This window comes from Methanomassiliicoccales archaeon (assembly GCA_014361295.1).
Lineage (GTDB): Archaea > Thermoplasmatota > Thermoplasmata > Methanomassiliicoccales > JACIVX01 > JACIVX01.
Genome location: JACIVX010000001.1, coordinates 57,672 through 115,342, shown reverse-complemented (window position 1 = coordinate 115,342; position 57,671 = coordinate 57,672). Strand labels below are relative to the sequence as shown.

The 57,671-nt window shown below is 46.9% G+C and carries 56 protein-coding genes (2 of these 56 cut by a window edge); 33 read left to right on the top strand and 23 right to left on the bottom strand.

Annotated features, from left to right (window positions below):
* Together H5T41_00580 and H5T41_00575 are read left to right on the top strand one after the other, a co-directional pair.
* On the top strand, window positions 1-250 hold the final stretch of the coding sequence (locus tag H5T41_00580) for a DUF1616 domain-containing protein (GenBank protein ID MBC7107283.1). It extends 734 nt beyond the left edge of the window; the window shows 250 of its 984 coding nt (coding positions 735-984); its start codon lies off the left edge, out of view; the stop codon is at window positions 248-250.
* A 114-nt stretch (window positions 251-364) separates the two neighbouring features.
* The gene (locus H5T41_00575; protein MBC7107282.1) at window positions 365-1,750 is read left to right on the top strand and encodes a hypothetical protein; all 1,386 of its coding nucleotides are present in this window, start codon (window positions 365-367) and stop codon (window positions 1,748-1,750) included.
* Window positions 1,751-1,872: 122 nt separating this feature from the next.
* Here the strand turns inward: H5T41_00575 and H5T41_00570 are convergent, their stop codons facing one another.
* From H5T41_00570 to H5T41_00555, 4 genes are all read right to left on the bottom strand, one after another.
* Window positions 1,873-2,874, bottom strand: coding sequence for a glycosyltransferase family 4 protein (locus H5T41_00570; protein MBC7107281.1), 1,002 nt, complete (start codon window positions 2,872-2,874; stop codon window positions 1,873-1,875).
* Between the two features lie 284 nt (window positions 2,875-3,158).
* Complete coding sequence (locus H5T41_00565; protein MBC7107280.1) at window positions 3,159-3,797, bottom strand: hypothetical protein; 639 nt, start codon at window positions 3,795-3,797, stop codon at window positions 3,159-3,161.
* Window positions 3,794-4,402: a hypothetical protein gene (locus tag H5T41_00560; protein MBC7107279.1), complete on the bottom strand. Its 609-nt coding sequence runs from the start codon at window positions 4,400-4,402 to the stop codon at window positions 3,794-3,796. The genes H5T41_00565 and H5T41_00560 overlap by 4 nt, the downstream gene beginning before the upstream one ends.
* Window positions 4,403-4,575: 173 nt before the next feature.
* Complete coding sequence (locus tag H5T41_00555) at window positions 4,576-5,409, bottom strand: universal stress protein (GenBank protein MBC7107278.1); 834 nt, start codon at window positions 5,407-5,409, stop codon at window positions 4,576-4,578.
* 109 nt (window positions 5,410-5,518) lie between these two features.
* Here H5T41_00555 and H5T41_00550 point away from each other — a divergent pair, with 109 nt between their 5' ends.
* Both H5T41_00550 and H5T41_00545 read left to right on the top strand, forming a co-directional pair.
* Window positions 5,519-6,184: a phosphatase PAP2 family protein gene (locus tag H5T41_00550; GenBank protein MBC7107277.1), complete on the top strand. Its 666-nt coding sequence runs from the start codon at window positions 5,519-5,521 to the stop codon at window positions 6,182-6,184.
* 229 nt (window positions 6,185-6,413) lie between these two features.
* Window positions 6,414-7,388 carry a DMT family transporter gene (locus H5T41_00545; GenBank protein ID MBC7107276.1) on the top strand — a complete coding sequence of 325 codons (975 nt, stop codon included), beginning with the start codon at window positions 6,414-6,416 and terminating at the stop codon, window positions 7,386-7,388.
* 201 nt (window positions 7,389-7,589) lie between these two features.
* Here the strand turns inward: H5T41_00545 and H5T41_00540 are convergent, their stop codons facing one another.
* On the bottom strand, window positions 7,590-7,799 hold the full coding sequence (locus tag H5T41_00540; GenBank protein ID MBC7107275.1) for a hypothetical protein: 210 nt from the start codon (window positions 7,797-7,799) through the stop codon (window positions 7,590-7,592).
* A 227-nt stretch (window positions 7,800-8,026) separates the two neighbouring features.
* Here H5T41_00540 and H5T41_00535 point away from each other — a divergent pair, with 227 nt between their 5' ends.
* Window positions 8,027-8,395: a helix-turn-helix transcriptional regulator gene (locus H5T41_00535; protein ID MBC7107274.1), complete on the top strand. Its 369-nt coding sequence runs from the start codon at window positions 8,027-8,029 to the stop codon at window positions 8,393-8,395.
* 219 nt (window positions 8,396-8,614) lie between these two features.
* Window positions 8,615-10,570 (top strand): PAS domain S-box protein, encoded by a 1,956-nt coding sequence (locus H5T41_00530; GenBank protein MBC7107273.1) that lies wholly within the window; start codon window positions 8,615-8,617, stop codon window positions 10,568-10,570.
* An 86-nt stretch (window positions 10,571-10,656) separates the two neighbouring features.
* On the opposite strand, the gene H5T41_00525 is transcribed toward H5T41_00530, so the two are convergent.
* A complete protein-coding gene (locus H5T41_00525; protein MBC7107272.1) occupies window positions 10,657-11,553 on the bottom strand; it encodes an NAD-dependent epimerase/dehydratase family protein in 897 nt (298 codons plus the stop codon).
* Between the two features lie 222 nt (window positions 11,554-11,775).
* Here H5T41_00525 and H5T41_00520 point away from each other — a divergent pair, with 222 nt between their 5' ends.
* The 3 genes from H5T41_00520 (at window position 11,776) to H5T41_00510 (ending at window position 14,559) form a co-directional block, all read left to right on the top strand.
* Entirely contained in the window at window positions 11,776-12,705 is a 930-nt protein-coding gene (locus tag H5T41_00520; GenBank protein MBC7107271.1) for an SDR family oxidoreductase, read from the top strand.
* An 87-nt stretch (window positions 12,706-12,792) separates the two neighbouring features.
* On the top strand, window positions 12,793-14,220 hold the full coding sequence (locus H5T41_00515) for a flippase (protein ID MBC7107270.1): 1,428 nt from the start codon (window positions 12,793-12,795) through the stop codon (window positions 14,218-14,220).
* 66 nt (window positions 14,221-14,286) lie between these two features.
* Window positions 14,287-14,559, top strand: a complete 273-nt coding sequence (locus tag H5T41_00510; protein MBC7107269.1) for a hypothetical protein — start codon at window positions 14,287-14,289, stop codon at window positions 14,557-14,559.
* 52 nt (window positions 14,560-14,611) lie between these two features.
* On the opposite strand, the gene H5T41_00505 is transcribed toward H5T41_00510, so the two are convergent.
* Complete coding sequence (locus H5T41_00505) at window positions 14,612-15,355, bottom strand: ZIP family metal transporter (protein ID MBC7107268.1); 744 nt, start codon at window positions 15,353-15,355, stop codon at window positions 14,612-14,614.
* Between the two features lie 123 nt (window positions 15,356-15,478).
* On the opposite strand from H5T41_00505, the gene H5T41_00500 reads away from it, so the two are divergent.
* A complete protein-coding gene (locus H5T41_00500; GenBank protein ID MBC7107267.1) occupies window positions 15,479-15,814 on the top strand; it encodes a cupin domain-containing protein in 336 nt (111 codons plus the stop codon).
* Window positions 15,815-15,920: 106 nt separating this feature from the next.
* Here the strand turns inward: H5T41_00500 and H5T41_00495 are convergent, their stop codons facing one another.
* Window positions 15,921-20,402: a VCBS repeat-containing protein gene (locus H5T41_00495; GenBank protein ID MBC7107266.1), complete on the bottom strand. Its 4,482-nt coding sequence runs from the start codon at window positions 20,400-20,402 to the stop codon at window positions 15,921-15,923.
* 1,109 nt (window positions 20,403-21,511) lie between these two features.
* On the opposite strand from H5T41_00495, the gene H5T41_00490 reads away from it, so the two are divergent.
* Window positions 21,512-21,787, top strand: a complete 276-nt coding sequence (locus H5T41_00490) for a hypothetical protein (GenBank protein ID MBC7107265.1) — start codon at window positions 21,512-21,514, stop codon at window positions 21,785-21,787.
* Window positions 21,784-21,972, top strand: a complete 189-nt coding sequence (locus tag H5T41_00485; protein MBC7107264.1) for a helix-turn-helix domain-containing protein — start codon at window positions 21,784-21,786, stop codon at window positions 21,970-21,972. Before H5T41_00490 ends, H5T41_00485 begins: the two co-directional genes overlap by 4 nt.
* Before the next feature lie 104 nt (window positions 21,973-22,076).
* Here the strand turns inward: H5T41_00485 and H5T41_00480 are convergent, their stop codons facing one another.
* Window positions 22,077-22,652 carry a flavodoxin family protein gene (locus H5T41_00480; protein ID MBC7107263.1) on the bottom strand — a complete coding sequence of 192 codons (576 nt, stop codon included), beginning with the start codon at window positions 22,650-22,652 and terminating at the stop codon, window positions 22,077-22,079.
* A 226-nt stretch (window positions 22,653-22,878) separates the two neighbouring features.
* Between H5T41_00480 and H5T41_00475 the strand changes: the two genes are divergently transcribed.
* Window positions 22,879-23,073, top strand: coding sequence for a hypothetical protein (locus tag H5T41_00475; GenBank protein MBC7107262.1), 195 nt, complete (start codon window positions 22,879-22,881; stop codon window positions 23,071-23,073).
* A 24-nt stretch (window positions 23,074-23,097) separates the two neighbouring features.
* Window positions 23,098-23,286, top strand: a complete 189-nt coding sequence (locus H5T41_00470; protein MBC7107261.1) for a hypothetical protein — start codon at window positions 23,098-23,100, stop codon at window positions 23,284-23,286.
* Between the two features lie 174 nt (window positions 23,287-23,460).
* Here H5T41_00470 and arsM read toward each other — a convergent pair whose 3' ends face one another.
* On the bottom strand, window positions 23,461-24,303 hold the full coding sequence (arsM, locus tag H5T41_00465; protein ID MBC7107260.1) for an arsenite methyltransferase: 843 nt from the start codon (window positions 24,301-24,303) through the stop codon (window positions 23,461-23,463).
* 463 nt (window positions 24,304-24,766) lie between these two features.
* Between arsM and H5T41_00460 the strand changes: the two genes are divergently transcribed.
* From H5T41_00460 to H5T41_00445, 4 genes are read left to right on the top strand one after another with little or no spacing between them, the layout of a single operon-like run.
* Window positions 24,767-25,426 carry an energy-coupling factor ABC transporter permease gene (locus H5T41_00460; protein ID MBC7107259.1) on the top strand — a complete coding sequence of 220 codons (660 nt, stop codon included), beginning with the start codon at window positions 24,767-24,769 and terminating at the stop codon, window positions 25,424-25,426.
* Window positions 25,423-25,713: a cobalt transporter gene (locus H5T41_00455; protein MBC7107258.1), complete on the top strand. Its 291-nt coding sequence runs from the start codon at window positions 25,423-25,425 to the stop codon at window positions 25,711-25,713. Before H5T41_00460 ends, H5T41_00455 begins: the two co-directional genes overlap by 4 nt.
* Window positions 25,710-26,444, top strand: a complete 735-nt coding sequence (cbiQ, locus tag H5T41_00450) for a cobalt ECF transporter T component CbiQ (protein ID MBC7107257.1) — start codon at window positions 25,710-25,712, stop codon at window positions 26,442-26,444. Before H5T41_00455 ends, cbiQ begins: the two co-directional genes overlap by 4 nt.
* The gene (locus tag H5T41_00445; GenBank protein ID MBC7107256.1) at window positions 26,441-27,256 is read left to right on the top strand and encodes an ABC transporter ATP-binding protein; all 816 of its coding nucleotides are present in this window, start codon (window positions 26,441-26,443) and stop codon (window positions 27,254-27,256) included. Before cbiQ ends, H5T41_00445 begins: the two co-directional genes overlap by 4 nt.
* A gap of 35 nt (window positions 27,257-27,291) precedes the next feature.
* On the opposite strand, the gene H5T41_00440 is transcribed toward H5T41_00445, so the two are convergent.
* The 7 genes from H5T41_00440 to H5T41_00410 are packed head-to-tail and all read right to left on the bottom strand — an operon-like array spanning window position 27,292 to window position 33,852.
* Entirely contained in the window at window positions 27,292-28,083 is a 792-nt protein-coding gene (locus H5T41_00440) for a uroporphyrinogen-III synthase (protein MBC7107255.1), read from the bottom strand.
* A complete protein-coding gene (cobA, locus tag H5T41_00435) occupies window positions 28,080-28,832 on the bottom strand; it encodes a uroporphyrinogen-III C-methyltransferase (GenBank protein MBC7107254.1) in 753 nt (250 codons plus the stop codon). Before cobA ends, H5T41_00440 begins: the two co-directional genes overlap by 4 nt.
* Complete coding sequence (hemC, locus tag H5T41_00430; GenBank protein MBC7107253.1) at window positions 28,829-29,713, bottom strand: hydroxymethylbilane synthase; 885 nt, start codon at window positions 29,711-29,713, stop codon at window positions 28,829-28,831. The genes cobA and hemC overlap by 4 nt, the downstream gene beginning before the upstream one ends.
* Window positions 29,710-30,990, bottom strand: a complete 1,281-nt coding sequence (gene hemL, locus H5T41_00425; GenBank protein ID MBC7107252.1) for a glutamate-1-semialdehyde 2,1-aminomutase — start codon at window positions 30,988-30,990, stop codon at window positions 29,710-29,712. Before hemL ends, hemC begins: the two co-directional genes overlap by 4 nt.
* A 10-nt stretch (window positions 30,991-31,000) precedes the next feature.
* Window positions 31,001-31,969 carry a porphobilinogen synthase gene (hemB, locus tag H5T41_00420; protein MBC7107251.1) on the bottom strand — a complete coding sequence of 323 codons (969 nt, stop codon included), beginning with the start codon at window positions 31,967-31,969 and terminating at the stop codon, window positions 31,001-31,003.
* A complete protein-coding gene (locus H5T41_00415; GenBank protein ID MBC7107250.1) occupies window positions 31,959-33,224 on the bottom strand; it encodes a glutamyl-tRNA reductase in 1,266 nt (421 codons plus the stop codon). The genes hemB and H5T41_00415 overlap by 11 nt, the downstream gene beginning before the upstream one ends.
* Window position 33,225: 1 nt before the next feature.
* Window positions 33,226-33,852: a bifunctional precorrin-2 dehydrogenase/sirohydrochlorin ferrochelatase gene (locus H5T41_00410; GenBank protein ID MBC7107249.1), complete on the bottom strand. Its 627-nt coding sequence runs from the start codon at window positions 33,850-33,852 to the stop codon at window positions 33,226-33,228.
* A 420-nt stretch (window positions 33,853-34,272) separates the two neighbouring features.
* On the opposite strand from H5T41_00410, the gene cfbA reads away from it, so the two are divergent.
* From cfbA to H5T41_00380, 6 genes are all read left to right on the top strand, one after another.
* On the top strand, window positions 34,273-34,695 hold the full coding sequence (gene cfbA / locus H5T41_00405; GenBank protein ID MBC7107248.1) for a sirohydrochlorin nickelochelatase: 423 nt from the start codon (window positions 34,273-34,275) through the stop codon (window positions 34,693-34,695).
* A 2-nt stretch (window positions 34,696-34,697) separates the two neighbouring features.
* A complete protein-coding gene (gene cfbE / locus H5T41_00400; GenBank protein MBC7107247.1) occupies window positions 34,698-35,999 on the top strand; it encodes a coenzyme F430 synthase in 1,302 nt (433 codons plus the stop codon).
* Window positions 35,996-37,081 (top strand): Ni-sirohydrochlorin a,c-diamide reductive cyclase catalytic subunit, encoded by a 1,086-nt coding sequence (cfbD, locus tag H5T41_00395; GenBank protein MBC7107246.1) that lies wholly within the window; start codon window positions 35,996-35,998, stop codon window positions 37,079-37,081. The genes cfbE and cfbD overlap by 4 nt, the downstream gene beginning before the upstream one ends.
* Complete coding sequence (locus H5T41_00390) at window positions 37,078-37,866, top strand: P-loop NTPase (GenBank protein MBC7107245.1); 789 nt, start codon at window positions 37,078-37,080, stop codon at window positions 37,864-37,866. Before cfbD ends, H5T41_00390 begins: the two co-directional genes overlap by 4 nt.
* Window positions 37,867-37,871: 5 nt before the next feature.
* The gene (gene cobB / locus H5T41_00385) at window positions 37,872-39,221 is read left to right on the top strand and encodes a hydrogenobyrinic acid a,c-diamide synthase (glutamine-hydrolyzing) (protein ID MBC7107244.1); all 1,350 of its coding nucleotides are present in this window, start codon (window positions 37,872-37,874) and stop codon (window positions 39,219-39,221) included.
* A 210-nt stretch (window positions 39,222-39,431) separates the two neighbouring features.
* Complete coding sequence (locus tag H5T41_00380) at window positions 39,432-40,691, top strand: hypothetical protein (GenBank protein ID MBC7107243.1); 1,260 nt, start codon at window positions 39,432-39,434, stop codon at window positions 40,689-40,691.
* 27 nt (window positions 40,692-40,718) lie between these two features.
* On the opposite strand, the gene H5T41_00375 is transcribed toward H5T41_00380, so the two are convergent.
* Window positions 40,719-41,429 carry a class I SAM-dependent methyltransferase gene (locus tag H5T41_00375; protein ID MBC7107242.1) on the bottom strand — a complete coding sequence of 237 codons (711 nt, stop codon included), beginning with the start codon at window positions 41,427-41,429 and terminating at the stop codon, window positions 40,719-40,721.
* 132 nt (window positions 41,430-41,561) lie between these two features.
* Between H5T41_00375 and H5T41_00370 the strand changes: the two genes are divergently transcribed.
* Window positions 41,562-42,758, top strand: a complete 1,197-nt coding sequence (locus H5T41_00370; GenBank protein MBC7107241.1) for a pyruvate carboxyltransferase — start codon at window positions 41,562-41,564, stop codon at window positions 42,756-42,758.
* Between the two features lie 157 nt (window positions 42,759-42,915).
* Here H5T41_00370 and H5T41_00365 read toward each other — a convergent pair whose 3' ends face one another.
* Window positions 42,916-43,989 carry a CoB--CoM heterodisulfide reductase iron-sulfur subunit A family protein gene (locus tag H5T41_00365; protein ID MBC7107240.1) on the bottom strand — a complete coding sequence of 358 codons (1,074 nt, stop codon included), beginning with the start codon at window positions 43,987-43,989 and terminating at the stop codon, window positions 42,916-42,918.
* A gap of 290 nt (window positions 43,990-44,279) precedes the next feature.
* On the opposite strand from H5T41_00365, the gene H5T41_00360 reads away from it, so the two are divergent.
* Window positions 44,280-45,032 carry a ZIP family metal transporter gene (locus tag H5T41_00360; GenBank protein ID MBC7107239.1) on the top strand — a complete coding sequence of 251 codons (753 nt, stop codon included), beginning with the start codon at window positions 44,280-44,282 and terminating at the stop codon, window positions 45,030-45,032.
* Window positions 45,033-45,286: 254 nt separating this feature from the next.
* Here the strand turns inward: H5T41_00360 and H5T41_00355 are convergent, their stop codons facing one another.
* Window positions 45,287-46,384, bottom strand: coding sequence for an MFS transporter (locus H5T41_00355; GenBank protein MBC7107238.1), 1,098 nt, complete (start codon window positions 46,382-46,384; stop codon window positions 45,287-45,289).
* A gap of 272 nt (window positions 46,385-46,656) precedes the next feature.
* Here H5T41_00355 and H5T41_00350 point away from each other — a divergent pair, with 272 nt between their 5' ends.
* Complete coding sequence (locus H5T41_00350) at window positions 46,657-47,397, top strand: ABC transporter ATP-binding protein (protein ID MBC7107237.1); 741 nt, start codon at window positions 46,657-46,659, stop codon at window positions 47,395-47,397.
* The gene (locus tag H5T41_00345) at window positions 47,382-48,608 is read left to right on the top strand and encodes a SufD family Fe-S cluster assembly protein (GenBank protein MBC7107236.1); all 1,227 of its coding nucleotides are present in this window, start codon (window positions 47,382-47,384) and stop codon (window positions 48,606-48,608) included. The genes H5T41_00350 and H5T41_00345 overlap by 16 nt, the downstream gene beginning before the upstream one ends.
* Window positions 48,609-48,787: 179 nt before the next feature.
* Here the strand turns inward: H5T41_00345 and H5T41_00340 are convergent, their stop codons facing one another.
* The gene (locus tag H5T41_00340) at window positions 48,788-51,451 is read right to left on the bottom strand and encodes a PAS domain S-box protein (protein ID MBC7107235.1); all 2,664 of its coding nucleotides are present in this window, start codon (window positions 51,449-51,451) and stop codon (window positions 48,788-48,790) included.
* Window positions 51,452-51,714: 263 nt separating this feature from the next.
* Here H5T41_00340 and H5T41_00335 point away from each other — a divergent pair, with 263 nt between their 5' ends.
* The gene (locus tag H5T41_00335; protein ID MBC7107234.1) at window positions 51,715-52,506 is read left to right on the top strand and encodes a restriction endonuclease; all 792 of its coding nucleotides are present in this window, start codon (window positions 51,715-51,717) and stop codon (window positions 52,504-52,506) included.
* Between the two features lie 91 nt (window positions 52,507-52,597).
* Here H5T41_00335 and H5T41_00330 read toward each other — a convergent pair whose 3' ends face one another.
* A complete protein-coding gene (locus H5T41_00330) occupies window positions 52,598-53,032 on the bottom strand; it encodes a VOC family protein (GenBank protein MBC7107233.1) in 435 nt (144 codons plus the stop codon).
* A 224-nt stretch (window positions 53,033-53,256) separates the two neighbouring features.
* Between H5T41_00330 and H5T41_00325 the strand changes: the two genes are divergently transcribed.
* From H5T41_00325 to H5T41_00310, 4 genes are all read left to right on the top strand, one after another.
* Complete coding sequence (locus tag H5T41_00325; protein ID MBC7107232.1) at window positions 53,257-54,297, top strand: GDP-mannose 4,6-dehydratase; 1,041 nt, start codon at window positions 53,257-53,259, stop codon at window positions 54,295-54,297.
* Between the two features lie 76 nt (window positions 54,298-54,373).
* Complete coding sequence (locus H5T41_00320; GenBank protein MBC7107231.1) at window positions 54,374-54,709, top strand: NifB/NifX family molybdenum-iron cluster-binding protein; 336 nt, start codon at window positions 54,374-54,376, stop codon at window positions 54,707-54,709.
* Window positions 54,710-54,832: 123 nt separating this feature from the next.
* The gene (locus H5T41_00315) at window positions 54,833-56,041 is read left to right on the top strand and encodes a hypothetical protein (protein ID MBC7107230.1); all 1,209 of its coding nucleotides are present in this window, start codon (window positions 54,833-54,835) and stop codon (window positions 56,039-56,041) included.
* 157 nt (window positions 56,042-56,198) lie between these two features.
* Window positions 56,199-56,861 carry a hypothetical protein gene (locus H5T41_00310; protein ID MBC7107229.1) on the top strand — a complete coding sequence of 221 codons (663 nt, stop codon included), beginning with the start codon at window positions 56,199-56,201 and terminating at the stop codon, window positions 56,859-56,861.
* Between the two features lie 180 nt (window positions 56,862-57,041).
* Here the strand turns inward: H5T41_00310 and H5T41_00305 are convergent, their stop codons facing one another.
* Window positions 57,042-57,671: the 3' portion of a hypothetical protein gene (locus H5T41_00305; GenBank protein ID MBC7107228.1), read on the bottom strand. Its footprint extends 444 nt past the window's final position; 630 of the gene's 1,074 nt are visible here — the last part of the coding sequence; its start codon lies beyond the right edge, outside the window; its stop codon occupies window positions 57,042-57,044.

Here is a 57,671-nt window from a genome sequence, read left to right as displayed (position 1 = left end):
CTCCGTCACACTCGCGCACATGCCAGTCAATCTTGAAGGCAACTGGACGCCACAGTGGGAACTGCGTTACAACTTTTCTCTTGGAATCCCAGGGCAATACAAAATGTGGTTCCTCCTTTTCAAAGATCAGATGCCTTTCGAAGGCATCAGATATCAGGACTATGTGAACAGTGGCATGGAATCGAAAATCCTCGATGCCGTCGAAGGTAAAATTCTTTCACTCAATCTCTCGATGAATGTGAAGGAATGAAATTAATTTTCTTATAAAAAATCAAAAATGAAAAGTAAAAACGATTTTAAGCAAAAAGACAAAACATTTATTCATAAACAGAGTTAAATGTCGTAAATATCGGAGAGGAGATTGGTGAGGATTCCACGGGCTGTCAACTTGATTGCGATCATCATTGGAGTCATCGTCCTTCTCGAAGGTTTGGCCCTCGTGAATCTCGCCGCACCGATGAGGATTGATGGGATTGGCGGGATCAGGGAATCAACAGTTTCACTCGGCGGATTGCAACTCTTTCTCCTCGGCCTTCTCTTCCTTGTTTCAATTTGGCTGAGAAAAAGAGACTGGGGGATGGGCAAAAGGCGGGAAATGCTCTCCCTTCTTTTCACAGTCCTGCCGTTCCTCATCGCGACGATCATCGCGATCGAAGGGATCGTCATCGCATCGATGGCCGGCGCCGTCTATTGGGAAGGAATTGGCGGGATCAGGAAATTCTGGATCGGTGCCGCCGGCTGTCAGCTCTTTGTACTCGGCGTCGGTGGATTGCTGACGTCGCGCTTCGCCGACACGCCGCTGAGAACGATTGGCCTGTCGAGAATTTTCGGGATTCTCGTTTCGATGGTACTCGCGGCGGAAGGCCTCTTCGTCATCAGCATCGCGGGCAGGACGTCAATTGAGGGGATCGGCGGAATTATGAGATCAACGTTCGTATACGCTGGCATTCAGCTGCTCATCCTCGCCCTCATTTTGCTCTGTGCCTGGTCCCTGAAAGATGGAATCCTCGCGATCAAGGGGCGAAAAATTCTCGGGCAGCGGGCCATCCACGTTCTCTCGATAATCATCTCGATCATCATCGCCGTTGAAGGGGTCATCCTCGCGATCAAATGCGGCAGGATGTCGATCGAAGGCATCGGTGGCATTCTTGAAAGGACGGTCGTCGCGAGCGGCGCGCAGCTCTTCGCCCTCGGTCTCCTTTCCGCTTCACTCTGGATACTCAACAGAGAGATTTTGCTGAGAATGAGAGCGGCAGAGATCGTCGCTATCGTTGCATCAATCGCAATCGCGTCGGAAGGATTGCTTGTCATGGGATTGGCTGCACCGGCGAATGTGCAGAGCATCGGCGGGATCGCCGCTTCGACCGTCAACACCGCCGGCATGCAGCTCCTTGCCCTCGGCATCATCACATTGATCGCATGGCTCGCCAAGAATTTCGCATCGGAGATTCTCAACGAAAGGCCAATCATCGCGAAAATTGCGTCATACATCATTATCATCGTGACTTTCATCGTCGCCGTTGAATCCCTCTTCGTCATGAATTTCGCATCGGTCACGACGATCAAGAGCGCCGGAACACTGACGGCGAATACCATTCTAATTGGCGGTGTGCAGCTCTTCATCCTCGCAATCGTTCAGCCGATTATTCTCACGATGCCCTTCATCTCCGTCGATGCGAAGACTTTCAAAACTGCCTTCGCAGTTTCTCTCTTCCTCGTGCTCATGGTGCCACCGGCGTTGATCCTATAGGAGGACTGTTAGCATTTTTTTCATATAGAGTTATCAGGAAGGACTATTGAACAACGCCTTACGAAAAAAGATATTTTAGTCGGGGCGCCATTTCAAAAAAACGAGTTGCGTCGGCGGCCGATTCAGTGCTCATCAAGCGTCGCATCGATTAATCCCAAAAGCTTCTTTTCCCTCTCCACAACGCTGAATTTCTCGATGACCCTTTGGCGCGCCAACCTTCCCTTATCTGATTGAAGCGCTTCCCTGATCGCACTCGCCGTCGCTTCAACATCACCGTAGGGCACATAAAATCCCGTGTCGCCAACAACCTCCGGCAATGCGCCCTCTCTCGTGACAACGGGTACACAGCAGCAGCTCATCGCTTCTGCCAGCGCGACGCCAAATGATTCATATCGTGAAAGCTGGCAGTAAACCTTTGCCCGCTGATACCATTCCAAGAGCGATTGCCCATCGAGATAACCCGTGCACTCGACATTTCCTGGCAAAGGCTCATTCATCTGACCCCTCAATTCACCCTCCGTAAAGCCAACAATTACGAACTTCGCCTCTTTGACGAGACTTGCTGCCGAGACGAACGTCGCAATCCCCTTGAGAGCGACGTTCCGATCCCTCGCGACAGAGACTGTCAGTACAATATTTTCCTTTCTTAGAGCGGGCACGAAAAAATCGGTGTCGACGCAATTATAAATGACTTCAGGCTGAGCAGACGGAAAACATTTCAAGATCTCCGATTTGCTGAAAGCCGACACGGCAATGACTTTCGTCGAGTTCTTCACGACGAATTTTGTGATGAGCCTTCTTTTGAAATTTAACGCCCCTCCGTATCCCAGCTCAGGAATCCTCGCGACTTCATATCCACCAACGATGAGAACCGTCTTCTTTCCTGAGATTTTAGAGAACAAAATCGCGGAGAGCGCATGGAAGTCTGCAAACCAAATCACTACGATGTCTGATGAAATCACGCCGTCAATGACGCGCAAATGATTGATGAGAAATTTCAAAGGATCCTCTTTCAAAAATCCGAAATCGATCGTCTCCGTCTCATAATACTTTTCGAAAATCCGACGGTCGATTTCGGTGAACCTGCTGGCTTTCGGCCTGACAAACAAAACTTTCTTTCTCATGGCGTTGCCCTTTTAGACGACGAATGAAATGCCTCGATTAATAAGATTTCTTTATTTTATCTCAAAATGAAGAATGAAAATACATCACTGGTTATAAGTAGACGTCCGATTTGACAAGACTGCTATAATGACTTCAAGGCAAGTTCATGCAAATTGTTCAAATAAATTTACGATGCTGCACAGATAGGCCTCAAGCATGTCAATCGATCAATTAAATGGAGAAAAGACGGTCTTTTTCCACCTTTGACATACAACGCATGATTTTCATTTAAAAAGGAACTCGTTCAATTGTTTCTGCTTCTTGTGGTAATTCGCCTGACGACATCCTCGACCTTCATTTCCTCAACAATCGCATCGATAGAACGGTAACGCAGGTAAATCGGGCCGAGGATCGCGACGACAATACCAGCTATATTATCGAAGACAAGATCGATGACTGTGTCGGAAAGAGAGTACTGCATGCCAGCGCTGAGCGTCTTATCGATGATGAATTCGATAATTTCCCAGAAGACGCCCATGGCGCCGACGAAGACAATGATGAAAAAGGGGAGGAACTTCGGCGGCAGATAGATCGCATCGACATATTTATCGACGATGACAATGCCGACGAATCCGAAGGCGGCGATCATCGAGGTCGAAAGGAAATGCGTCATCTTGTCCCACCACCAGATCGTATCGTATAATTTAACGAGAACGCCGAGGTTGTGGAGGAAGAGCGCGATAAAAATCCAGAGGTTCAACTCAAACGGCACCGTCAGAATCTTCTCTTTTTTCAAAAACCAGGGAATCATCGCCATGCCGAGGCCGAATAGGGCGGAGAAGGCGGCGTATAAATCGCCGTTGAAAAGGCCAAGCAAAAACATCGCGAAGAGCGATCCCTCAAAGAAATGACTGAGTAATTTCTCCGTCTTCGCGCGATTCACTTCGCATCACCGATCCTGCTGATGCCGAAGCGGCGGAGTCGCTCGGCCGGCATCCTGCCTAGATAAACGGCCAGAATGACACCCATGATGAGACCGCCAAAGAAGCTGTAGAGGAGGTTCGTCATGAGGTAGTCGTTGCTGACGAGTGTGTGCGTGCCAAAAACCGCATCGGAAATGAAATCGCCGATCGCGAAAAAGCTGCTGAGCGTCATCGTCAGCATGACAGTGAACGCGACCGCAAAGACCCTGTTCATTCTCAGACTCGTGTAAGTGTGGAGATCGATGACTGTAACGAAGCCAATGAAGAAAGTTGCCATGACCTGAGACGCCCTGAGCAGGTTCTCGTAGTAAAAATGATTTTTCAGACCGAGTGCACTAGGAAGAAAATAGAGGAAAAAGGGTAAGGCGATGAGGCAGAGCAATTCGAACGGCAAAATCCTCGCGACGCTCTGGCTCATGATGGCAGGCAAGACAGCGATGCAAAGTGCCCAGAATCCCATGATGATCCAAAAAAGATTGACCATGAAGATCGCGTACTCTGTCGCGAGAAAAATCGCAATAACCGCTGTCCAGGATAGGGCGATTTGTACGCTGTAGCGATGCATCTCATCGTATTATGCGATCCCCTTACTTAAATTATCACGCACTCATCTCTATTAAATCCCAGATCGCTCAATGAGATTCGCAAGAAAAAAGATGAGAAAGAGGACCGCAAAAAACTTCGTGGCGATGAAATTCCGCTGTTCTTCGTGATCACGTCCACCTCAATTCCACCGCGTCAGCACCTTACGACGAGAAGCGGCACGCTCGCCTTCCTGATGACCTCTTCAGAAGTGCTGCCGAGCGCGAGGCCTTTCAAGAAACTCTTGCCACTCGCACCGATGATAATGAGCGAGGCGTCGAATTCCCTGGTCGCTTCGAGAATGTTGTAGGCGGGGGTACCAAAATGAACATGCGTGATGACTTCGAAGCCAGCGCTCGACAAATCACTTTCGAGTTCCTCGAGCCGCTTTTTGACTTCATCGAACCGCTTGTCCGAGGAGACGCTGTATTTCGTCGATTCGATGACATGAAAGAGGACAATTTTCCTGAGACCTCGCTTGGCCAGATGATGAAGAACGTCGATGACCGTGTAAGTGCACCTCGAAAAATCAATTGGAACTAACGCGGTGCGGAAGAGCATCGTACACGCTGGCTTGATCTTCTTACTCCCATCCTTTTCGATGACCTCGAATTTATCGATGAGCATCGGCTTACTCGTCCTTCTGACGACACCGAAGGAAGTGCTGCCGACAAAAAACTCCTGTGCCCTCCCCTTGCCACTCGAGGCCATGACGATGAGCGTCACTTCTTCCTTTTCAGCGAGCGCCAGGATCTCGTCGACCGGGTTTCCATGGACGACCTTGAACATCGCTTCGAAACCCCTCTCCTTCAGCTTGTTGACGAGCTCCTCCGCCGTCTTCCTTTGATTCTCGGACAGCCTGCCTTTCGGCGGTAGCACATGAACGATGATCACAGTCTCCGCACCAAACTGACGCAACTCTGCGACACAATCAAGCATCATGATCGACTGCTGAGAAAAATCGATGGGAAGAAGGATCTTCTCGAACATGTACACTGACCTAATGCGATGCACGAGACTTAAACATTGTCGCAGGCAAGCGAGGCATAATTACCAGCCTTATGCATTTCTTCTATTCCTTTAAAGCAGGAGGCGTTCGATGAGCTTTGCGATAAGAAAATTTTACAAAGAAAGGGAGGGCTGTATCCTCTTCATTCTTCTTATTTCAATGATCGGACTCTTTCTCGCTTTGCTTCTCAGTGAGAATGCATTCGCGTGGGATCACGAAACTTTCTTGAAAATCAACGCACTCTGGGATCCTTCATTTGAAACGATCTGCAGGATCTTCGCCGAAATGGGCTCATTCTTCTTCTGGTTCATCGTCATCTTCATCCTCTGGCTTATCGGAAAAAGGGAGATGGCGATTTACCTGCTCATTGCGATCCTCATCCACATCGCCGTTGGCGGCACGCTGAAATATGTCGTTGACAGGCCGAGGCCGTTCGAAATCCTCGAGAATGTTCACACGGTCTACCAGCCAGCCGACCCTTCGTTTCCGTCCGGCCACACCGAAGGGAGCTTCGCGGCGGCTACCGTCCTCGGCAGAAAATCTTCCAAACTGATTCTGCCGCTTAGCTTCTTCGCAATCATAGTCGGTTTCGGCAGAATTTACTATGGCGTTCACTGGCCGCTCGATGTCATCGGCGGCGCGGTCATCGGCATTTTCATAGGATTGATTGCCTCAACGTTCAAGATTGATTTCCTGAAAGAAAAAATGGAATCGGGATGGAAGCGTTTCATCTCTTCCTTTTCCTTTAAGAAATAACGGGGAAAGAATGATCACAATCTCTAATTTTTCAAATCAACTGACAAAGAACAATCAGGAATACCATCACACATTTTCATTAAATGATTGATCGAGCACCGCACGAAACTTATTTTCACGAACAATCATTGATATTTGTTAGCATGAGCCAGGACTGCAATTAGCAATTATTTCAAAAAAATCGAAAATGTCAAAAACCCCCTCGGCATTCGCCCTTACGGTGGTGTCGATGCCGGTCTTCAGAGCCGCATCGATAGGAGAAGGGGAGTTGACGAGGAATGGCGCTATCGCTTTGACATTCCTCTCGAGCATGATGTTCGCGACCTCCTACGTCGCGATCAAGGTTGGCGTTGAGAGGAGCAACCCCTTCCTCTTCGAAGCCGTCGTCATCGGGATAGGCGGCATGATCGCAATCCTCTACGCCTTGATTAGGGGATCCTTTACCCTTCGAGTCTTCAAGCGCTGGGAGATCTGGGCAGCGATGGCTGTCGGTGCAATCTCGATTTCCCTTGAATTCATCGGTATGACGATGACGAGCGCGTCCAAAGGAGCGCTGATCATCGGCAGCACTGTTGTCTTTGTAGCTCCAATGTCCGCACTCCTGCTCGGCGAGCGGCTCGACCGCGCTGGCATTTTTGGCATCACCGTCGGGATCGTCGGGCTTATCTCCCTGACAACTGGCTGGGATATCTCGAAACTCCTTGAGGGCGAGTTCCTCGGCGATGCGATGCTCATCGGTTCGGCGGCTTCAGGTGCGCTGATTTGGATTTTGACGAAGAAAGCGATGCGACACCTCAGCCACGATCAGTGGATTTTCGGCGTTTACAGCGTCTATCCACTACCGCTGATCCTGTTCTCAGTCATGACAGTTGATGACTTCGCCATCGATCTCGAATCGATACCGGTGATTCTTTATGTCGGCGTCCTCTGTACCTCCGTACCTTCATTGCTCTGGGCCAAGGGACTGACGAAAATCAGCGTGACAACGTCGGCGACCATCGTTCTTTCGGAATCTGTCTTCGGCACGATCCTCGGATGCCTTGTGCTCGGCGAGACGCTTGACTTTTCAGGACTGATCGGGGCGACGATGATCTTCGCAGCGATCTACGTTGTTTCAAGAAGCGAGAAATTGCCCGAAGACGTTGAGACAAGAGAGGATTCCTGGGATTCAAGGCGGAGAACTGCGAGTCGACTGAACATCTAAAAGGATCTTCTCATCAATTCTTTTTTCATAGGGGATATGTAAATTCGAATCAAGAAATGATCTTGGAACAGGAAGATGTCCCTTTCAAAAAGATCAAGATTGTTATAAAAAAGGAGCGGTCGCCAATGAATCAAGAATTGTTGAAGAATCCACAAAAATTTGATCTTATAGAGAAAAAACAAGGAAAAGAAAATTAATTCATCACCAAAGGCGATCTGCCTTGGAGCCGAGGACTGTCCTAAGGCGGTGCTCGATGGCTACTTTTTCTTCGTCGCCTTCTTCTTCTTTTCTTCCTTCTTTGCTTCTCCCTTCTTCGATCCACACTTTCCGCAGGTCATCCTTTCCCTCCATATCTGGCGCTTGAATAAAAACATTGCCGAGAGTGATATATAAATCTTTGTACCCATCCATATTGCCTGGAAACTTGTCATGCGACAAAGAACAACGTTGATTTCTCTTATGAGAATCATCGCAGGTAATACCTGCATTTATTCCAGGTCTAATTACTGAATAACGAGATCATAGCGACATTCCTCAATGTCCTCGAATACTGGCATTATAGAAGAATAAAAATCAAAAATGATAATCACCTGAGATAATTTATATACCCGCGGGCAATTTTTATCAATTGTGATAATATGCATGCACTAGAAACCTCCCGCCTCTTGACCGATGAATACTCCGCAAGAATTCTTCTTGCGACGATGACGAAACCAAGGAGCGCTTTCGAGCTGAGCGAGTCCCTTGGAATCCCAATCGCCGCCTGTTACAGGAAAATTCATTCGCTCGAAAAGGCTGGCCTCTTAATTTGTGCGGAAAGGAGATTAACGCAAGCCGGAAAGAGAATCAGCCTATACCAATCGAGAGTCAGGATCGCGCAGATCATTTTCGAAAGGAACAGAATCAGAGCGAGAATTGAAATGAACGATGGTACAACAGAGAACTACAACTATGATTTCGATTTTACAGCGCTTGTAAAGGAATGCATTCATGCTGAGAATAGCTAAAGAAAACATTCTCAGAGATTTTCGCGAATATTCGTTACCGTTTCCTCTCTTTTTTTGATAAGCTTTCTTTGATCAGATGATAAATAATCACACTGATCCTCAATGACGAGCTTTAGCAAAGAATTCCAAGGTGTGGGATCAAATATGAATTGGGAAAAAAATGAATCTAAACTCGGAAAGATTCTTATTCAAGTGTAAGAATGAGTAGGAGGAAATCGGATGGAACGGATTGATTTCAAGAACATAGTCGAGAACGCGAAAGATATCATTTACCTTATTGATCAAACTGGGAAGATACTTTATATTAATCCGGCATCGCAGGAAATTATTGGCTACAAGCAGAAGGAGCTTATCGGAACTTCGATTTTTGACCTCATGACCCAAGATTCTCGCAGGTTTTCTTACCTCCAGTTTTCAAAAAGGATAAGAGGGGAGGTCGCCGAGCCGAGGTATTTTGTTGATTTTATTTCAAAAACTGGTGAATTACGGCGATGCGAGATTTATGCCCAACTTGTTAAAAGAGAAAACAGTGGAGTACTTGTTCAAGGAATCATAAGAGATATGACTTTCATAGAATTACTCAAAGAGCAACTCAAGTCTAGCAAGAAACGACTGGAAACGATTATAGAAACAGCAGCGGGAATCATCATGGAGTTGGATCCGAATGGAAAAATCAAAATGGTCAACCGCGGAGCTGAGGTGATACTCGGGTATCGAATGGAGGAAGTCGTTGGCGCAGATTTCGTAGATAGATTCGTTCCGCCTGAGATCCGCGGTGAATTCAGAGAACTGATCAATCACATAGTTAAGAATGAAAAGGTCGCTGAGAGATCATGGGAAATTGAGACAAAGCAGGGAAAGAGGGTATGCATCCTATGGACCTTCAACAGTTTCTACGACGAGCAAGGAAAGATATTAGGAATTGTTGCATTGGGAGAGGATATCACCTCGAGGCTCGAGATTGAAAAAAGCCTTAGGAGACACAATGAATTACTCAAGAGATTAAATGACATAAGTATCGCTGCATCTTCTTCTCTCAATTCAAGAGAAACACTAGCATCTTCGATCAAAATTGTTATCGATTTTTTCAATTTTGATCGGGCAGTGGTTTTTTGTTTCACGAAAGAAATGAAACCGCAGAAGATTCTTTGCCTAGGCGATTGCGATGGAAAAAAAATACTTCCAGACGAAAAGATAGCTGAAGAAATTGCGGAGGAAATCGTCAAGACCAACCGCATCATTTTTGTTTCACAAAGCGAGGAAAATAAATTCAGTGAGAAGTTGAAAGGCATCACTTCTGCAGCGTTTGTCCCGATCAAGGGAAGGAAGATCAATGGTTTCTTTTGCATCTGCTCCGAGGATCGCAAGGATTTCACTCCAGAAGAGAAAAGCTTCTTTGAATCGCTCTCGATCATCATTGGTTATTCCTATGAAAACGCGGTCTTGTATGAAGACCTCTATCGATCGCTTGAGACCATCAAGTTATATGATGATATCGTCCTTCATGACATCGTCAATTTTATGATGCCAATCAATGCATACAGCGAAATCGTCAACGATCTTATCAAGAGGCGAATCTCTGACGAGCGAGAGGAGGATCTGCAGCGGTACGCTTCAAAACTGATGTCTTCAATACGCCGAATGATTGAATTCATCGAAAACGTGAGGCTACTTGCTCGTGCCATTGAGGAAAAAGAGCGAGAAAGGAAGCCAGTGAATCTATTCAATGCACTCGATAAAAGCATCGAGATTGCGAAGCAGAGGTACACCGATGCAAGAATCACTGTTGAGGGGCTTGATGAGAGATCTGTGAACGAAATATTTGTCACTGCGGATGATGCCTTGCCACATGTTTTCCTTAACATTATCACAAATGCGCTGAAATACAGCAATCAGCAGCCCGTTTCAGTTAAATTAAGAATTGATCCTGAACAGAAAATCGCAAGAATTGCGTTTGAAGATCGAGGTCCAGGAATCCCAGATGAATTTAAGGAGAAAATTTTTGACCGACACTTCTCACTTGACACCGAGAAGGCAAAGAAAGGCACCGGCATCGGCCTTGCAATCGTGCACAGGCTCGTCGAGCGCTACGGTGGAAGAGTCTGGGTCGAAGATCGAGTCAAGGGCGATTATTCAAAAGGCGCGCGTTTCATCATCGAATTGCCAATTGCATGATTTTTCAAAATCAGATAATCCATGTACAAACCGCTTTCTCAAAAGAAAGATGACCGAAAATCTATGACTCGACCGCGCTTACAACATTAATCGCCGTTTTCAAAGAAGGCTTTCAATCCCTCGTAAAGAGAAATTCTTGGCTCGAAACCGAGGAAATCTCTCGCGAGCGAGATATCCGCGACGCTATGCCTGATATCACCCTCCCTCGACTTCGCGCGTACGACCTCCACATCGCCGCAGATCGATGCGAGCACCTCGGCGAGCTCGTTGATTGAGGTGCCTCTTCCAGAGCCACAGTTCAACACAAGGTTTCTGACCGGCGAATCGATGGCGAGTTTGATCATGCGTGCGACATCGAGCGCATGAATGAAATCTCTTGTCTGCTCGCCGTCCCCCTCAATGACGATCGGCTCGCCAGCCTTGATCCTTTGAACAAATTTTGTGATTACACCAGAATAAGGACTTCGTGGATCCGCTCTCGGCGAGTAGAAGTTGAAAGGTCTAATGATGAAATAGTCGAGATCGTGACATTCCCCGAACGATCTCACGTATTCCTCTCCTGCTAGCTTGCTGATTCCATAAGGCGATTTCGGATTTGTTGGATGAGCTTCGTCAACAGGCAAATATTTAGGATCACCATAAACGGCAGCACTTGAAATGTAAACGAAGAGATCAACACCAGCAATAAAAGAGGATCTGAGCAAATTGAGCGTGCCGATGATATTGATCTCCGCGTCAAGCAATGGATCCTCAATACTCTTTTCAACACTGACCTGTGCCGCCGCATGAACAACCACATCAGCCCATTCGCATTCACGCATCACGCTCTCGCTATCCCTGATGTCAATCAAAGAGATCACATCGGAATGAGCCTCAACTTTCGGCGATTTGAGATCAATCCCTCGGACGCTATGATCGCAAGAGAGTTCATCGAGCAGGTACGAACCGAGCTGTCCTGCCGCGCCTGTCACCAGGATATTCACGTCATTTGTTATAGACACTCACAAATATAAAGGTGTCAAAATTCCTATTATATTGACAAAAATCGATAGATGCATTGATGATTTCTTTCCATAGATATTGATCGTCAAAATCGACCGCAAGAGTTTTTGAACCTTTCACTTTTTTTAACCCTTTTTCCTATCGCACCGCACAATTCCAATATACTATAGAATTATACAGGTGCTTCACGATAAGCGAATTGCATGACGTGCGTTCTCGTCACAGGCGGCGCTGGTTTCATCGGCTCACACCTATGCGATCGACTTTTAGAAGATGGATACGATGTCATCTGCGTAGACAATCTACTCACTGGGAGAAAGGAGAACATTAGACATTTGATCGGCAGGGAAAGATTCGAGCTGTTACAACATGATATTCTGGAACCCTTTGAAGTGAATGCAGAAATCATCATCAATCTGGCGTCACCGGCTTCACCAGTACACTACCAAGCGGATCCCGTGAAAACGCTGAAAATCAACACAATCGGCATCTTCAATTTGATGGAAATGGCGAAGAAACATAAAGCGATGGTGTTGCAGGCTTCGACGTCGGAAGTCTACGGCGATCCTCTTGTTCATCCACAGAAAGAAGACTACTGGGGAAATGTTAATCCCATCGGACCCAGAAGCTGTTACGATGAGGGGAAACGAGTTGCAGAGAGCATTTTATTCACTTATCATGAAAAGGAAGGCATCGAGATCAAGATAGCAAGGATCTTTAACACCTATGGCCCCAGAATGGCTCAGAACGACGGAAGGGTTGTTTCGAACTTCATTGTGCAGGCGTTGAAAGGGGATGATCTGACAATTTACGGAGACGGCTCGCAGACGAGGTCATTCTGCTACATTTCCGACCTTATCGAGGGATTGATTCGGCTCATGAAGAAAGAGAATTTCACAGGTCCAGTTAACTTGGGGAATCCTGAAGAGATATCTGTTATCGATCTCGCCAAAAAGATCATTGAATTGACAGAGTCTTCTTCAAAAATCACGTTCAAGCCGTTGCCGCGGGACGATCCCGCACGCAGACGGCCAGATATCACTCTCGCAATGAAAATGCTCGGCTGGAAACCGACAGTCGATTTGGAAACAGGATTGAAGAAAACGATCGCATATTTCAAAAAACATTTGTGAACGAATTGACGCACTGTTCGTCGCATAGCAATGGATTATAAACGGTCTTGCCAATTTAGAGAGCAATCTCGAGAAAAAGATGGTCAGATGAATGTTGTTAAGAGAATTGCGAGGAATACGCTTTCCCTGGCCGCTGCTTATATATTCAGCCAGATCATCACTTTAATTCTTTCAATCTTCCTCGCGCGATTTCTTGGCGAGGAGAAATACGGCGCATATGTCTTCGCGTTCGCATTTGCTGGCCTGATCTTCGTCATCGCCGATTTCGGGCTCAATGGTCTTTTGGTTGTTGAGGTTTCGAAAAACAAGTCGATCGCATCGCGATACATGCCGACAACGCTGCTTCTCAGATCTTTACTCGGCTTCATCTGCCTATTGATTTCATTTTCAGCGGTCTTGATCACCTCTTATCCAAAAGAGACTGCTTTCGTCATCATGGTCGTTGCGATGACGAGTTTCTTCGGCAACCTGACGGCCGTCTTTTTTGGAATGTTCAATGCCTTCGAGTGCATGCATTTGAATCTTCTCGTTCAAATCATCGAGCGCTCTTTTACAGTTACAATCGTCCTCGCGATGCTCTTCTCGGGATTTGGTCTTACAGAAATCATCCTCGTCATCTTCGCAGGCAGCATCCTCAGCTTCTTGATCGCATATCTGATCTTCTCAAAGTCAATCACACGGCCGATATGGAAGTTTTCGATCAGCGATGCGAAAGCGCAGTTTAAACGCGCGACACACTTCGCGACTTCGAGCGTTCTCCTCACATTGCTTTATACAATTAACACTGTCCTCGTACAAATATGGGGAGGCAATATCGCCGCAGCTTATTACGGCGTTGCATATAACCTCGCCATCCCGCTCAGTCTTCTTCACACCTTTTTCCTCGGCGCGATTATGCCATTGACCTCTCAGACTTACGAGCAATCGATTGAAAAGCTGAAGATGATTCAGCAAAAGGCGATGAAATTCCTGTTTTTCTTCGGCCTTCCGATCACGATCGGTGGCGTCATTGTCGGGGGAGAAGTTGTCACATTTCTTTACGGTGAGAATTTCGCACCTGCGATCCTGCCGTTTCAGATTCTCATCCTCGTCGTCGCGGTTAAGTATTTCTGCGGGAACATCGCGAATGTGCTTGCCTCTGCGAATCTAATGCGTCTCAACGCTTATTCCGTTGTCGCGGCGACGGTGGTGAATATCGGCGTTTGTGGAATCCTTATCCCCCTTTACGGACCTGCAGGCGGTGCGGCAGCGTTCTTGCTTGCAAATGTTGTAATGGGGTTCATGAATTTACGCTTCATGACATCACGCCTCTTTTCGGTCGATTATATAGACATTGGATTGAAGACGATTGTCGCTTCGGTTGCTCTTGCGATTTTCCTGATTATTGTGAAAAGTTATCTTAATGCCATTCTTACGATTGTTGCTGGTACAGTTTTTTACATCGCCGTTGGACTCATGATCGGCACATTTGACAAAGGAGACAGAGACATTCTCTTCAGACTTGTAAGAGAATGAGCTAGTCGATTGAAATTCGAAATGATTAAGTGATTTGACTCGAATTGAATCTTTCAAGGGGGTAACATGGTTCTTGAATTGAATGTAACAGAAAGAAAGGACGTGATCACAAAGGATGGGAAGAAGATCGGAACACTGATAGGCGCGAATGTTGACACGAAAACGTGGACGGTGTTGACACTGGTTGTCGAGGTCTTCAAGGAAGTCATCGAAGATCTCAAGATCAAAAAATCCGTTTTAAAGGCCCCGAAAATCACCCTGAAAACCGATATCGTCAGCGTCGTGGGAGACGTCGTCCAATTGAGTGTCGACATCAAAGAACTTAAGGATTACATCTGAAGTACGGGAATCCAATTTTGAAAATCTTCGTTAAAATTGATCGAAACGAAGTTCAAATGAAAAGTCCGAGTGCGTACATGATGACGATACCGATGAGCACAAGAATGAATCCCGAATACCGCTTCTTTTCTTCGTGAAAGGCCTCCGGAAGTAAATCGCAAATACCCACGTAAAGAAATGTGCCGGCTGCAAGCGCGAGCGGGATGCCGAGCTGGATTCTTGCCACGATCTCGAAGGCGAGGATCGCAATCCATGCACCCGCCGGTTTCATCAGTGATAAAGGAATCACATATGCGAGGATTTTCTTGTTTTCGAATCGAGCGAGCTTGAAGACCGTTGATAAAGAAAAGAGCTCAATGCTCTCGTGGGCCATGATCGCAGCAAAAACAATGACACCCAAAGCTGGTTCGACGAGAACCGCGACGCCGAGGCCGATGCCAGCGACAAGAGAATGGATCACGAGGCCGAAAAAGGCGGTCAATCCAGTGAGCATATGTTCGTGTTCACATTCCTCGACGCATTCCTTTGCATGGCTGTGCATAATAACCCGCTCGGCGAAGAGAATGAAGATGAAACCGATCAGAACGAAAAGAAGCGCGCTGTGCGTGCTTGTCATTTCCATCGCATCTGGAATCATGTGTAAGAACGCCGCTCCAATGAACACTCCAGCACTGAGAGCTGTGAAGAGATGGAGCTGCAGAGAAGTCCAATTTCTGATGAGTGGAAGAAAGCCCCCGACGAGTGCTGCAACAATGATTGCAACCGAGTAAATGAGCAGGACAAGAAGGGAATCCATAATGATCGCCTATGAGGATGACGGTGTAACGCGGTGACCTCAACATAAATGTTTTCCGTATAAGACCGAATTGGTACTGCGAAATGATTAACACCCGTGACATCCTTTTGAACAGCGATCAAAATGGCCGAGAGAATCGAGAATGCATTTGTCACCAATCTTGAAACAATGATCGAATTTGCGAAGGAAGGCATCGTGAGCAAGACGTTTCTTGACAGGCCAGACTTGAAAATGGTTCTCTTTTGCATGGCGAAGGGGCAGAGCCTGTCTGAGCACACGGCGAGCATGCCGGCTTCTATTCATGTGATAAGGGGGAAGGCGATGATTATCCTCGAAGAGAAAAAGTACGAAGCAGTGCCAAACACATGGATATACATGCCAGCTGAATTGAAACATGCGATCGACGCCGTTGAGGATTTCGTTTTTCTGTTGACTCTACACAAGTCGATTAAGAAGTGAAATGGAATAATGTTGAATGAAAAGAATTGATTGAGTTGGTTTAAACCGATCACTAGCGGTACGAATTATCAAAAAATAATGAATAAACAAAAAAATGCGTGCTCGATCACGCATTCTGCAGTTTACCTAAGCCAATATCATTGATCGGACAACCCCGCGAATCGACGAGATAGGACTGCCAACCTGTCGTCAAACCGAGATAATTCATATAGAGGATGATCCGACCATCTGAAGTTCCGACCAGTATATCCGTTCTCCCATTGCCGTCGACATCTCCAGCTGCCATCACAGTGATTGTGGAAATGGAGAAGGATAGACTGCTCATCGCGTATGTTCCCAATGTGGTCTGTTCAATGAAATAGACCTTCGAACCCGTTGCCAGCGCGATATCCTTCAGACTGTTGCCTCCTACGAAGAAACCTGCATCCGCGCCGACGCATCCCGCGAGATCGGAATTATCTGGGATTACCTGAACCAAGTACGGAAGAATATTTCCCTCATTATTCAGTCCGACCCAGAGCCTTCCTTTCTTACTCGATTCTCCGACGACGATGAGATCATTTGAGCCATCGTTGTTCATGTCAGCGATCGCAAGTGCTTTGGCGGTGCTTCCAACCAGACCTCCTGCAGCCGTCGTTCTTACTGACATCTGATAAATGTCGACATAATCAAGCGATGTTACTGTAGAAGCTCTATTTGTGTCTTCCACTTTAATATAGAGCTTTCCTGAGATTCCCGCCGGCAGTGTAAAAGTATATAGAGTTGGTGATGTTGATGTCACTTTTGCCGATGTCATAGCAGTAAATGTTATATTGTCAGTCGAATAATAGAATTGAAAATCATCTTCTGCGGAGGATTTACTCGCATACAACTGGAATGTGTGGGAAGTGCCGGGTGTTACCTCTATCGTCCAGCGATGATCCAACTTATCCCCAGTTTTCCATGTTACATTAAGTATCCAGTAATCAAAGTCGATGACCGAAGGCTCATTGAGGAAATAAGTATTTGTGAAACTTACTTTCAGATTGATTAAGGTACTTGCCAACTGGATTGAACCGGTCAAATTGAACTCATCCTCGATCCATTCCCCCTCCGAATTCCTGATTTGCATCATATTATTCGTGGGATCGCCCGTGCCCAGACCCCATTTTATGTAATCTGTCCCATCGTACCGATATGTCTTATACCTGACCTTGAAAATGAGTCGATCGATCGGTACGTCACCAATCAGTCCAGTTGGATCCCAGGATTTTATGTAGGCAGTCTGGCCATAAATAACTGTATAGTATTGATTGTCGTTTGGACGCAACTGCGTTGCATCTGTTTCATTCGTCGTATCCTTTATGGCATCTCTTGCAGCTGGCGTGCTCTCCTGATACCTGTAGACCCATTGCTCGATAATTCTCTCGAAGACGCCTGGATCATAGTACGCATTTTGCGTATCCAGATATGTTCCAGTTGGTTGACCGGTCTGAATTCCGAAGATATGAATGTCCGAATCGGCGTAATCAACGACATCGGTAGCAGTTCCCGTTCTTGAATAGCGGGTCCAGGTAACGCCAGCACCATCGCTGTTTTTATATATTTGAACTGTACCATCAGCACGACATACTGCGATGTCGAGCGACCTCTGCGGATCGTTGCCAGGCGTAAAAGCCCAATCGAGGTCTCCGACCTTGAGGTCGGCAACGGACGAGGTCAACGATGTGTCAACAGCCTTATATGACCAGATACCATCGTTTCTGTAGAAACAGACTTTGCCATTCGAGAAGCCAAGTATGATATCCAAATCGTTATCAAAATCCAAATTACCGAGCTCAAGAACGGTCGGTGTTGCAGAAGTTCCAAGATCGGCAATTGTGTATCGCGTCCAATATCCATCGTTCATATAAAGAAAGAGCCAGTAAGTTTCCAGCTTGTTAATACTGGAGTTATACTCTGCAACGACTGCAACGATGTCGTTCTTGCCATCGTTGTTCATATCGCCAGTTCTTACGAGGATGGATATATAAATCGGTTTTTTTGCTTCATTGACACCTTCTAGCATATCTGGAGGGGACCAGTGATTATCATTCTTGTAGAAGAACATGGTGTATTTCTGACTCCAGGAAGGTCCGCTGGTCTGGAGATCAATACCTGCGACAAAATCTAATTTGTACTTCGGAGCCGTAATTGTAATAACTTTTGAAAGTACGTAAGTCTCGTTACCTGCTTTGAACATGTCATACCGTAACACATATGCGTTCTCGCCCGGTATCCACGGAGTTCCTTCGGTCGCGTTGGCCAAATTGATCGCGAATCGATATACATTGGTGTCAACCTTTGTCACAGTACTGACCGGGCCGTTCCATCCACTCAGCGGCGGAACTCTCTTAATTTGCGCATTCCAGAAAAAGTCCCTGATTTCGACGTCCCCGCCGTACTGGAACCAATCGCCACCATACCTGTTTCTGATTTCAACATAAATAATATTATTTGACAGATCATAGGTCGTGAATTCAGTGCAGGGTATCGAATAACTCGAGTCCTTGAAAGTCATGAATACAGGATAATCTGCAGAGCCAATTGTGATCAATTGCGTCGCGAAGAAAATATTGTTCGGAACCCAAGTATCCCTTAGCTGAACCTGCACCATATATTTCTTGTTGTTTTGAAGTTTGGCGCAGTCGATTGTCGCATTGTAGACGTAATAACCCGAATTGTAATCATATCTCTGGAATACAACATTTGGACTTGAGACAGCCGAGACAACGACCTTTGTTGTTGGATCGATTACCAACAAGGTGTTCTCATTATCTGTGTTGACTAGATACTTGCTCGCGACAACTACAACCGCATCCTCACTCTGCGAGAAGATCGTTCTAGGTGTCGCGGAATAGTTCTTAACCTTCCATTCAGAGAGCTCAAAAATGTTGAACCCCTGCAATGCGCTGTAGTTGAGATTCCCAGGAGGTTCGCCCTTGCCATAACCACCTCCCATAAGAATCTCAGAGGTGATAACCGTGTGAGAAATGCGAACACTCACCTCGTTGCCAGTCTCATCGCTTGCGGAGATCCTATAATAATAAGTTCTTGAGGCAGCTTCGAGAATATCACTTCTTGCAACGCCGTAACCAGTGAAGTATCCTGGATTGTACGGATCTTCCACCAGTCTCTGAAAAGCGGTAAGCGTTGTGTTTGAATAAGTGACCTCAAGCCACCAGTAATCGAAATAGACAGTATCGTTACCCTCATTGTGGAAAGTCACCCTCACGTTCTTTAGTTCATCCACTGTATCATAACCCATCGCCATCAAATTGAATACCCGAGTGATCGGCGTTGTCCACCTCAAAATCGGAAGGCCTTTTCCCGAGCCATCAACATTGAGAAGGATATTTGTTCCGTTGAAATTATTTCCAGTATAATATCTAACTTTTAAAACAGCCGTTTGGAAAGTCTTGCCAGTGATGTCATCCGGGAATGGGAGACTCCAGGCTGTCACATTCGCGTATCCACCAGCAGGCACAGAGAGAAAATCACCATCGTCGCTTCTTAACTTCGTAATTCCAGGCGCCGCAACACCTTCTGCAGTCGATGGAGATAGATGTGATGTGTTGACAGTACCCAGCGTCTCATAGTTATCCTCATTCGCCACAACAACGCTACTCTTATTCAGGTTATCATTTGGATCGGTTATGTAACAGCGCACCGTGAAAGTCGATCCCAGTATGGAGCTACTGGGCTCGATCGCTGCATAGAGGATCGTAGGTGGTCCGGTCGTGTAAGATTGAATAGTTACTAGGAGTACAGAAATCGTCCGCCTTCCACCGGTGTCCTCGGCGATGACATTAATTGCTCTCTCGCCAGTATTATTCAAAACCGGCACACCAATATCCATTTCAGTTGAAAAAGTGCCATCGCCGTTTGAATCAATCATTTTGTAAATTCCAACACCAAATCCCATGTCATCACTGATTCCGAGACAGGATAAATCAGCATAGACGGCCGAAAGATCACCATCGACATCGGTCACTTTCGCAAAAACCTTAATCTGTTGCGTCTGGAGCACGGTGCTCGTTGCGGTCCAAATCGATCCTATCTTGATACCCACCCACTTGTTCATAATAACTGGAGGATTCCTGCCTTCAGCTCCGAGAAGCCTTGTCGACCAAATCAATGAATTGACCGTCGGATCGACGATCATGATGGTAACGGAAGAGCTCGGAGTGATGCTGATGCCATGAGCGGTAGCATCAAACTTCCAGATATCCCCGATTCTCCATTCTTCAGAGTTGGTCCCATTGATTGTTCCATCCCGAATATGCAATGTGTGCGGTACTTCATCCACAATTAGATAGATGTCAGTCCTGTAATCCTTCAGTGTCGGACCAGACTTATGGACTATCTCTATGATAGACGTGCCGCCGTTCACGAATGACAAGGTGGCATCAAAATCTCCGTAAACCTGTTCCGTTGGTGCTGGCATCGTGCCAACATACCACATGATACTGGAAAATAAAGTGACAGTGATTGCGAGGACAAGGATGTTGGCGATGATCTCAGATACTGCTTCCTTGGCCTTTCGCAATTTTCTGAAAACTCGACTCATTCCCTCCGATCCTCCATAACACACGATATTGTATCGAAATCTATCTTTACCCTACTGGGTATTTACATTCTAGAGGGTATATGAAGCTATCGCGGTAATTTCGTTTTTGCGAATCATCTTCAAGACCTCGCTAGCTATTGAAAATGAAGAATATATTTTTGCAGGGATGATTGTGAGATGCTGATCTAGAGAGCGACCATTTCTAATGCCCAAAATGTCGGGGTATACGATATTCGAATTATATATCTGTAATATCAAAAATAAAAGGTTCCATGCTTTCTCTCTCAACGAAAGTTTGTTTGAAAGATGGCTGATAAAATAAATTAATCACAAGAATGATATTATAAATCAGAGAACGGTCAATATCATATTATCGCAATTCTGAATGAGCACGATGTGAGAGCAGATCGGTATTGAGCACGGATCTCCGCGCACCCCTGTTTCCCTTTTAAATTGAAAAATGTTGGTTAAGAAGAACTTCGAGAGGATCATAAATCAATGATGCTCCCGTGGAGTCTTGCTCAGGCGAGTTTCGATAAGCGGATTTTCTTCTTTAGGTTTCGATGGTTCTCCGATGATTGATTCCGTTTCTATTTTCCGAACATCGATTTGATAGTATTAGTGGGGACTTCAATTTCCATTCCATCATCCGATGAAAAACATGCATTCTTTTCCTTACCTCTTATTTTGCACATGATTAATGCTTCTGGAATCGTCCGATATCTCCCTGCAAAGAATCATCACATGTACAGCGTGAATCTTCTACCGCTCCACGGCGGTAGCTTTTTCCAAAATTGAAGAAAAGCGGTAATCTCACAAGATATCCGCCGTACGGCAGCTTCATATTTAAAGAGGCGCAAGTAAATCTTTCGTTCATGAATAACGCGACGGAATCATTCAAGGCGTCGATCGAGGTTTCGCATGAGTGCCCTTATTGTCATCTCACTATGGAATATATCCGGAATCGCGAATCGCCGTCTGGTGCAATACAAGAAGCCATGTGATCGAGATCTTGAGCGACTCGACGGAATCACTGGAAGCGATTGAAAGAAAATTTGTGGGGGAATGTTGACGAATCACATTGTTTTAGGTACGGTCCATTGCTCTCCGTGATCTCGAAGAATTGTGATTGCGATATCGGCACAAAATTGATTTCCTCCTTGATTACAGAATCTGGATGCTGGTATATCCCGCCAGCGATCTTCCAAGGAGGATGGGAATTCTACACGATTATTTCGTGGCGTAGAAAGAACATCGCAACGCTTATTCGAAAAATCAAGGAACATGGTGGGACTGTCAGATTGAAATCGATCAGGACGATCGAACTCGCTGGATACTTGTCAAATTCTTTTCATCCCCCACATATTCGATGGTGGCAGGCATGACGATGAGACAAATCGATACACTCGTCGATGCGTTTCAATCAGGATACTTCGAAACACCGGCAAAGATCGATGCAGAGGAAATGGCGCGTCACCTCGGCGTTTCAAGATCCACGTTCACGGAACACTTACGCAAAGCTGAGGCAAAGCTCATTGCGAACGTTTTTCCAGTGTTGAAAATGGTATAAGGGAGAAAATCATCACCAAAGAAAATAAACGCAACGAGGAGGTCGATGAATCATCTGAATAAAGAAGGACAAAAAGAAAAAAGACAGCTGATGGATCACTGATTTCAATCTGCGAGCTTCTTCAGGACCCACGCCATATTTTTGCCCAGCGTCTTGAGGGTCTCAACGCCTTCCTTGTCGTTCAAAATATCCCCGGGTTTCGTAGCAGTTGCAACATTCCAATAACTTGACCCCACCACAATCCACTGGCCGATGAGGAAGAAGTAATTCAGATCGGAGAACGTTGCCAGCGCCCCTGCTCTCCTCTGTACAGCGATGCCAGCGCCGACCTTCCGCTTGAACATATCTCCATTGACCCTTGACACGAAACCAACGCGGTCAATGAACGCCTTCATCTGGGATGTCACGTTGCCGAAATAGACGGGGGACCCGAGCAACATCCCATCAGCTTCTTTTATCATTTCGATATACTTGTTGATATTATCGGTGTCAATCACGCACTTGCCATCCTTGTTCTTAAAGCAGGCGTTGCACGCGTTACATCCTTCGATCTTTTCGCTCCCGAGCTGTATTAGATCGGTTTCAATCCCTTCATTCCTCAGTTCTGCAAGCACGATTTCCAGCGCGTGATAGGTGTTGCCATTTTTTCTCGGACTTCCGTTGAATGCGATTACCTTCATCCGATCACCTGCGACAAATCAATTTACTGAGACAAAATCACATTGAAGGATAATAATTTCTTCCTCGCAATCTTACCTTTTCCCGCAAAGGAATGCTGAATTCGTAGAATGAAACGTTCTCTAAAAATCAACCATGAGGTTTATAGTTGTCAAAGTCATTCGATTAGGATCGTAAATAATAATAGAACACACGCCAGCAAGGGAGAAGAGATGCGAGGAGGAGAAAATGCAACTTTATTTAAGAATAATCCAGGATGCTGCAACGGGAAGAGGTGTGATCGAAATTCTTGAGCAGAGGACGATTACCTGCAGGGCGAGGATCGGATTGATCACATATGATAACGAAGAACAGAAGAAATTCTTCGTTGAGGCGCTTCTCGAGGGGGGAAAGTACGGGTCTGTGATCCCGCTTTCCAAGTAAGATAAGGTGAGATGAGGTGAGGAGATGAAGCTACAATTGAGAATTGTTCAGGATCAAAAAACTGGGAGGGGCATTATCGAAATCGTCGAAGACAAAAGCCCGATGATCAAAGCGATCATCGGCTACATTTCATTCGATGACGAAAGTAAAAAGAAATTTTTTATCGATGCGCTGCTCAAGGGCGGGAAATTCGGAGAAGTTGTTTCAGCCTGAGCTCTCGATATCTGAAAGGAACAGTCGACCTGTCGATTTGAAGATCAAAAGAAGATCATGCACCAGAGATCGGGCTACACGCTTGGTCGACAATGATTTTGCGTTCGATTAAAAATTCTGACTTTCGCCGATCATGTTCGACGATATTGCCCGCGCCCCTCGATCAAAAAATTATTATGGCTTATAGGCGACGATATGATCGTTTGCAATTGCAAGAAAAGCCCTTGCGACGATCTTCTCGTCGAGCGCTTCCCTGCCGAGCCTTTTCGCTTCGTCGATCACCGTTTTGGCGAGTGATATCACTTCATCATCTGTGTAGACTCTGCGATCCGTTACTCTCACATCAACAAAGCCAGCCGCTTCAATCATCGAGAGATATTCTCCTTCTGGGATCGCACCTGAGACACAGGCGCTCCAGAGTTCAAGATTCGTTTTCGCTTCAGATGGCAAATCGCCAATGAGAACCCTGTCCGAGATCGCAAGCTTCCCCCTGGATTTGAGAACCCTGTAAGCCTCACGGAAGACTCTTTCTTTATCGGTGACCAGATTGATCACACAATTGCTTATTACGACGTCCACGGAATTGTCCTCGACGGGAAGATTCTCGATGAAGCCTTTCCTGAATTCCACATTCCTGAGACCCATGGATTTCACCACTTTGTCTGCTTTGATGACCATCTCATCCGTTGCATCGACCCCAATGACCCTCCCCCCATGACCGACTTTCTGCGAAGCAAGCAACACGTCGAGTCCGGCGCCACTACCCAGATCGAGCACAACCTGGCCAGGCTTAAGTTCCGCGATCGCCACAGGGTTTCCGCATGCACAGTTTGATTTCTTTACTTCTTCCGGCACTAACGCCAATTCCTTTTCCGAATATATCTTGATGATTTCTCTCGTCCCTGCGGACGAATCGCAGCATGATTTTCCTTCGGTCGCCACTCTTGAATATCGATCGATGACGGCGGTGCGTATCACACTATTTTGTCCGTCTCTTGTACTGGGATCATTAGACATCATCGCCACATCCTTATTCTCTTAATCTTAAAACGGATTAGCAAGCAATAGAAACGATCGAACTCACCTAATCTCATGTCCAATATTCAGCTTTGGTTTAATATAAAGATTGTGTCTTTGTTAAATTCACGCACCAATAAATTCAATTCCTTGTGTGTTCTGCTGACTCTTTTATCATCAAAAACAAATCATTACGTTCATGACTTCATGAAAGGGCGAGAAAGGAAGCAAACTATGAAGGGAACTGCAATCACCATAACACCGGGGAAGCGCACGTGAAAAAATTCATAAATTAATAAACAACGATGCGACTTTGGCGTGCCGGTTTGGCTATTAAAATGATTTCGAAGAGCCTACGCTTTCTTAATAAATTCTTTAATAAGATTCGAAGAAAAGTAATAAATAGAATAAAACGGATTGCCGTAACACGATTATTTAATTCGTGTTATGGAGGAAGGAAAAAATGCACATTCCTGATGGGCTCATGGCGCCCGAGATCCTTGCAATTGGATGGATGATCGCACTCGCAGTCATTGCGTTTTCAGTCTTCAAAGTGAACAAGAAAATCGATGAGAAAACAGTTCCTCTGATGGCGATTCTTGCCGCAGGGATTTTCGTCGCACAGATGCTCAATTTTCCGATCTTTGGCGGGACGACTGGTCATCTTGTTGGGGCCGCGCTTGCCGCTGTGCTTGTCGGTCCGTACGCGGCCGTGATTATTCTGACAGTCATTCTCGTGATTCAGTGCTTTGTTTTCGGTGACGGTGGACTTACTGCGTTAGGTCTTAATCTCACAAACATGGCCGTCATCGGCACCTTTGTTGCTTGGGGCACCTACAAACTCTTTCCCGAGAAGTTGGAGAAGGTTGGCGTTGTTGCCGCCGCGTGGGCATCGGTCTTCGTGGCGGCCTTCGCCTGTGCGCTTGAACTCGCAGCGAGTTTCAGCATCTCGAGTGGTGCTTACGGCATTGAGGCGGCGATTTCGCTCCCTTCGATGCTCGGATATCACGCGGTCATTGGAATTGGCGAGGGAATCATTACTGGTGCAATCTTCCTTTATCTGACAAAAGTTGCGCCTGAGATCATAAAGACGAGAAAACCGACTGAGGAGGTGACAACGTGACCGAGAAGACCTTGCTGAAGGCGATCGTTGGCATCATCATTCTCTTTGCAATAGGACTCGTCTTTTACTTCATCTTTTCCGCCCCCTACGGAGACGGACTTGAAAAGACGATGGAAAATGCGGGCGTGGAAGAGGGAGAGCCAGTCTATCACGCACCCCTTGACTATGGCGAAGACTACGTGACGGCATTCTTCGCTGGGCTCCTGGGCTTCGGCCTCGTCTTCGGCATTTCGTATGCCTACTTCAAAATCGCAGGAAAAAAGAAGGAAAGTAAGGAAGCAAAATGAAACATCATGAAATCGATCAGTACGCGAAGCAATCGCCACTCTGCAACTTCGATCCAAGGGTTAAAATCGCAAGTACAGTCATCTTCATCATCTCGATTGCCCTGCTCCGAGAACTAACTCCGTTGATCATTTCCCTTCTTTTTCTCCTCCTCATTGTAGCGGCCTCCCGTATTCCTCCAATCCACATCGTGAAATCCTACGTCTTGGCGCTTCCATTCGCCGTATTCGCCTCCCTTACGATGTGGTACTCTTCAGGATCTGAGGAGGCCGCCGCAATGTTCCTTCGAATCACCGATTCGGTCCTCGCGCTTATCCTTCTTGTCTCAACAACACCATTTTTCGAATTCCTGAAGGCACTCCGATGGTTTAAAGTCCCAGCGATCATCATTTCGCTCCTTCTCTTTACATATCGATTCATCTTCGTTTTTATCGATGAATTGGAAAGAATGAAGCTCGCGCGTGAGGCGCGTGGATTCAACGGAGGAAAGAGTCTTCTGAACGTTGAAGCACTCCGCACAATCGCTTACACAGCTGGGATGGTCCTCGTGCGATCACACAGCAGAGCGAACAATATTTATTCCGCCTTGCTTTCTCGTGGCTACACGGGTGAGGTGAGGACACTGAGCCACCTACGAGCGAAACCCCGCGACGCGGTCTTCGCCGCAGCGTTCATTGGTATGTCCCTCATGTCCCTCTTCATCCAGGCCGGTGTGATCATTTGGACGCTCTGAAACTCGTGAACGTCTCGTACACCTATGTCGACGGTGTACAAGCATTAGAAAATGTGTCGCTGAAGATTTCGGAAGGGGAAAGAGTTGCGATTGTAGGTCCGAACGGTGCTGGAAAGAGTACACTACTTCGAATTCTCGCTGGTCTCTATTTTCCGAGTGCTGGAAACGTGGAAATCATGGGTACGGCACTCTCAAAAAAAGATGCTGAGCGTCTGAGAAAATACATCGGTTTTCTATTCCAAGATCCAGATGATCAGATTTTTATGCCGACGGTCTGGGACGATGTCGCTTTTGGCCCAATCAACTTAGGCCTGCCTGAAGAGGAAGTCAAAAAGAGGGTGAGGGAGGCGATGAAAATGGCCGGCATTGAAGGATATGAGGAAAGAGTACCGCACCATTTGAGTTTCGGTGAGAAGAAGAGAGTTGCGATCGCAGGGGTGCTCGCGATGAAAGCGCCGATTCTTCTTCTTGATGAACCAACAGCGAATCTCGACCCCCAAGGAAGAAGGGACCTTGTCAATATTCTTGACTCGGTTTCGCAGACGGTCGTGCTGGCAACGCACGATCTTTCCGTTGCATTCGAATTGACAAATCGAGCGATCGTATTGAAAAAGTCGATTATTTTTGATGGGAAACCATCAGAACTCGTCGAGAGACCAGATGTTCTCGCAAGTGCGAATCTTGAATTGCCATCGATGCTCAGGCTGATGGACCGGTGGCGCCGCACGAGCGACAGAAAATTCCGCCTCCCATTGACGGTCGATGAAGCGCTCAAGATCATCGATGAAGAGTGCCGTAAAAACGATAAATGATGAACATTTGATTGTTGCGATTCATTTTTTCAAAATCATTTAAAAATCCTACTCTTGATTGCGTGGACAAGACTTTCGAATGTCGCCCTTGGAGGCACCACGTCAACCCTGACTCCACATGATTCCAACATTCGTTTCGTCGGCTCCCCGATCGCCGCAACGATCGAACGGTCAAGCGCGTCGCTGATGATTCTTTCGGGGTACTTTGTCATCGCTGCATCAAGAAAGACTTTTGCCGACAAAGGACTCGTGAAGGCAAGAATGTTCAAATCCCCTGCGACCAGGGCGTCGATGATTTTCGACAAACCAGGGTCTTCAATATCTGGCACAAGTGAATAAATGACAATCTCAGTGACCTCAGCATGAGATTCCCTCAACTTCTCAACAAGCTTCCTTTCTCCCTTGTCCGATCGAAGGAGGAATACTCTCTTTCCTTTAATAGACGACGATAACAACATTTCGATAACGCCTTCCGATGAAAACGTCTTTGGCATCATATCAACGCGGATTCCCATGCTCTCAATCGATTTCGCTGTCTCGAGACCGATCGTGACGATGCAGATTCGCTTTAAAGCCTCAATCAAATCGTCCCTTCTCCCCCTCTTGTCAGCCAGCTCAATCATCGCCCTCGCGCCGATCGCGCTCGTGATGATTACGATATCGATCTGTCCTAGAATTGCATATTGAAGAAATGCATCATAGTCGGGAGAGTCGACGATCTTCACTTTCAACGGCGAGGCGCAGATCGGCTCAAATCCCAAACACTTCGCAATCTCGATCGATTCTCCTATCTTTTCTTCTGGCCGCATGATAGCGAGACGCATCAACGCAAATCACCTAGGGTGTCTCTTAAAGAAACAACGTGACCAATGACCATCAATGCTGGCGGTTTGATCGATTCCTTTCTACAAATCTCCGAGATTCTTGACAACGGACCAGTGACGACACGTTCCTCTGCTGTCGCCCCTTTTTCAATAACCGCGGCAGGCGTCTCCGGATCGAGTCCTCCGGCCAAAAGTCTCTTCACATTTCGCTCCATCGCCGAAACCCCCATAAGGATGACAATCGTGCCGCCGATGGACGAGAGCGCATTCCAGTTGAGAACCTCTTTTTCCTTATCGGCACTCTCATGACCCGTGATGACAGTGAAGGCCGATGAATAACCCCGATGCGTGACCGGGATACCTGCAAGGGCAGGGACAGCGATCGCTGAGGTCACACCAGGAATCACATGCACATCGATTCCGTTCCTTTTCAAAAACTCAGCCTCTTCCCCGCCCCTACCGAATAAAAAGGGATCGCCGCCTTTCAGCCTGACAACGATCTTCCCTTCCCTCGCTTTCTCCAAAAGAATCTCATTGATTGCCGCCTGTTCCATCAGATGCTCGCCCCCCCTCTTGCTCACGTCAATAATTTCCGCCCCTTTTTTCGCAACCGAGAGGAGCTCCTTCGGGACCAAGAAGTCATGCACGATCACGTCCGCCTTCTCGATGATTGCCCTTCCCTTCACCGTAATTAGATCCGGATCGCCCGGTCCTGCCCCCACCAGAAAAACTTCTCCCTTTCTAGCATTCATCGATGATCGCCTTCCATTCCTTTTCTCAATTCAGAAACAATTTCATCGAGAGCTTGCGGAATCATCTCGACGTTGAAAGTTTGATCAACCTTCGCCAGTTGCTTACCAGTCTCGGTCAGGACAATCCCCCTGATCCTTATACTCTCGCCATCAACCTTAGCCCATAGACCGATCGGAACGGAACATCCACCGCCAAGTGCCCTCAAGATAAATCGCTCCGCATCAACCTCCATCCTCGTTACTGGATCTTCAATAGACTTCAACATCTTCTCGTATTCCGAACCCTTCTTGCAGACGACTGCAATCGCGCCCTGGCCAACCGCTGGGATAAATTCTTCAGGGTCGAGCGGGAGGAAATGACCCTCAAATCCTATTCGCTCCAGTCCTACCCTTGCCATGACGATCGCGTCATATTCTTTTGATTCGAGCTTGCGTAGGCGCGTTGTCACGTTGCCCCTCATATCCTTGATAACAAGGTCGTCCCTCTTGCTCATCAGTAGCGCTTTTCTTCTAATACTTGACGTCCCAACAATAGAACGAGGTGGAAGTTTTTCCAACGGCAATGGAGGGATGATCACATCCTCGACCGGACCTCTAGGAAGTACAGCGGCGAGACATGTCCCTTCGGTCAATTTAACTGGCATATCCTTAAGGCTGTTCACAGCGACATCGATTTTTCCTTCGAGTATCTCTCTGTCAAGCTCCTTAACGAAAGCACCGAATCCGCCGACGGCACTCAACGGGCGATCTCTGATTCTATCGCCAGTCGTGACGATTTTTCTGATTTCAATATCAACGTCTGGAAACTTCTTCCTAAAGGCGTCGACGAAAATCGATGTTTGAGCAAGTGCGAGTTTGCTTCCGCGCGTGCCGACGATCATTGCGTGATTTCCCTCAAGACTTCGTCAAATGCGTTCACAGTTCTTTCGATGTCCTCGTCAGAATGCGCCGTCGATAGGAAATTCGTTTCAAATTGAGAAGGCGGTAGATAAACACCTTTCTCGAGGAGACCTCTGAACAACCTGTTGAAAAGCGCAGTATCCGATCTCTTCGCATCCTCATAATTACGTATTGGCCCTTTCGTCATGAAGAGTTGGAACATCGAGCCGATACCAGTAACGGTGAAATCGAGATGCAACTCATCGATAACACCCTCAATCCCTTTCCTGATCGCTTCACCCCTTCGATTCAATTCTCGATGTCCAATTCTTGCCAGTTCCTTTAACGTCGCGATACCTGCAGCGAGACTCATCGGATTGCCGCTGAATGTTCCTGCCTGGTACACTTTGCCTATCGGGGAGATCATCGACATGATCTCCTCCGGGCCACCAAAGACTCCAATCGGCATTCCCCCGCCGACGATCTTGCCGAGCGTTGTCAGATCAGGTTTCACCCCAAAGTATTCCTGAGCACCGCCCATTGCGAGGCGGAAGCCGGTGATGACCTCGTCGAAAATGAGCAAGATTCCTTCGTCGCTGGTTAATTCCCTCAGGGATGCGAGATAATCCTTATCTGGCAGAATCGGCCCTGCATTCCCGATGACTGGCTCGAGGATAAGAGCGGCGATTTCGTTCTTATTTTCTTTGACGATTTTTTCAACGGCGGGAACGTCATTAAAGGGAGCGAGCAGCGTGTTCTTGGTGACTTCCGATGGAATTCCCATCGAATTCGGCACACTGTGCGTTGTAGCGCCAGAGCCGGCCTTGACAAGCACGGCGTCGTGAGCACCATGGAATGCGCCTTCGATCTTGATCACTTTGTTTTTCCCGGTGTATCCACGTGCCAATCGGAGAACGTGCATTGTCGCCTCGGTACCGCTACTAACGAACCTCACCATTTCAATAGATGGATAATAATTGCAGATCATCTCGGCGAGCTCGATTTCCTTCTCGATCGGAGTGCCGTAAAGCGTTCCGTTTTCCGCCTGTTCCTGAAGCGCTTTGACAACCGAGGGGTGAGCATGCCCGAGGATCAGCGGACCGAAAGCCATGCAGTAATCAATATATTCGTTTCCATCAACATCCCAGATTTTCGATCCTTTGCCCTTTGAAATATATAGTGGATAAGGGGCGAACGCTCTCACGGGACTTGAGACGCCGCCGGGCATGAGCCTTTTCGCCCGATCGTAGAGATCCTTTGATCGACTCGTATTCCTCATCCGGAGAACCTCACTCCTTCAGTTTTTTCGCGACATCCTTCGCGAAATAGGTCAATATGATATCAGCACCTGCCCTCTTGATCGCGGTGAGAACTTCCATCATGATTCTATCTTTATCGAGCCACCCCTTTTCGGCGGCCGCCATAATCATCGAATACTCGCCACTCACATTATACGCCGCGATCGGCACATTGAACATGATTCTCGCCTCCCTGATCACATCCAGATATGCGAGTGCTGGCTTGACCATCAGAATATCCGCGCCCTCCGCAAGATCCAACTCCATTTCTCTGAGAGCTTCACGCGCGTTGGGAGGATCCATTTGGTGCGATCGCCTGTCACCGAACTTGGGCGCTGATTCAGCCGCCTCCCTGAAGGGTCCGTAAAATCCTGACGCGTACTTCGCGCTATACGACATGATCGGAATGTTCTTGAATCCAGCATCATCCAGTGCGGTTCTGATTGATGCAACCATGCCGTCCATCATTCCGCTCGGCGCGATCATGTCGGCGCCTGCCTCTGCCTGGCTGACGGCCGTCTTCGCGTAAAGGTCGAGTGTTTCGTCGTTGAGGATCTCGCCATTTCTGACCTTTCCGCAGTGCCCATGTGATGTGTATTCGCAAAGACACAGATCGGCAACGACAACAACGTCACTTGCTTTCTTAATATTCTGGATCGCTTTCTGCGCAACGCCATCCTTTGCCCACGCGCCACTACCTTCTTCGTCCTTATGTTTCGGTATCCCGAAAACCATGACTGCCGGAATACCGAGTTCGTATGCTTCAGCTGCCTGTTCCCCCGCCATTTTGACGGGATATGCATTCACCCCTGGCATCGAGGTGATCGGTTTTGGCTTCGTGAGGTTTTCGTTGAAGAACATCGGATAAATGAAGTTCTTAACGGATAGTCGCGTTTCTCTCACCATCTCCCTAATCTGCGGATTTAACCGCAGACGCCTCAATCTCGTATCAGGAAACATTTTTGTTCTCCTCCAATCTGAACAATTCGCGCGCAGCCTTAAGAATTTCCACCCTCTTCTCCCGGGACGCCAATTTGAGCATCTCTGTCGGATCGGCCAGGAACCGATTCGCAAGGGCATTTGCAAAATCCGTCACGATCGTTTCGATGTCTTCTGGGCTGTGATTAAGTCGATTAATTGCCTTTCGGATCTCCACTTCCTTAATCGCCTCGAACTTCTGACGGAGCGCCTTAATGACTTCTGATGCCCCCATTTCCTCAAGTTTCTTTTCCAGCAACAAAAGCTCTTCAGCGATGATTCTTTCAGCCTCGAGAACCTCCCTTTTTCTCTTCATAATGTTTTCCTGTGCAATATCCCTGAGACCGTCGATGTCGTGCATCTCAACGTTTTTCAGCGACCGGACATCATCAGCGACATTTCTTGGGAACGAGACATCGATAATGATGAGCTTCTCCCCCTCGCCCTTTTTGGCGATCGCTTTCTCCACTCGTGCGCGATCGAGGATCACGTGAGGCGACGAAGTCGCAACGAGAACGATATCGCATTTGTGCAGGTAGTCGTAAAGGCTGTCGAGACGGATCGCCTGACCACCGAGGTACCAGGCGAGTTCGACAGCTCTGTCATATGTGCGATTTGAAACGAAGATCGCGTTCGGTTTCTTTCCGATCAGATGCTTCGCGATCAGTGTCGCCATTTCTCCCGCACCGATGACGAGAATTGTCTTACCTTCGAGACTGCCAAGGAGGCGTTCCGCGAGATCGACTGCAGCCGATCCGATCGAAACCGCACCTTTGTTGACCTTCGTCTCCGTGCGAACTTTTTTCCCGACGCTGATCGCCTTTCTGAAGATGAGGGAGAGAATGGGGCCGATACACCCTTCGCTCTCCGCGAGTTCATATGCGCGCTTCACCTGAAATTGAATCTGATCTTCGCCGACGATCATCGATTCAAGACCGCTTGAAACTCTCAGCAGATGTCTGATTGATTCAAGATCGGAACGAAATTGAACAAGATTTTGATCGTGATCGAAGGGAATGAACCTGCTGATCATCGCCTCCATTCCGTTCCTCGTCGTACTCGGTTCATCCGTTACGGCATAAAGCTCGACACGGTTGCATGTGCGAAGTACGGCGCATTCTTTCACTCCCTGGATTCGACGGAGATGGTGCAACAGCGCTTTCTCATCATGCCGCCCGATGAGTTCAAGAGCCTTCATATCGGCGGATTTGTGCGTTACATGCACGCTGATGATCATATCAATTACCTCTGTTCACTTTCTCGAGGGCACGCTTCTTTGCCAATTGATAGTCATTACCGAGCATCGCGAGAATCTCCTTATCCTGGACAACCGATCGCAAAACCGCTTCTCTCAACCTTTGATCGGAGATTTTATCTTTAATTTCTTTTCTCAATTCTTCCTGCAAGGTCACCATCAGTGACCAGTTCTCATCAATGAGCCTATCGAGCTCTTCCTTCAGAGCCTTTGAAACAGCTGGACTTCGACCAAGGGTGGAAATTGCAACAACAAAATTGCCCCGATCGATGACAGAGGGTATCAAGAAAGAGCCAACGCCGTCCGCCCTGTTGAACTGCTTACCCATAGAAATAGCACAGGTGCAAATCATATCGTTCAGGGAGAAATCATCAGTCGCTGCGATCACATAATCCGCCCATGCGATCCATTGTTCAAAAGAAGCTCGAACGTCTTCCCTTACAAATCTTAGACCCTTATCTTTTAGATCCACAGAAATGTCACGACTGACTACGACGACCTCAGCCTCCCTGGCAAAGTACCTCGCCTTGCGAAGTCCAACGTCACCCCCACCGAAGACCACAACCTTTTTCCCAGTGAGATCGATCATGAGAGGAAGCATCGGCATCACTCAACTGGCCACGAGAATATTTCTTCTTTCTGTATGACCAAAGCATCCTGATAGGACCTAATAACCTTTTCCCAAAACACTCAGATCATCGTAATTTGATCCATACTGGTAGGCTATGCAGGTTTCCCATATCAACGGTTCACTTCAGGGATCAGAGCCTATATTTGTACATTTTTATTCACTTAGAGCGAAGGTCGATACCGTGTGCACAAATTCCACCTTTTGGCCATCTGGGCAATATTGAGAATTGTGCAATCTCAACACTGCAACAGTATGACTTTTTTTAATAATTATGAAAGATGGGATATTCGCCAATGTGATCGTTTTTCCAGATTTTAAGATCCTTCGAAATCGGCCGAATAAATGGAAGTTATTTTATTATGGCAGTGATTAATCCGGATTGAATTCTCTAAAAAAATCGTGAGAAGTGAGAGTGACTTTATGGGCAAGAAAGGGATACTCCTCGTAGGACACGGAAGCAAGCTTGATTATAACAAGAAGGTCGTTAGTCATTTTGCGGAGAAACTCGGAGAACGATTCAGGGAATTTTCAGTCACCGTCGGATTCATGAACATCAACAAACCGACGATTAAAGAAGGATTGAATCAATTGGTCACAGAGGGCGTTGACACGGTCTTTGTTGTTCCCTGTTTCCTCGCGCACGGGATTCACACAAGGGACGATATCACATCGGAGCTTGGCATCCCGCAGGGAAGCAAAGGGGGAGTTGTGGACGTCGATGGAAAGAAAATCGCCATCAAGTATTGTGAACCGATTGGACTCGATGATCGGATCGTCGATATTCTCGAGGAGCGAGTAAAAGAAAGGCTTGGGAAGGAATAGTCGTGAAAGTCCTCGTAATGGACGCGACCCACGGTGGCTTAACCATTGCGTTGGAGTACCGGCGAAAGGGTGCTGAGGTCACGCTGGTTGATTGCTACAGAACTGGCGGGAAGGATCTTGAAAGGAAAGCTACCAATGCCGGTATTCATTTGGAGAATAGAGCACCAGCGGAGTTTTTCGACCTTGTGGTCGCGCCCATCCACTGTCCGGATCGATTCCTCGAGGGGGCAAGGTGGAGAAGGAAGATCACGACGCACAGGGCTGTGGGAGAGCTTTGTTCCTTCGATGCAAGAATTATTGAGGTGACTGGCACAAAGGGGAAAACTTCGACGGCTCACCTGATCGCCGATCTTCTCCGTGCCAAAGGAAATCGCGTCCTGCTATTAAGTAGCGGCGGAATCGTACTGTATAATGGCGATAAGAAGAAGATCATCAAAGAAGAGGTGAGCATCGCCCCCACCTCCATTTTAGAAATTGCGAGAATGGAAGTCGAGTTCGACGTCGGCGTTTTCGAAGTCTCTTTAGGCGGGACTGGACTCGCGGACATCGGTGTCATTACGACGATTGGTGACAACTATTTGATTGCAAAAGGAACGAGGAGAGCATTTGACGGAAAGGTGCAGATGGCTTGTACGGTGAAAAAGACGCTTGTCGTCCGGGAAGATGAAAAAAACCTCTGGGTTCCACATGTGGGAAAGGACGTCAAGATTTTAACATTCGGAAATGGCGGGGATGTCGATGCAAAAATCGGTCAGCCGTTGCGTCTCGGAGAGATGGCTGGAATGAAAATCATTTTAAAAAAAGGAGATTGCGCATCGGTCGATCTCCCTGGAAATTTTGTCGCACCAGCTTATCTACTAGCTTTTTCGGCTGCTGCTGCGGTCGCCATTGACCTTGGTTATGGTGTCAACGAGATCGCGAAATCTTTCGAAGCCTTCGAAGGCGTGCCTGGTAGGGGGGAAATCAGAAAGGAAAATGACTTATGGGTTATTCGTGACAGAAATCCTGGAGTCAGTGCCGCATCCGTGCGCTTTCTTATCGAATGTTTGAAGAATTATTATCAGTTAAAAAGAATTGGTGTCATCATCGAACCAGTTTCCAAAAGAGTCTGCGAGAAACTCGATCTGGGGGAACTTGAAAAAGTTATTATCGATCATCGGGATTGTGTCAGCGATGCGTGCCTGCTTGGCGATTTCGAAGGGGGCATGTTGCATGGGGATGTGTTCCGCGTGATCGAGAATATCGCCGAAGTCAACGGAAATTCCGAGGCGATTCTCTGGTGCACCAAGGAGGGTTTCAGATGATCGATGTGCTTCATCCGAGACCAAGTCCGATTATCGCCGCAATGTACACACTCAGGGATCTCGACGTCGACGTGATCGTCATGCATGGACCCCCTGGCTGCGGTTTTACCGCATCTCGATTGCTCGAGGAAGCTGGTGTCACCGTTGTGACGACGGGCATGCAGGAAAGCGATCTGATATTCGGCGCCGAGCAACGGCTTGTGGAAGTCCTTAAGAAAGTGGATGAGGAGTTCTCGCCAAAGCTCGTTGGCGTCGTCGGAACCTGCGCGAGTATGATCATCGGCGAGAACCTCGATGCGGCGATCAAAAAGGCGGGAATTCGCTCGACCGTTCTCCCAATCGATATCCATGCGTGCGCTGGGCCTAATACCGTGGGAGCGATCAAGGTTCTTGAAGTAGCGGCAAACAAGGGGATCATCCCAAAAGAGGAATTTGAACGCCAGAAGGAAATGCTCATGCGTGCAACCGCGTTGGAAAGGGAGAGGGGGATGACGAGTAAACCTTACCTTAAGCCTCACCGCGGTGCAACGAAGCTGAATGTCGCAAAGAGGATTATTGATTACTTGTCTCAAAACAAAAGAGTCGCGGTTGTCCTCAACGCAAAAAAGGAGACGGCGTATAGATTCGCCGATGTGATGCGCGCGGTTGAATATGCGAGAAGAAAGGTTGGAGGATATGCGATTTACGTGGCAAATACAGATCCAAACATCGGTCTGCCCCGCATCAGAAGGTATTCAATGGACATTCTCAGAGATTTGAAGGAAGCAGGCGTTGGGATTGATTATTTGAGCGGCGGACTTGATGAATACCCTGTTGCAGGGGAGAAAGCGGCGAAATATCTCGAAAATAAAGAGATAGACCTCCGGGTCCTATGTGGCTTACCGCACGCGATTCCAGATCTCAAGGTGGAAGACATTCTCGTGACCGATCAGCCGAGGGAGCTGAGGAATTTCATTGACTCGGGTTTCACCCTCGCGGTCGGCGAAATCTCGACGCACTCGATGCTCATGGGGGCTAGAGGGATTGTCCACAGCGAGCTCGGGGACACGATCAGGGAGCTCGTTGATGGGGTGCAAACATGAAACAGATCGCCATCTACGGCAAAGGTGGCATCGGAAAATCGACGATATCGGCGAATGTCGCTGCCGCGCTCGGTGAAAGAGGACTCAACACTTGGTACATCGGATGCGATCCGAAAGCTGATGGAAGCATGACACTGCTCGGCGGTCGCAAGATTGAAACTTTTTTGGAAAGACTGAGATCGTCGACCAATGAAAATTGCCCGGCCTACGTTGAGGGCTTCAACGGTATCAAATGCATCGAGACGGGCGGCCCAATCGCTGGTGTGGGATGTGCTGGTCGTGGGATCATCGTCGCGGTGCAGGAACTTTACAAGCGCTATTTCACGAATGATATCGATGTCATCATCTACGATGTCCCCGGTGACGTTGTCTGCGGTGGTTTTGCCGCACCGCTTCGCGAGAAATTTGCAAACGAGGTCTACATTGTCACAAGCGGTGAATACCTTTCCCTCTACGCGGCAAACAATATTGTCAGAGGGCTTGAGAATCTAAAGGTCAATCTCGGCGGTCTGATTTGTAATTCAAGAGAAATAAGAAATGAAGAAAGAATTGTAAGCGAATTCGCAAAAATGATCGGAAGTCACATGATCGGCTTTATTCCGCGAGATCCTATCGTGAGGGAATGTGAAAACAGGGGAAAGACAGTCATCGAAGGCGCACCACAGAGTTCTCAGGCCGATGCTTATCGCAGACTGGCGGATGCGATATTGAAAAATAACAACCTAGGAATACCGAAACCGATCGATCCGGAGGAAATCCGGGTTTTGCTGAGGGAGAATGAATAATGGGCATCAGGCGGGTCATCATCGCCGGTGCTGGGAGCGGCGTAGGCAAAACGACGATTGCTACTGGTCTGATGGCGCTTCTTTCGAAAAGATATAGGGTTCAGGGATTTAAGGTTGGACCTGATTTTATCGATCCTGCATATCATGCGGCGGCAACTGGTCGACCGTCGAGAAATCTCGATTCATTTATGCTCGACCGTGATACAATTCTCAATGTTTTTGGCTGGTCGACGAGAGACGCGGACATTGCAATCGTCGAGGGTGTCAGGGGACTCTACGACGGACTCACCTCAACGGGCGATACCGGGAGCACTGCTGAGATCGCAAAGATTCTTGGTGCTCCCGTCGTTCTCGTCGTCAACGCAAGAAGTCTTGCGAAGAGTGCGGCCGCACACGTACTTGGCTTTAAAATGCTCGACAAATCGATCAGGATCGAAGGGGTGATCCTCAACCAGGTGAGCGGTGAAAGGCACAGAAAAAAGGCGATTGAGGCTGTCGAATCATTAACGAAAACGGAGGTCATCGGCGCGATTGAAAGAAGGAAGGAGCGTTTGCCTGAAAGACACCTTGGGCTCGTAACAATGCCAGAGAAGAAAGACGCCAAGGCGACGATAGAAATGACGGCCGATATCGCATCAGAGATCGACCTGGAGCGGTTGATCGATATCTCAGAAAGAGCAGAACCGATTGATTTTCCAGCGGAATTTCCTTTTAGAAAAGGGGAGAACATAGGGGTAAAAATCGCTATCCCGGTCGATAAGGCCTACTCATTTTACTATCCAGAGAATATCGAATCGATCGAGGCAGCTGGTGCCAGAGTTATCAAATTCAAACCAGCGGAAGGCGATGCCTTTCCTGACGCTGATGGATATTATATCGGCGGAGGGTATCCAGAAATCTTTGCTGAGGAGATCAGCTCAAATCGGGATTTCATGGAGGGATTGAGGTCCGCGGCCGTAGAAGGCAAATTGACTTATGGAGAATGCGGAGGGCTGATGACCTTCTGCAGGTCAGTTTCCTACGAGGGAAGAAAATGGAACATGGCCGGGATTTTTGACTGTGATGCTGAGGTAACGGCCGAACGCCAAGGCCTTGCCTATGTTAATGCTACTGGAACAAAACATAATTTTCTTTTCCCAGAAATGAGGATTCGAGGTCACGAGTTTCACTATTCCCGCGTCTCGCCAATTCCGCCAGGACCCTATGCATATTCGATCGAGCGTGGCGTTGGCATTGACGGAAAGAGGGATGGCCTTATCAAAAACAGAACGATTGGCGCATATCTGCATCAGCATGCTCTTTCGAATAAGGAATGGGGTATTAGGATCGTACAAGAGGCGGGTCGATTGTCTTAAAGATTCTATGTGCTTTCCACGATAAAGGAGAATAAAGTGATTACTCGATCACCTCCGAGACCTATCGATTCGATCACCTGATGTTCCCCGAGAAAAGAATTTCTAATTGATTCGCGCGAATTCGTTCGATGCTTGTCCGAACGAGTTCGAGCCTTGAACCAAAAATCTCTTCAAATTAACCCGTTTGTGCGTTAATCAGGTGATTACAAAATGAAAAGTAAAATCATCGGCATCGTCATATCGTCGTTCCTCGTGGCCCTGCTGCTCACATCGCTGGCTATGCCCGGTTTGGTGCAAGCGATGGGGATGGGGCAGACAGCACAGACGAATTTCTGCGGGGACAACGATCAGAACTCCTCAGGATTCCAAAGCGGCAAGCAGATGACGCAAGAGCAGATCAGAGAAAGAATCATGGAAATGTGTCAGATTGGCTTACAGCGAAGGCTGTTCGGTCCGATTGAATACGATAACGGTACCGTTACTGGGTTCTTCATTAAGTTCAATTTCAACGAATCGACCGGAACAATAACTAATTATTCCGTCAGATACGGAAACGAAATGCTGAGGGTCTTTGACAACATCGAAGTCAGCGACTTCACAGCCAAAAACGTCAAGGTCGTAGGCTCGATCTTCGTGGCTTCTGACGAAACTCACCGCATCATCGCGCACAACAACCCGACAGCCCTTCTTCACGTCATGACAAATAGCTCTGCCGAGATAAGCATTGCAATCCCGGAAGATTTTAAAATTGAACAAATCAATTCAAACAACACCTGCCTCGACACGATCTACAGAATCACAAAGGATGACTTCGTCGGCGCGATAGGCATTTCAAACGGAACCGCGAGTTTCGAAGAAAATGAAGAGGGGACCTATCTCCATGTTTCTGGCAATGATACGCATCTCTTCTTTAGGATGCGGCCTTACTTCCAGGAAACAGGGCTGAGCATGCATGCACATCTCATGAACGCCGTGATCGAGGGACGCATTTGCGCAGAAATCAGGGTCATGGTGCACAATGGTGATGCGATCTATGACGCCCAGATCTACGATCATCGCTACACATTGAGGATTGTTTCGGCAGTGCAGAACAGAGTAACATTGCAAGTGGCATCGGAACAGCACGAAGGTCGTCTTTTCCTCTTTGTGCTGGACAACGATACAATCAATGTGTCCAATCAGCTCCGCGTTAAGCTCGACGGTAACGATGTAGTCAGAGCAAACAGTATGTCTGAGATTCTCAACGCAACTGGCACATCGACCTCTGACGCGAGATATTATGGATTTGAAATCGACGGGCTGCAGTATCTCCTTGTCTATGTGCCTCACTTCTCAGAGCACACCATTGAAATTTCGAGCCTCTCCGCTTCTTCAGGAATTCCGCTGACCTGGATCGCAGTTGCAGTGATAGGAATTGGAGCTGTCGTAATCGCTGCGGCGGTTCTCGTGAAGGGTGGCAGAAAGCAGTAAGCTTCTCAGTCGATTTCCTCAAACTTTTTATTCTTTTTTCTTTTCGGGTTTTCGCAAAATGACCTCGTAAAGTTTTTTAATGTAAGTAGGTGAAGGGTCATCGAACTCACCAATGTGACAAATCTCATATCCCCGAGCGAGTCGCTTGACCTTTTCCAACGAAAAGAAATGTACGACGAATTTCTGAGGACTTTCCCACATGTCCTCACCTCTGTGAATTCCCTTCCCGTAGTGCGGGTCGTGAATGTTCCTCACCGAATAGATATTGAACCCACCAGCTTTCATTACTCGGAGACACTCCTGAAAAATAAAATCAAGCTCCTTCTCCGTCAATTGCATTGTGAAAAACATATGTGAGAAGATACCGTCGACACACTCATCAGTCAGCGGAATACCGTCGCGAGCATCGTGGATCATTGCGGTGAGCGATTCGCTCAATTGATTGGACTTCGCCTTTTGCATGAGGTGTTCAATCGCAACAGGAGAATAATCGAATGCGATGACCTCGAAGCCTTCCTTCAAAAACATTATCGTATCTCTGCCTTCCCCACAGCCGAGCTCGATGATCTTCTTCGCTCCCTTCTCCTTAAAAAAGCTCAACGCTCTTCTTGCAAATTCACTCGGCGTTTCCCCGAAATAATCTGGTTTCAATTTGTACACGGTGTCCCAGTGTTCCCTCTGCGGATCGAGCTTTTTTCTCAACATATCAACATGAATTGCATCGTGCCTTTTCTTCATTGTGATCGCAGGGTTGGTTGACGCTCAAAGCCATAAATAGATTGATGGTGGCATCCTGCAATTAGACTTTCAATTCTTCAATGAAAGCATAGTCTTTTACGCTGGGACATTTTTTCCCCTCTCAGTGTCTCTATGAAATGGAAGTCAGAGGATTATTGGGTAAGCCATTACAATTTCAGAAAGAGTCTCGATCTACCGAGGGTCAAATTCCACGACACGACATTTAGGGACGGAGAACAGCAGCCTGGCGTTGTCTTTACAAGCGAAGAGAAGCTGAAGATTGGAACGATGATGAGCGAGATCGGCATCGACAGGATTGAGGGTGGAATGCCTCTTGTCTCTGAAGATGACAGGAAAGCGGTCAAGATGTTGGCAAATGCGGGGCTCGATGCCGAGATATTCGCCTTCACGCGATGTATGAAAGAAGATGTCGAGACCTCCGTGGCCTGCGACGTCGATGGGGTGATCATGGAGGTACCATCAAGCGGACATCTCATTGGCGATGCGTATGAATGGTCTGAGGAAAAAGCGAAACAACTAGCTGTTGAGGCAACGGCTTATGCGCATGATCACGGTCTTTATGTTTCATTCTTCTGCATTGATCTTTCACGAGCGGACGCCGATTGGGCTCTTGATATCATCGGCGCAGTCGCAGAAGAGGGACATATGGACGCGCTCAACGTCGTCGACACCTTTGGAGCGCTTTCGCCTGAGGGTATGACAGAACTGGTTACGATGTTGAAAAACGCTTTTAGCGTCCCGATCGAGGTGCACACCCATAACGACTTCGGTCTCGCCGTCGCGAACACAATCGCGGCGGTCAAGGCAGGTGCGGAAGTTGTCCACACGACGGTCAACGGACTTGGCGAACGGTCAGGCAATGCGTCGTTTGAAGAGACGGCGATGTGCCTGAAAGTCCTTTATGGACAGGAGATCGACCTCGATTTCTCGCGATTCAAGGAACTCTCGGATGCGGTTGAAAAGGCAAGTGGAGTGAAAAAAGCGCCAAACAAGCCGATCGTCGGCAACGAACTCTTTTCAATCGAGTCGGGTATCGTTGCTGGCTGGTGGAAAACGCTCGAGAAGAAAAATAAAGCTCTGACGATGTTTCCGTATCATTGGACTCTTGTTGGACAGGATCCGCCGAGAATTGTATTGGGCAAGAAGAGCGGTTTGGCATCAATCCTCTATTGGGCGGAAAAGCTTGGAATCGAACTCAGCGAAGAAAAGGCAAGAAAAATTCTCATCGAGGTGAAGAACACATCGATCAGGAAGAAGGGATTGCTGACTGAAAAGGAGTTTAGAGCGATCGTCGAAAAGGTTCAATGAGATGAAACACGATCATCGATATCGATGATCAATAAATTCCAGTCTAAATTCCAGTTGAATTCATTTGACAAAGGGTTCATTCGAGAATCTAAAAACCAAGTCTTCTTTGAATGCAAGAGAGTGACTCGAAGGAAGAACCTCGATGTGAACTCATTTCCTACGACATGAAGCGCTCGAGAATCTTCATCGCGCAAGCTCTACCTTGTGTGATCGTACTGTGAACATCTTTCGGAGATTCCGCCGACCCGACGATAAAAATGCCGTCAACAGACGTAACGCACGGTTCGAAAGAATCTTTCAGATTCAACGGAAAGCCATCGGCCGAAATGGGAAGATTGAGCATGCGGAACAGTTCAAGACTCGATTCTGGGTGTCTGAGACCCGCACTAAGAACAACGATGTCCGCTGGGATCTCGTAAAGCTCCCTGAGCAATGTATTCTCCCCGCACACAATGACCTTCCTGAATTGTTCTTTTTTCAAAATCAGCGAAGGCTGTCCTCGGACGAATTTAACCCCCAGCCTTTTCGCCTTTCGATACATTTCCTCTCCGTACGTAGCATGAACTCTGATATCGATGTAGAAAATCCAGACATCGGAATCCGGATGCAATTCCTTGACGGAAATCGCGTTTTTTATCGCATTCATGCAGCAGACGGCGCTGCAATACGGTACTCCGCCACTTCTCTCAGTTCTCGAGCCCGCACACTGAACGAACGCGATCGTTTTATTGTAATTGCCATCCTGCCCATTGAAAATGTCCTCTCCTTTCCTTTCCTCCTCGACGAGTAATCGCTCAAATTCGATCGAACTCATCACCTCGCAATACCTGCCGTAACCGTATTCCGGAAAGAGTGCCAGATCGACCGGAACGAGTCCCGTCGCGAGGACGATCGCATCCGCTTCGATTTCTTGTTTTGGATGCCCCCTTTCTCTCGAGGAAAGGGTTATGTGAAACCGATTGGAATTCCTTCGAATATTGCTGACCACCGTATTCGTGTGGATCAAGACTTCTGATCGCGAGTGGATCTCATCAGTTAATCTTTTGATCATAGAAGACCCCGATTCCATTGACGGGAAAAGCTTATGGAGTTTAGCTACAGTGCCTCCCAGCAGCATTTCCTTTTCGACTAGAAAAACTTCGACATTGGCACGCGATAGATCGAGTGCTGTCTGTAGACCGGCTACGCCTCCTCCGACGACGAGTACCTTCCCGAAAGAATCTACATCCATCCCTGCATTTCCCCATTAAATATGCTTCCGTCGAAAGTTCTTTTCAGTTCGCAATAGATTTGTGACATCCATACCGCAATCAATTCGGGATCATATTAAATCTCCTAGAACGAAATTGCTAGAATAAAATCGATAAAGATTTCAGGATGCCAGCCTTTTTTATCGGATTGTCAAGTGCCACTCGTTCTTTCAGAAAAATCTTGTTATTAAAAAATCATGAAAAAGTTAATAAACAATCACCTCCAAATACCGCAAGCGAAGTAGATATCTGATGGATCATTGAGGTTTGAATCATGTCCGCCTGGGTTTACGCAATCGCGAGCGTTATACTTGTGAGCCTGATTTCAATAATTGGAATATTGTTCCTGATGCTGAACGATCACGTTCTCAAAACATCTGTTTTTATTCTTGTTGGTTTGGCGGTCGGAGCTTTGTTTACTGACGCGTTCGTTCATCTGATTCCGGAAGCTTTCGAAAAGTATGGAACGGGACCTGAGGTACCGATTTACATTATCGCAGGTATTTTCGCCTTCTTTGTTCTGGAAAAATTTCTACACTGGCGACATGAACACAGTTGTGAGTTCCAAGAAATCTGCAAGAAACCTGTTGGATACATCAATTTGGTCTCGGATGGCGTTCACAATCTTGTCGACGGAATATTGATCGGAGTCTCATACCTTGCCAGCTTTGAAGTAGGAATGGCGACGACGATCGCGATCATCCTGCATGAAATTCCCCAAGAAATCGGAGATTTCGGCATCCTCGTATACGCGGGATTTACAAAGTGGAAGGCGCTTTTGTTCAACTTTCTCGCCGCGACCACCGCGATCGCAGGTGCAATTGCTTCACTTATCATTGGGGAGAGCATAAGTGGATACACGACCCTTATGTTGCCACTGGCGGCTGGCGGGTTCATCTACATCGCAGGAAGTGATCTCGTGCCTGAAATGCACAAGGAATCGAATGTCAAGAAATCAATCATCCAGATGATTTCAATCATCATCGGTGTGCTGGTCATTCTCAGTCTCGCGTTCCTCGAATAAGCTGATAAATATTATTCGCGGATCGGGATCATTTCGTATTAAAGACGGCTCTCACGCGCTATTGGATGATCGATAGTTTATAATGAACAAATGAAAGTGTCAGAAATTTGAAGAAAAGCATCGAGCCTAAGTGTTGATTATTTTTATTTATCAGCTTCGAATGAAAACAACATCATTGTTCTTCCCATCGATCGGATATGCGTTTCGCACCAATCCGGCAAGAAGAAAAAGCGGTCGATGAGATTTCGTCTTCATCAATTATGACCTATTTTCTTCATTACGAAGAAGAAAACTGCGACAGCGAACAGCTGAATCAGAAATGAAAACGCGACGACGGCCACAATCGAATGAGTGTAGATGAGGCCGATGAAAGCCGTGCCGAGAAACCAGAACGCACCGAATGCGAGACTGAATATCCCAAATGCTGACCCTCTTTTGTGGACTGGGACTATCTCCGCCACGACAGCTCGCATGAGGGATTCCTGCGATCCAGCGCCAAACCCCCACAGAGCGATACCAATGAGCACAAGCGAGAAATTGTTGAGAAAGACAAAAATTGAAAAGAACGAAGAAATGAAGGTGATGATCACGAGAACCTTCATACCCCTTACATCATACACATGACCGAAAAACAACGCCCCGAATGCATCGATGACATTGGCCGTGGCGTAGAAAATCGGAATCCATATCGAGGGAACAGATCCAATCTTCTGAAAATGATATGCGAGAAATGGGAAATCGATGTATCCGATCGCGACGAGGGATGCACCGACGACATAAATCCAGAAGATCTTTGGTAATTGACCTCTTTTTTCAACCGGCTTTGGTCGTTCCATTTCCCTCGGCGCTGGATAATGTTTCCATGCGATGTAAAGGATGACAACTGCGGCAGTTGCAGGGATGATTAGAATCAAGAAGGCTGTTGAGTAGCCACCATGCATCATCATCACCAAGGCGACGACGACTGGTCCGAGCACCGCCCCAACCGATGTGATCGCTTCATTCAATCCAAATGTCCATCCCCTGCCGACCTCACTTGCGGCGTGGGAGAGCATCGCATCCCTCGCTGGCGCCCTGATCGCTTTTCCAGCACGCTCGATGATGATAAGAATTGCTGCGGTGACCCAGTCGCCAGCGAATGCAAGCAATGGGACGGCAACAAGGTTGATGCCATAACCGACGAACAGAAAGGCCCAATACCTACCGGTGCGGTCGGTCATGCTACCAGTGAGCAATCTCGGTGTATACCCGATCAGTTCGCCAAATCCGATGATGAGCGCGACTGCCGCAGCACTGGCCCCCAGAAGCCCGAGGTATGTTCCAGAGATGCTCCTCGCTCCTTCATAGGTCATGTCGGCGAGGAGACCTATAAGGCTGAGTAATAAGATGAACCTCAGAGCCTTTTTCTTGGAGTTTGAAGTGACGATGATACTCTCAGCTGGCGGTTCTGAACCGATGATCCCATCCCTCTTTGATGTCAATGGCGAGATTATGATACGGCGATAAAAGCAGTTCGATCGGCTGAACCGGCGAATTGAGAAGAATTCACAATAACTGCGGACGAGGATAGATGCGATATCCTTAAATGTTGTTGTGACCTCTCCAACTTGGAATGGGATAGGGTATGCTTGAAATCGAGGATCTTACGGTCGAGGTCGGCGGCAGGACAGTTCTCAAAGATGTCAATTTAAGTGTCATGTCAGGTTACACGAGTGTTCTCTTTGGGCCAAACGGATCTGGAAAATCTACGCTTCTCATGACGATCATGGGTTTCAGCGAATACCGCGTCAAGAAGGGACGAATTCTCTTTAAAGGAGAAGATATAACGCATTTGCCAATGCATGAGAGGGCAAAAATGGGCATCGGCATCATGATGCAAAGACCACCGAATCTCGTTGGTGTCAAGCTCGGGGATTTGGTGCAAGTGATCGGAAAGAATGCAAATGATTTATATCAACTGGCAACCTCTTTGAGAATGGAGAAGTTTCTCGAAAGAGACGTCAATGTCGGTTTCTCCGGTGGTGAAATCAAGAGATCTGAGTTGCTACAGCTGACCGCACAGAATCCATGCCTCTATCTTCTCGATGAGCCGGAGTCAGGGGTTGATCTTGAGAGCATCGAACGGATTGGAAACGCGATCAAAATGCTTTTGAGCGGTGGTCTCGGGTGTGCCGGAAAAAAATCCATCGATGGAAAGTCGGCACTCATCATCACTCACACTGGCCAAATACTCGATTATATTGAGGCGGATAGAGGTTATGTGATGTGCAACGGTACGATATCTTGTTCTGGTAATCCGAGAGAATTGTTACAGGAAATCAGAAAAAGGGGATACGAGGAGTGCGTAAAATGCAAGATTCTTTGAGTAGCTTGAGGAAAAGAGCCGAGGCAGCGAAAACAAAGAAGGCCGCGTACGGCGAGGACATCGATCTTGAGAATTACGATATTGCGCCGAAGAATGCGCCAGAGACTGAAAGTCTGGAAGATCTCGACAACGAAATCCAACGTACATTGTTGAGCGCGGGTGTCGTTCCAACAGGTGAAGGAAGGGCTGGTAGTTTCCTTCTTCTTGATAACGCCGTTGTGCATAGATCGCAGAAGGAGGAAAGCGTCGAAGTGATGTCGACGCAACAGGCACTCAAGAAGTACGACTGGATCAATGACTATTATTGGAAGGCTGTTCCCCCAGACACGGATAAATACACTGCAACAACTTTCCTTGAGAATGCTGACGGGTATTTTATCAGAGCGCTACCCGGTACAAAGGCGAAGATGCCCGTTCAAACCTGCTTGCTCCTCGGCAGCAGGAATGCAACACAGACCGTTCACAACATTGTAATCGTTGAAGAAGGTGCGGAACTCGAAGTCGTCACAGGATGTACAACGAAGCCAGGTGTGGAGAGGGCACTTCATCTGGGAATTTCAGAATTCTACATCAAAAAAGGTGGCAAGTTAACGTTCACAATGATCCACAACTGGGCAGAACAGGTCGGGGTCAGGCCGAGAACAGCCGTTATCGTTGGTGAAGGAGCAACCTACGTGAACAATTACGTGTGTCTAAAGCCCGTCAAATCAATCCAGATGTACCCGACGGCAAAGCTTGAAGGAAAAGAATCATTTGGCCGGTTTAATACCGTTGCAATTGCCCATCCTGGCTCAGAAATTGATATCGGCTCGAAGGTTGTGCTTTCCGCCCCGAAGGCAAGGGCGGAGATCGTCTCAAGGAGTATCACGACTGGTGGGAAATCGATCGCAAGAGGAAAACTCGTCGGAGAAGCCCCTGGGATCAGAGCGCATCTCGAATGCAAGGGTCTTATCCTTCAGGAGAAAGGCATCCAGCTTGCGATTCCAGAGCTTGAGGCGAGTGTGCCAGATGTGGAAATGACACATGAAGCGGCCGTCGGAAAGATCGCGAAGGATCAGATTGAATATATTATGGCAAGAGGGTTGAGTGAGGCGGAGGCCGTTGGCATCATCATACGCGGATTTCTAGAGGTCGGGATTAGGGGAATTCCAGAAGAATTGAAAAAAGAAATCGACAAGGCAATAGCCGCAACCGAATTGAGTAGCGGCTGAGGTCGTCAAATTACCGATCGCTGAAGTTGCATCCCGACTGAATTGATATTCGACTCGGTTCATTCGTATGGTGTTCGATGCTTCATTGTTTGTCGAAATTCGCACTTTGTTGTTGTCGCAATTGCGTTAAGCTAGTTAGCTAACGCATGCGCAATCAACTCGTGAGAGATCATGATGGTTTATTCCACCAAACGGTACCTGCCCTTCGGTATGTGTATACAAAATTTTGCGCCTTTTTTATACTCACCGATTTCCTCGATTTTCATGTCAGTGATTGACAAAATTTCCTTGATGATGAAGAGACCTTTTCCTCGTTCTCCAGTAAAGAGATCTTTCTTCATTTCCTCCAGTATCCCGATCCCATCGTCCTCGTAAATGATGATAAGTTCATCTCCAACTTTTTTGTAACCAACTTCAATTCTCTTTGTGTGTTTCCCATGTCTCATCGAGTTATCGACGAGATTATGGAAAACTTTCTCGAATATTGGATCGGCCTTGAGAGATAAACCCTCGAGATTCACAACCAAAGTAATTCCAGTGGTATCAAGAGCAGAGGTTCCACGTTCAAAAAGATCCGAAGCTTTTTCCCAGCGAGGTTCTGCTGAGCCAAGGCGCTCGTAGTCGCGAGTTGAGTTGAGGATTCGCTCAATGTTCCTCCCAGCATTCGCTGCCTTTTCGAGATAATTACGCACATCAGTCTCTATCACTCGATCTCTCGCAAGCTCAATATAACCAAGCACAGCCGTCAATTGATTCAGGATGTCGTGACGCGAGACCCTTCCAATCAGGTTGAGCTTTCTGTTTGTTCGTTCAATCGTCTCCATCATTTTCTTTTTCTCAGTCATATCGATTCCGAATGAGACTACGCAAACACCAAACCTTGAGTTCCTAATCTCGCTGTTCTGCCAGAATATGTAACGCTCCTCTCCCGATTTCGTTAATACCGGATTTTCGAAGTTACGGGGCAGAGCGCCTCTAGCTCTAAAATTTGCAAAAACTCCCCAAACTTCTGGATATCTTTCTTTTGGGACAAGGGTCTCGAACCAATTCCTTCCCATTGCCTCATCAGCCCTGTACCCCGTGATCCTTTCAGCCATATCATTAAAAATTCTGATGATGCCATTCTCATCCAGACCAACGACCATTACATTTGCCGTCTTGATCAAATTCTCCGCAAATTCCTTCGCTTCGATGAGCGCTTCCTGTGCCGCAACATGATCGATCGCCATTGCGATTTGATCGGAGACATAATTGAGAATGTCTAATTCCTTCTTGGTGTATCTGACAGTCTCATTATAGCTTTGGACAACGATTGCACCAAGTGTTCTATCGCCAACCTTCAATGGTGCCCCCATCCAGTCAACAGGCAGACTACCGAAAATCTCGATCTCACCTTCCCCATTTAGCTGAATAATATCATCCCTTGAAGCGAGGAGTGCTTCCCCTTTCCTGATTACATATTCAGTTATCCCCCGACCGAGTGTTCTCGACTTTGGAGGTGGATCATATTCATCGACAAAATAGGGGAAGGTGAGCTCCTTATTTTCATTATCAATAAGCGCAATATAGAAATTCCTGACTGGCATGAGGTCTGCCATAATCGAATGGACAAAATTGTATAGTTGTTGAAGTGAATTAATGGAGGTAACGGCTTGCGAAATACGTAACATTGCCGATTTAATATTCTCAAGCCTCTTGCGTTCGCTGATATCCCTGCTGGTGATGATCGCGCCACCAAATTTTCCATTTTCGTCGATGAGAAAATTCCAGAAAGTTTCGATCCAGAGATACTTGCCACTTGCATGTCGAAATTTCAACTCGCACGTGTAATTCTTATCCATGCCGATGCGATTCAAAACCTCAGTCACTCTTGGCAGATCGTCAGGATGAACCAAATCATGCAATCTCCTTCCCATTAGGGTTCCTGGTGAGTAACCTGTGGATTGAATATGAGAAGGACTTGCATATTCGATCGAAAGATCCGCGCCAACTTGCATCACCATATCAAGCATATTGTCGGTGATTAGTGCGAGACGATGCTCACTCATTCTGAGTTTATTTTCAATCGACCGTTTCTCAGTGATATCAATCGCCGAGACAAGGCTCTGTTTCGTCCCCGGAATTATTTCGACCGTAACGATAATTGTCTTCACAATTCCATTTTTGTCTATCGCGTACGTTTCATAGGTTCGGGGAGCGCCCCGCGGATCGATTCTACGCTTTTGATGATATTCTAGTAGTTTTGGAATTTCTGAGGGCATAATGAAATCCTTCCACGACTTTTTTCCATCGATTTCCTCTTTCTTGTAGCCTACGAGTCGCGAGAATTCGTCATTTACGAGGGAAATCGTTGTGTCTTCTTCGATAATTGCCATTGCTGTACCGGTGTTCAGGAAAATCGTGCGATATCTTTTTTCGCTGTCAGTAAGCGCAATTTCATACTTTCTCCGTTTCACCGCTTGTTCGATCATATTCGATAACTCAGCAAATTGAGAGCGGAGATCGGCACCTTTATTGATGTAGAAATCTGCTCCTAGATTCAGCGCTTCAATGACGACTTCCTCCCTACCCTTCCCCGTGAAAAGGATAAAGGGAGTTTGGTTCCCCTGAGATCTAATCGCTTTGAGGAGATCGATACCTGTATTATCGCCCATCTGATAGTCCGAGACGATCGCATCGTAACAATTCTTTTGAAGTAAGTCCAGTGCCTCGTCAACCGAATTTACAATATCCGCCCTGAATTTTTCTTTCAATTCAAGAAATCCTTTCGCTATCTCTAGAAATGGAAGTTCATCGTCGACAAGGAGGATACGGATGAGACCATGGTCCTCCATCATTGTCATATAACTTCTGAATGAAAAAAAGCGACTATAATAATATGATGACTTTGTTATCAAAATCTATAATGATAGAATTTCTGTTACATCGAAGCTTTCAATACTTTTGCTTTTGCTACGATCACTGATATTACCGTCATAATAATGAACCATTTTTTCCATCTTTATTCTTGGGGTTTGTTTATCAATCGATCAAAACACGGCGGGTCGTTTGAATCGATGGACAAGTCTAAGACATGATTAGAATCGATCAAAAAGATGTGAGAAAAATGTGGGTGATCAAGAGATCTGGAGAAAGAGAAGAGTATGATGAGAATAAGGTAAAACAGGCGCTTTTGCGTTCTGGGGCGAGTGAAGCAGAAGCAGATGAGATCCTTGAAAAACTGAGAGGGCGAGTTTACAATGGCATCACAACTCATGAGATTTATCAACACGTCAGGCGAATGCTTGACCGCAAAAGAAAAATCAGATATAGTCTCAAAGATGCTATCTTTTCGCTCGGTCCAGAAGGGCATTTTTTTGAGAGTCTTGTTGCGAGACTGTTTCAAGAAACTGGATATGCTGTGAGAGTCAGGGAATGCATAAGGGGAAGGTGCATACCCCACGAAATTGACATTCTAGCTGAAAGAGGAAGCGAGAGATACCTGGTTGAATGCAAATTTCACAATTCAGCCGGCACAAGATGCGGAATTCAAACGGCCCTTTACACATACGCAAGATTTTTGGATATTTCTGAAGTGATGCCTTTTGCGTCGCCATGGCTTGTGACGAATACAAAGTTTTCAGGTGATGTAATTACATATGCTAGATGCATCGGAATGAGGTTGCTGGGATGGCGGTTTCCCGAGGATGGGGGACTCGAATCGCTTCTGGAAAGCCATAAACTCTACCCAATTACCATTCTTGCGATCAAGAAAGATGTTCGGAACTCCCTGCTCACCAATGGAATTATAACGATCAAGGAGATCTTCACGAAAAAGGATCGTATTTATGACATCCTGCCAGAATTGAAAGCAAATGAGGTTCTTTACGCTGCTCGTGCAGTGGCGGAATGCCTGTAAAAAAGTCCACAGTGCGTCCCGACCGTCGACAAGAGTTAGGATGGAGAAGAGTAAAGACGTTATCTGACCTGCATTGGGACGTCGAATTCAATCACCGCCGTGTGTAATGTTCAGGATCCTCCACGACACAAAGCTCATTACCGTCTGGATCCGTAAGAATCGCCATCAGTCCTCCCCATTCCTGTCGCTGGGGCTTCATGATGAACTTTACTCCTTCGTCGACAAGTCTTCTGTGCAATTCGTAAATACTGTTCGTTTCAAAAATAACGCCTGTTGGCCCACCAGGCTGTCGTTTATCAAATTTCGACGGCACGTAGAGCGCGATCTTACCCATCGGTTCGGCGGGACCTAACTCCACCCAATTTCTGCTACGCTCATCAAGTGCGATCTCCAGCCCGAGCACCTCGGAATAAAAAAATAACGCAGTTGCGAGATCACTGACAGGTATGCAGGTCATCCACACCCGTGTGATCTTACCTTTATTTTGATAATCTGAATCTCCGCCCATCGGATCTCCGAGAGGCATAGTAATTTGAACTGATCCACCAGTATATGATATTTAGCAAATACGAAGAGCGACCGTATTTGATAAGCGATTGCCTACAAAAGACACAAGGATTGATTCAACTATCGTTACATCATATCTGACTCCACTTGCCAATGAGACTCTTCCCGTTCATCGTTTTTTTTCACACGATCGAGAAAAATAACTATAGGATGAATCGTAATAAGTCGCAAGGAAGTTAATTTATGAAAGTCGTTGTGACCGGTGGAGCCGGCTTTGTCGGATCTCACGCTTCCGAGTATTTCGCTGTCAAAGGCGATGAAGTAACGGCATTCGATAATCTGAGCAGAACGAAACTGCTAAGGAAGCGAAATCGTTATGAGAATTACAACTGGCAGTACCTTGCGTCTTTTGAAAAAATCAAATTGATCAAAGGAGACATTAGAGTCGCGAAAGAAATCTCTAGTGCATGTGATGATGCCAATCTCATCATTCACACAGCGGCACAAACTGCTGTCACGACCTCTCTCCTCGATCCGAGAACGGATTTCAGAGTTAATCTTCTTGGCACGTTCAATGTTCTTGAGGCGGCGAGAAAGGCGAAATCGAATCCTACTATTATTTTTACATCAACAAACAAGGTATATGGAAGTAATGTCAACGTGCTGCCGATCGTCGAAAAGGAAAGAAGATACGACTTTGCCGATGAGAGAACACCTGGTATTGATGAAACTCTTTCGATAGACAGATGTGAACACACGCCATATGGATGCTCAAAGCTCGCTGCTGACATATACGTTCAGGACTATGCACATACATACGGGCTGCGAACCGCTGTCTTCAGAATGTCATGTATCTATGGACCTAGACAATTTGGAGTGGAAGATCAGGGTTGGGTTGCGTGGTTTATCATCGCTCACCTCACGGGTAAGAAAGTCACGATATACGGCGATGGAAAGCAAATGAGAGACATTCTGTTTGTTGAAGATCTCGTGAGGGCATTCGAGTACTTCACATATAACGGACCAAAACACGGCGTTTACAACATCGGAGGAGGAAAAGAGAATACCGTCTCCATCATTGAACTGATGGATATGATCGAAAAACGAAGTGGCAGGCGGTTTGATCTAGTGTTCTCGGAATGGAGACCAGGCGATCAGAAAGTTTACATTTCGGACATTTCGAAGGCGAAAAGGGAATTCAACTGGAAGCCGCTGATCGGCGCAAGGGAGGGCGTTAACAGGCTATACGACTGGGTAGAATCAAATAAAGAATTATTCAAATGAAGTGGTAACTTTTGATGATTTTATCATTGAGGGCAACAGCTTAATCTATTTGACACTTTATTTCAATACAAAGAAGATGAAAATTTGTGTTTCCTCAACCGGCGAGACCCTTGAATCCGAGGTTGACGACGAATTTGGCATGTGCGAGTATTTCATTGTCATCGATCCTAATACGATGGAATACAAAGCGTTACTCAACGAAGCTTCGCACTCACCGACGGGCACAGGTGCTATGGCAGCTCAATTTGTTGCCAATCTAGGTGTCGACGTCGTCCTGACTGGCTTTGTAGGACCTCACGCGAAACGTATTCTGAAAGAAGCTGGTATTAAGATTGTTGAGGGTGTCGAGGGGTCGGTGCGCTCTGCGATCGAGCGCTATGTGAAAATAATCAAACAAACATCAAATTCATGACGGCTATGATGAGTTCTAAACGAAATTCGAAAAAGAAAAATTCTGACACCTGGGTGGTACTAGTTGGAACTGATGGTGAATCGAAATCACATGCCCACTTAATAGTATGGCGAGGATTGGTCAATGATTCGTAAAAAACAGAGGTACGCCGCTAAGGCCTTCATTTTGCACATGGGAGCAAATGGCTTAGGAATCACTAGAAGCTTAGGGAGGGTGGGGATTCCTGTTGTAGGAGTGGACTTCGAAAAAAGTGCACCTGGTCTTTATTCGCGATTTTGTGAGTCGTTGATAATGCCAAACCCCGCATATGATCCGAAGGCGGCCCTCAACACATTGATGGAAAAAGGTGAAGAACTCGGAACAAAAGGAGTGATCATGGCCGCCTCTGACGTTTTTCTTCTTTTCCTTTCGCGCTATAGGAATGAACTATCAAAACGGTTTTCATTCGTGATCCCGCCGGAGGAAATCGTCGAGGGAATTGTCTGCAAGAAGATTCAATATGAACTCGCCAAGCAAATCGGAATACCGATACCAGAAACCGTTTTTCCAGATAGCAACGGAAATCTGAAAGAGGAAGTTGAAGGTATGCGGTATCCCCTCTTTATCAAGCCATGTATTTCGCATTTATTCTCTCAAAAATTCGGGGGTAAGGGATTCATCGCATACACGTTCGATGAGCTAGAAATGTTCTGGGACAGAATCAGTAGCGCCGGAGTTGACGCGATGATTCAGGAGGTCGTACAGGGACCAGAAACGAATCTGTTTGGGTTTAGCGCTTATTTCGACAGGAGGGGTCAACTAGTCGCGACCTACCTCAGCCGAAAAATCAGACAATATCCACCAGATTTTGGCGTCGCGACTGTTCACGAGAGCACGATGAATAGAGAAGTCATAGATATCGGAACTAAGTATTTCGAAGGACTCAAATATAAAGGAATGGGCGGGGTCGAATTCAAACTCGATGAAAGAGATGGACACTACAAGCTCATTGAAATGAATGCAAGAACCGGTATGCAAAATATCAATGCTACTGCTTCTGGTGTCAATTTCGCTTTGATTCGATATTTCGATGCACTCGGAGAAGAATTTAAGGAGCCATCGGAACATATTTGTGGAGTTCGATGGGCAGACGCGATTGCGGATTTCAAGTCATTCCTCGTTAGGAGAAAAAGAGGAGACGTGGTATCAATTCTCAATTGCATGAAGGACTGGTTGACTGCGAATACCCATGCGTTTTATGCTGTTGATGATCCGTTACCCTTAATCGTCAGAACGGGGTTCGGAATCACCATCATGAATGAGATCATCAGCATAAGCAAGAAGAATCGCTGAGAAAATTGTTAGGTGCTACGGGATCCGAGAAAATCGCGATCATACAAATAGATTGAAATTAGGTTGCGTTACCGTTTAACAAAAGGCGTTGAAAAGAAATCTTTTTAGGAGCTTATCCACATTATTGTCAGACGATCGTCGGACGGGAGGTGAATCGTTGCTAATCAAACTTCGTCCGGCAGCTGAAACATCTGATGACAGATGCACAAACACAAGACTGAATTGTGCAATTAACATTGATTCAGAGATTAGAGCTCGTCAGCTCGGTATAAAAATTTCAACGGTTCGCGACTATCGCGATTACTATGTCCTTTCCATTCTCCAGAGGGAGGCAGTGAGGGAATGCCCTGGGTTTAGGAAATTGGAAGACGGCGAGAGGGCAAAAATCATCTGGATCCAATCAGAAAAGAGATGGATCCCTGCCGGTTATTATATATTCTCTCGCCGTTGCATCAAGCAAGTTCGACACTCGGAAAGACCAGTCATATACCCATTGACGCTTCACCAGATCTTTGTAATGCCGACGTATCGCGGACTCGGACTCGGCACAATGATGTTACGCGATTTTATTGCTCAAGGCAACAGAAGAACCGTATGGATTGAGAGTCCATTTGACGTGACAAAACACATCCTGACAAAGCTTGGCTATGCGGAAACAAATGAACCTTACAAACTCTGGCAAATGATGGAAGGATTATCGAAATGGGAAAAAATTTCGAGTCGTAGCGCCAAGAAAATGGCAATGACGGGAGAAACAATTGATGTCGAGAATCACAGACTCGACAGATCTCGAGAAGAATGCGCAATAGCGAACACATGATGATGTACAACCATGCGATTATGATATCTGGAATGAGAGAAGTTTTAACCGAAAGGGGAAAGCAATAAATCAAGCGTCAAGTTTCAGTATTGAAATTGTCGACGCCACATACCCCAGAATCTGAAGATTAATCATCTATCGAATTTTCGCTCAAGTTGAGCCGATTGATCATCAAATCAATTAAAGACTTTTAAAGAATCGGGATTTGATCGCACAGTATAAGCCAATAGGGCCTGTCATCATTACGTCGCCTGCTGGGGCGGCGTATCTGAAATTCAGCTTCGTAGTCTCTATGAGTGCTCTCCGCGGTCCCGTAACAAGGATCTGATCCGGCTCCAGAGGTCGTTGACTAATGTTGAAAAGACCGTGTCCGCCATCGCCGAAGACTCTTTCATCGGTCAATTGCCCAGCGATAAAATCCTCGAGATATTCCCTCAGAGCAATGCCATTTTCGAACTGCCTCGTGTGGGCTTCAAACCCCCTAACAACTTTTCCATGATCAAAGAGAACCGCGAGGGAATGACCGTTGCCGAAATTGACCGCAAGTATACAATCATCCTGGTGGATTTGCGGATCCGCAAGGCATCCGAGTGCCGCCACTGGTGATGTATCCATCACGAATATCTTCGCACCGGGAGCTTCCTTTTTCGCTCTTTCGGCTGCGGACCTCATCCGAATGAAATCACCTGGAATCTGGTCAATCGAATACATCAGGGACTCAAGCCTTGGATCCTTCGAGAGAAGGTTTCTGAAACGATCGATTCTCGTTATGCGATTACTGATGCCTTTCGGGGAAATTCCATGATCCTG

Bases quoted from the DNA above. Each gene is read 5' to 3' on its own strand.
- H5T41_00515 (MBC7107270.1), top strand. From the start codon at position 12,793: ATGAATGTTGTTAAGAGAATTGCGAGGAATACGCTTTCCCTGGCCGCT.
- H5T41_00510 (MBC7107269.1), top strand. From the start codon at position 14,287: ATGGTTCTTGAATTGAATGTAACAGAAAGAAAGGACGTGATCACAAAG.
- H5T41_00365 (MBC7107240.1), bottom strand. From the start codon at position 43,989: ATGGATGTAGATTCTTTCGGGAAGGTACTCGTCGTCGGAGGAGGCGTA.
- H5T41_00535 (MBC7107274.1), top strand. From the start codon at position 8,027: ATGCATGCACTAGAAACCTCCCGCCTCTTGACCGATGAATACTCCGCA.
- H5T41_00505 (MBC7107268.1), bottom strand. From the start codon at position 15,355: ATGGATTCCCTTCTTGTCCTGCTCATTTACTCGGTTGCAATCATTGTT.
- H5T41_00540 (MBC7107275.1), bottom strand. From the start codon at position 7,799: ATGGATGGGTACAAAGATTTATATATCACTCTCGGCAATGTTTTTATT.
- H5T41_00475 (MBC7107262.1), top strand. From the start codon at position 22,879: ATGCAACTTTATTTAAGAATAATCCAGGATGCTGCAACGGGAAGAGGT.
- H5T41_00355 (MBC7107238.1), bottom strand. From the start codon at position 46,384: ATGACCTATGAAGGAGCGAGGAGCATCTCTGGAACATACCTCGGGCTT.
- H5T41_00340 (MBC7107235.1), bottom strand. From the start codon at position 51,451: ATGACAATGATGGAGGACCATGGTCTCATCCGTATCCTCCTTGTCGAC.
- H5T41_00470 (MBC7107261.1), top strand. From the start codon at position 23,098: ATGAAGCTACAATTGAGAATTGTTCAGGATCAAAAAACTGGGAGGGGC.
- cfbD (MBC7107246.1), top strand. From the start codon at position 35,996: ATGATCGATGTGCTTCATCCGAGACCAAGTCCGATTATCGCCGCAATG.
- H5T41_00370 (MBC7107241.1), top strand. From the start codon at position 41,562: ATGAAATGGAAGTCAGAGGATTATTGGGTAAGCCATTACAATTTCAGA.
- cobA (MBC7107254.1), bottom strand. From the start codon at position 28,832: ATGAATGCTAGAAAGGGAGAAGTTTTTCTGGTGGGGGCAGGACCGGGC.
- hemB (MBC7107251.1), bottom strand. From the start codon at position 31,969: ATGTTTCCTGATACGAGATTGAGGCGTCTGCGGTTAAATCCGCAGATT.
- H5T41_00390 (MBC7107245.1), top strand. From the start codon at position 37,078: ATGAAACAGATCGCCATCTACGGCAAAGGTGGCATCGGAAAATCGACG.
- H5T41_00335 (MBC7107234.1), top strand. From the start codon at position 51,715: ATGTGGGTGATCAAGAGATCTGGAGAAAGAGAAGAGTATGATGAGAAT.
- arsM (MBC7107260.1), bottom strand. From the start codon at position 24,303: ATGTCTAATGATCCCAGTACAAGAGACGGACAAAATAGTGTGATACGC.
- H5T41_00350 (MBC7107237.1), top strand. From the start codon at position 46,657: ATGCTTGAAATCGAGGATCTTACGGTCGAGGTCGGCGGCAGGACAGTT.
- H5T41_00495 (MBC7107266.1), bottom strand. From the start codon at position 20,402: ATGAGTCGAGTTTTCAGAAAATTGCGAAAGGCCAAGGAAGCAGTATCT.
- hemC (MBC7107253.1), bottom strand. From the start codon at position 29,713: ATGATCGTCGGCACGCGCGGAAGCAAACTCGCACTTGCTCAAACATCG.
- H5T41_00530 (MBC7107273.1), top strand. From the start codon at position 8,615: ATGGAACGGATTGATTTCAAGAACATAGTCGAGAACGCGAAAGATATC.
- H5T41_00570 (MBC7107281.1), bottom strand. From the start codon at position 2,874: ATGAGAAAGAAAGTTTTGTTTGTCAGGCCGAAAGCCAGCAGGTTCACC.
- H5T41_00545 (MBC7107276.1), top strand. From the start codon at position 6,414: ATGCCGGTCTTCAGAGCCGCATCGATAGGAGAAGGGGAGTTGACGAGG.
- H5T41_00315 (MBC7107230.1), top strand. From the start codon at position 54,833: ATGATTCGTAAAAAACAGAGGTACGCCGCTAAGGCCTTCATTTTGCAC.
- H5T41_00460 (MBC7107259.1), top strand. From the start codon at position 24,767: ATGCACATTCCTGATGGGCTCATGGCGCCCGAGATCCTTGCAATTGGA.
- H5T41_00485 (MBC7107264.1), top strand. From the start codon at position 21,784: ATGACGATGAGACAAATCGATACACTCGTCGATGCGTTTCAATCAGGA.
- cbiQ (MBC7107257.1), top strand. From the start codon at position 25,710: ATGAAACATCATGAAATCGATCAGTACGCGAAGCAATCGCCACTCTGC.
- H5T41_00480 (MBC7107263.1), bottom strand. From the start codon at position 22,652: ATGAAGGTAATCGCATTCAACGGAAGTCCGAGAAAAAATGGCAACACC.
- H5T41_00345 (MBC7107236.1), top strand. From the start codon at position 47,382: ATGCAAGATTCTTTGAGTAGCTTGAGGAAAAGAGCCGAGGCAGCGAAA.
- H5T41_00500 (MBC7107267.1), top strand. From the start codon at position 15,479: ATGGCCGAGAGAATCGAGAATGCATTTGTCACCAATCTTGAAACAATG.
- H5T41_00560 (MBC7107279.1), bottom strand. From the start codon at position 4,402: ATGCATCGCTACAGCGTACAAATCGCCCTATCCTGGACAGCGGTTATT.
- H5T41_00555 (MBC7107278.1), bottom strand. From the start codon at position 5,409: ATGTTCGAGAAGATCCTTCTTCCCATCGATTTTTCTCAGCAGTCGATC.
- hemL (MBC7107252.1), bottom strand. From the start codon at position 30,990: ATGAGGAATACGAGTCGATCAAAGGATCTCTACGATCGGGCGAAAAGG.
- H5T41_00520 (MBC7107271.1), top strand. From the start codon at position 11,776: ATGACGTGCGTTCTCGTCACAGGCGGCGCTGGTTTCATCGGCTCACAC.
- H5T41_00320 (MBC7107231.1), top strand. From the start codon at position 54,374: ATGAAAATTTGTGTTTCCTCAACCGGCGAGACCCTTGAATCCGAGGTT.
- H5T41_00415 (MBC7107250.1), bottom strand. From the start codon at position 33,224: ATGATCATCAGCGTGCATGTAACGCACAAATCCGCCGATATGAAGGCT.
- H5T41_00330 (MBC7107233.1), bottom strand. From the start codon at position 53,032: ATGCCTCTCGGAGATCCGATGGGCGGAGATTCAGATTATCAAAATAAA.
- H5T41_00375 (MBC7107242.1), bottom strand. From the start codon at position 41,429: ATGAAGAAAAGGCACGATGCAATTCATGTTGATATGTTGAGAAAAAAG.
- H5T41_00325 (MBC7107232.1), top strand. From the start codon at position 53,257: ATGAAAGTCGTTGTGACCGGTGGAGCCGGCTTTGTCGGATCTCACGCT.
- H5T41_00550 (MBC7107277.1), top strand. From the start codon at position 5,519: ATGAGCTTTGCGATAAGAAAATTTTACAAAGAAAGGGAGGGCTGTATC.
- H5T41_00380 (MBC7107243.1), top strand. From the start codon at position 39,432: ATGAAAAGTAAAATCATCGGCATCGTCATATCGTCGTTCCTCGTGGCC.